The following is a 57671-nucleotide window of genomic DNA, read 5'->3' on the forward strand; positions in this document are numbered from 1 at the left end:
CCCCCCCCCCCCCGGGGGGGGCCCCCCCCCCCCCCCCCCCCCCCCCCCCCCCCCCAGACAGTGAAGCGGAACCGGATCACTGATCCGGATCAGCGTTCACAACGCTTGTGACCCTTGTTCACCACTTGGTGCGATCGAAGCGGGGGAAGGCTTCTGCGCCGGCGTAGGCCGCCGCGTCGTCCAGATCCTGCTCGATGCGCAGCAGCTGGTTGTACTTGGCGATGCGCTCGCCACGGGCCGGAGCACCGGACTTGATCTGGCCGCAGGACAGCGCCACGGCGAGATCGGCGATGGTGGTGTCCTCAGTCTCACCGGAACGGTGGCTCATCATGGTGTGGAAGCCATTTCGGTGAGCCAGATTGACGGCGTCGATGGTCTCGGTGAGGGAACCGATCTGGTTCACCTTGACCAGCAGCGCATTGGCGGCGGGGGTGTCGATGCCCTTCTGGAGGCGCTTGACATTGGTGACGAACAGGTCGTCGCCGACCAGCTGCACCTTGTCGCCGATCTCCTTGGTCAGGGTGGCCCAGCCGTCCCAGTCCTCCTCGTCGAGGGGATCCTCGACGGAGACGAGCGGGTAGTCGTTGACGAGTTTCTCGAAGTACTCGATCATCTCGGCGGAGGTCTTCTCGGAGCCCTCGAAGGTGTACTTGCCCTCGTTGTAGAACTCGCTGGCAGCGACGTCGAGAGCCAGGGCCACATCCTTGCCGGGCACGTAGCCGGCCTTCTTGATGGCCTCCTCGATCAGGTCGAGGGCCTCACGGTTGGAGTCGAGGCTGGGAGCGAAACCGCCCTCGTCGCCAAGACCGGTGTTCAGGCCCTTGGCCTTGAGCACGCTCTTGAGGGAGTGGTACACGTCGGCGCCGATGCGGAAGGCCTCTGCGAAGCTCTCTGCACCGATCGGGGCGATCATGAACTCCTGGATGTCGACATTGGAGTCGGCGTGGGCGCCACCGTTGAGGATGTTCATCATCGGCACGGGGAGCAGGTAGGCAGTCGGACCACCGATGTACTTGTACAGCGGCAGGCCGGCGAACTCGGCCGAAGCCTTGGCCACGGCGAGGGAAACGCCGAGGATGGCATTGGCGCCCAGCTTGGCCTTGTTGTCGGTGCCGTCGAGAGCGATCATCGCGTCGTCGATTGCACGCTGGTCGCTGACGTCCAGGCCCAGAACCTCTTCCTGGATGGCGTCCTCGACATTGGATACAGCCTTCAGGACGCCCTTGCCGCCGAAGCGGTCCTTGTCGCCGTCACGCAGCTCGACGGCCTCGAAGGCGCCGGTGGAGGCACCGGACGGAACGGCTGCACGGGCCGACACGCCAGGCTCGTCCAGGTAGACCTCAACCTCAACGGTGGGATTTCCGCGCGAATCGAGGATCTCGCGAGCCTCGATGTGTTCGATAGCTGCCACGGGTTATGACCTTTCATAGTCTCGGAGAGCTGAACGCTCCTCGGGCTCAGCCTATCCGGTCGACTCCTGGGGGCTGCGTCCATCCCCTATCACAGTGTCGGCGGCCTTCTCATCCGGCCATTTGCAGACTCAGACGGAGCGCTGATCCCTCTCCAGACGGTGAATCCGCCGCTCCCAGGAACGCACCGCATCGCGGGTGGCCTGGTCGACGTCCACGCCACTGGCCTCGGCGCGCCGCACGATCGCAAGGATCTGCTCACCGGCCTGCTCGGCGGTGATCGGCTCGGCATCGGCCGAGCCCTCATCGGGACCGCCATTGTGCTCGCGCTGCGCCACCTTTGCGGCCTTGGCAAGGGCGGGGAGTGAGCCGGCGATGCCGTCCAGACAGGAATTGCGGTGCTTGGCGGCGCGCTTGCGCAACTCCCAGCTGGCGTCCAGATCGCTGGGCAGCTCGGCGCCCTTGTACACATACGGGTGGCGTGCGATGAGCTTCGCGGACGCAGAGTCGGCAACATCGTCGATGCCGAAGAGGCCGTCTTCACGGGCCAGCAGGGAGTGGAAGACCACCTGCATGAGCACATCGCCGAGTTCTTCCCGGAGATCTTCGGGGCTGCCCACCTCGATTGCGTCCACCGTTTCCGCACACTCCTCGACGAGATGCTTCACCAAGGAGCGATGGGTCTGGCGAGCATCCCAGGGGCACTCGCGGCGCAGCCTGGTCATCACCTCGACCAGCCGGGTCAGTTGGTGACCGGGCGCGGCCTCCCCCTCACGGGCTTCGCTCATGAGCCACTGGGCAGCGACATCGAACCCGTGCCGTTGACCAGCTGCTGGCTGCCATTCCAGCTGCCGTAGCGGGGATTCACCACGATGTCTTCGGCTGCTGCATCGTGAGCCACCTTGTCAGCACCCTCTTCCTGGGCCAGTGCGAGTAGTTTGAGCCTGCCGTCCAGGGCTTCACCGCAGGTCTCGTTCTTCGCGAACTGGGGGCCGTTCTGCAGGCTGGCCAGGGCCACTCGCTTGTCCGAGTCCTTGATGCTGACGCCGTACTGGGAGGCCAATTCGTCGGCGATCAGGCCCGAGGCCTGCCAGGACACGACATTGCGCCGCACGTCACCGTCGGTGAACTGGCTGGACAGACCCATCTCGTCCAGCACCTGGGAGCATCCCTTCGCGGAGTTCGTGATGGCGACTTCACTCACCGTCCTGTCGCCCATCTGCACAGCCGTATTGGGATTGGGCGAGCAACCTGCGAACAGGGCCAGCGTCACCACGGGCAGGGCCAGCGGGATGAGTCGTGAGCGTTTCGTCATCGGGACACTCCTTGGGTGGCACGGCTGTGGGCGCCTCGTCGCACATCTTCGTCCGAGACTAGTCCAGGCTTGCCTTTCCCGGCGTTGCCGTCGGGGCTGCGCTTCGCGGGTGCCAGGATGTCGCGCACGAATCCGGCCACCCACTCGAGGAGTGCATCATCGGTGATCGGCCGGCCTGCCACCTTCGCGGTGCGCGGAGCGGGCACCAGCAGCATGTTCGCGGCATTCTTGACCACTGTGCCCGGGTAGAGCCTTTCCAGGCGCAGCCGGCGGCTGTCGGGGATGGTGAGCTCGGTGCCGTCGGGGCCGTGCCTGCCCACCACCGGCGAGAAGCGGATGTTGTTGCCCTGTGCCATCACCTCGGTGACTCCGACCTCGCGGCACTGCCTGCGGAAGTCGGCAAGTTCCAGAAGGGAGTTCGCCTGGGCAGGCAGCGGACCGTAGCGGTCGATGAGTTCCTGGCGAAGCTCTTCGATCTGCTCCGTGCACCGGACCTCTGCGATGCGCTTGTACATCTCCAGCCGCAGCCGTTCTGATTCGACATAGTCGACGGGCAGATGCGCGTCGATGGGCAATTCGATGCGGATGGTGGGCTGCTCCTCGGCGGCAGAATCGCCCTTGTACTCGGCGACCGCCTCACCGACCAGGCGGAGGTACAGGTCGAAGCCGACATCGGCGATGTGGCCGGATTGCTCGTCACCGAGCAGATTTCCTGCACCGCGGATCTCCAGATCCTTCATGGCGATGGCCATGCCGGCGCCGAGGTCGTTGTTCGCGGCAAGAGCCGACAGCCTGTCGTGCGCGGTGGTGGTGAGCGGCCTGTCCGGCGGGTACAGGAAATAGGCGTAGCCACGTTCGCGGCCACGCCCCACCCGGCCCCGCAACTGGTGCAGCTGAGACAGGCCCATGTGGTCGGCGCGCTCGACGATGAGGGTGTTGGCGGTGGAGATGTCCAGGCCGGCCTCGACGATTGTCGAGCAGACGAGCACATCGGCACGGCGCTCCCAGAAGTCGAGCATCACCTTCTCCAGGGCCTTCTCGTTCATCTGCCCGTGTGCGACGGCGATCCGCGCCTCGGGCACCAGATCGCGGAGGCGAGCTGCGGTGCGGTCGATGGACTGCACGCGGTTGTGCACGAAGAAGGTCTGGCCCTCGCGTGCCAGCTCGCGGCGGATCGCAGCGACCACCTGGCCTTCGTCATAGGGGCCGGCGAAGGTGAGCACCGGATGGCGTTCCTCGGGTGGGGTGGCGATGGTGCTCATCTCGCGGATTCCGGTGACCGCCATTTCGAGGGTGCGCGGGATGGGCGTGGCGCTCATCGAGAGGACGTCGACGTTGACCCGCAGTTTCTTGAGGGCTTCCTTGTGCTCGACGCCGAAGCGTTGCTCCTCGTCGACGATCACCAGACCGAGATCCTTGAATTTGACTTTGTCGGAGAGCAGACGGTGAGTGCCGATCACGACATCGACCCTGCCCTCAGCAAGGCCCTGCATGGTACGACGGGTGTCTGCGGCGGTGGAGAACCGGCTGAGCTGCTCGACAACCACCGGGAACCCGGCATAGCGCTCCAGGAAGGTCTGGGCGTGCTGCTGGACCAGCAGCGTGGTGGGCACAAGCACGGCCACCTGCTTGCCGTCCTGGACGGCCTTGAAGGCGGCGCGCACCGCGATCTCGGTCTTGCCGTAGCCGACGTCGCCGCAGATCAGGCGATCCATCGGGATGATCTGCTCCATGTCCTGCTTGACGTCGACGATGCAGGACAGCTGGTCGGGCGTCTCGGTGAAGTAGAAGGCGTCCTCCATCTCCCGTTGCCAGGGCGTGTCCGGGCCGAAGGCGTGACCCCTGGTGGCCTGGCGGGCGGCATAGAGCTTGATGAGCCCTGCGGCGATCTGGTGAACGGCCTTCTTCGCCCTGGACTTTCGCTGCTTCCAGTCGGTGCCGCCCATCTTGTCCAGCGCCGGCGTTTCGCCGCCCACGTAGCGGGTCACCTGGTCGAGCTGGTCCATCGGCAGATAGAGCCGGTCGCCGGGCTGGCCGCGCCTCGAGGGGGCGTACTCGATGACCATGTACTCCCGCGTCGCACCGGCGACCGTGCGCTGCACCATCTCGACGAATCGGCCCACACCGTGCTGCTCGTGCACCAGCGGATCACCCGGGCGAAGCTGCAGGGGAACCACCTGATTGCGCCGTTTGGCCGGCATCTTGCGGGAGGAACGCGTCTCGGCGGGCTGGTGGGACAGGTCACCCGAGGCGACCAGGGCCAATTCGATCTCGGGGGCGCGGAAGCCGTGCGTCAGGGTGGAGACGACGACATTGACCACCTGGGCTTCGGGCCCCTGGTGATCCAGGTCGGTAACCTTCGCGGGAATGTCCCTCTCGGAGAGCAGCTCGGCCATCCGGCTTGCCAGGCCCTGCCCAGTCACGGAGAGGACCACGCGCCAGCCACGGTGCAGATCGGCCTTCATGGCTTCGGCCGCCGCCTCGGCGTCGCCCCGCCAACTCGGCATCGCCTCGATGCCGAGGCCGAGCGTGGCGACTCCCCCGCCGGCAGCGATCTCGGTGCCGTCAGGTCCAGGAACCGGGGCCGGGGCATCGGGGGCCGAGGTGAATGGCGACAGCGACCACCAGGCCTGGCCTCGGGACAGCGCCTGGGCGCGCACCTCGGACAGCTCGCGATAGGCCGAGGATGCCAGGTCGATGGGAGCTTTCCCGCCGGATGCTGCGGCGGCCCAGGACGCATGCAGGAATTCCTGGGAGGTGCGCACCAGATCGGCGGCCCGGGAGCGCACCAGCTCCGGGTCGGCCACCAGTACAAGCGTGTTCCCGGGCATCACGTCGACGAGCAGTTCCAACTCATCGACCAGAGCCGGGATGAGAGCCTCCATGCCCTCGCAGGCCTGGCCCTGGGAGATCTTCTCCAGCATCTCGGACAGTTCCGGGTGAGCGTCGATCAGCTGAGCGGCACGCTCCTGCACCTGCTCGCTGAGCAGGAGTTCACGGCAGGGCACGGCAGTGAATTCGTCGAGGCTCTCGTCGGTTGAGCGCTGGTCAGCGACGGTGAAGGTGTGCATCTCATCGACCGCGTCGCCGAAGAAGTCGATGCGCACCGGGTGATCGTCGGTGGGCCCGAAGACATCGACGATGCCGCCTCGCACGGCGAATTCGCCGCGACGCTCCACCAGGTCCACACGGGAGTAGGCCGCTGCCACCAGGTCGGCTTCGAGAAGCTCCAGTTCATAGTCCTCACCCACCCGGATGCGCACCGGTGTGAGCTGGGCCAGGCCCTTGACCTGGGGTTGCAGGACCGAACGGACCGGAGCGACAACCACTTTCGGCGCGGGTGCCTCGTCTCGTCCCGCGATCCTGCGCAACACGGTGAGCCTGCGTCCAACTGTGTCGGAGCGCGGGCTGAGACGCTCGTGAGGCAGCGTTTCCCAGGCCGGGTAATAGCACACGGCCTCCTCGCCGAGGATGCCGGAGAGTTCGTCGGCGAACGCCTCGGCTTCACGGAAGGTGGAGGTGACCACCAGCAGCGGGCGATGCGTGGATTCGATGAGGGCGGACGCCAGCAGAGTGCGGACCGATGCTGGGCCGGTGATGTCGAGTGCATCGACCCCGGCAGCTGCCTGCTCGATCGTGCTGGCTATTCCGGGATCCCGGCCGAAGGTGTCGATGAGGCCGTGCAGATTCACTCTGGTGAGACTACCTGTGCCCGTCAACCGCGCCGAGCATGAGGTTGCGGCGCGCCGGAGATCATCGCCGTGGCATCTGTCTTCCGCGCTGAGGCGTGACTCCGCTCGGCAGCTGCCTTCGCTCTTTACGCTGATTCCGCGTTCCCTCACACCCCCGCCACCTGTGCACCTGGTGCGCTCTTCACGAGGCGTGGTCAACGCGAGTGGGGACCAGGTTTCCCCGGCGCTGGTGGACCGCGCGATGTCGGTGCTCACCGTTAGCCTTGGTGGGTATGACCCCCAGCGGCAAACCCCGGTGGCTCGGAACCCGGGTCAGCTCCGAGCTGCGTCCGGTGCTCGGGGCGCGACTGAGGGCACAGCACCTGATCGGCCCACCTGCACCCGGCGTTGCCGATGCCGTCCATGACGCCTTGGCGATGCAGTCGCAGGACCCTCCGCTGGCACGGTTCTCGATTGCGCTGCGCACAGGACTCAGCCACGATGACGAGGTCGTGCAACAGCTCGGCTCGGGCGAGGTGCTGCGCACCCACGTCCTGCGTCCCACCTGGCATTACGTGCACCGCGATGACGTGCGCTGGCTGCTTCGCCTGACCGGCCCGAAGATCATCTCCGGAACGGCCTCGCGGCACCGCCAGCTCGGCATCGATGACCAGGTCCGCGACGAGGCCTTTTCCTGCATCCAGCGGGCGCTGTCAGACGGGCAGACCCTGACGCGCAAGCAGCTGCACCCGTTGTTGCCCGTCACCGGATTCGCCCGGCAGGGCCAGGTGGTGGGTCACCTGCTGTTTCTCGCTGAGATGGACGCGCTGATCGCATCGGGCCCGTCACGAGAGGGCGAGCAGACCTACCGGCTCATGGACGAGATCGTTCCCGAGGACACTCCGCTGCCCAGCGACGAGGCAGCCGTGCATCTGGTGCAACGGTTCGTGGCCGGGCGCGGCCCCAGCTCGGTGCACGACATCCAACGCTGGTGCGTGCTGGCCAAGGGCCAGATCACCACGGCACTACGCGATTCGGACCTGGCCCACGGCCACGTCGAGGGCGTCGAGCTGTGGTGGCCGGCCGATGCTCCCCCCCGGGGTGATTGTCGGGGCACCTGGTTGCTGCCGATGTACGACGAGGCATACGGCTGCCACGATGAGACACGGTTCCCGCGTCCGGCCGGCCACAGGATGGGTCACACACACGTGGAAGGAGCCGGTGCAGGCCACGGCGTCATCATCGTGGACGGCCGCGACATCGGCCGCTTCGTGCTCACCGGCTCTGCCAGGGCCAAGAAGCTGGACCTGGAACTGGCACCGAGGATTTCGACGACGACGCGCGCCAAGACGGTGGCACCGGCCCGGCGCCTGGCAGCGTTCACCGGGGCACAGAAGGTGACCACATCGGTGACAGGCGTCCCCGCGGGTGCTGAAACGGCCTGAATCCCAGCTCAACCAGCTGATGGGCTGCGACCTTGGGACGTGCACCGGTGAAAAGTGAAGTTCATCACACTGTCTCGCTGCAATCAGGTGGGCAGCCGCCTGGGCTGCCGGAAATCAGGAGTTGAACTGGTTCTGCGCTGCAGGCAGGCCCTGGGTCAGCAGCGTCAGCACTGCGTCGGCGGCACGATCGACGTCGAGCGCGGTCTGGTCCCGGTCGGCCTTGGCGATGCGGCCCAGCACGTAGTCAGCGCCGGCTCCGTGGCCGGGAGGACGCCCGATGCCGATCCTCACCCGGTAGAAGTCCCCGCTCCCGAGGTGCGCACGGATCGACCGCAGGCCATTGTGACCATTGTCACCGCCGCCTCGTTTGAGCCGTAGCTGACCGGGATCCAGATCAAGTTCGTCATGCACCACGACGAGCCGATCTGCATCGAGGTGATGGAAGTCCATGAGGGCACGGACCGCCTGCCCGGACTCGTTCATGAAGGTGAGCGGCCTTGCGATCACCACTGCCTCACCACCGGGCAGGCCCAGACCGGACTCACCGACGCGGGTGCTCACGACCTGCGCGTGCATGCCGCGAGCGGTCTTCCAGCGCTCACCCGCCTGCCGGACCAGTTCGTCGGCCGCAAGGTAGCCCACGTTGTGCCGTGTGCTGCTGTATTGACGGCCCGGATTTCCCAGACCCACAACCAGCCAGGTCATGACCTCTCCTCAGTCCAGGAACGCCGAGGGGCGGGCCCAGCACAGGCACGCCCCTCGACTCGTTCTTGTCCTGCGGTCGCCAGGATCACTCCTTGGCGTCGCCCTCGGCGTCACCCTCACCCTCGCCTTCGGCGTCACCCTCACCCTCATCCTCGGCGACTTCTGCCTCAGGCTGGTTCTCAGCGAGCTCAGCCTCCAGGGCTTCCTCGCTGATCGGTGCGGAAGCGGACAGGATGAGCTGCTCGGGATCGGTATCGAGCTCGGAGCCCTCGGGCAGAACGACCTGGCTGGCCAGGATCTGGTCGCCGACGACGAGACCCTCGACGGAAACCTCGATCCTGTTCGGGATGTTGGTGGCCTCGGCGCGGATCGACAGGTGCGTGCGCTCCTCGTTGAGGATCGTCTCGGGCGCAGGGGTGCCCAGGAACTCCAGGGGAACCTCGACGACGACCTTCTCGCCCTTGACCACGAGGATCAGGTCGACGTGCTCGATGAAATTGGTGATGGGATCGCGCTGGACCTGCTTCGGGAGTGCCAGGTGCTCGTCGCCTCCGGCCAGCGCCAGGTGCAGCAGCGCATTCTCCTGGCGCAGTGCCAGCAGCGTCTCGTGGCCCGGCAGTGTCAGGTGCACGGGATCTGTTCCGTGCCCGTAGAGCACTGCGGGGATCTTGTCCGCACGGCGGATGCGGCGGGCCGCACCCTTGCCGAACTCTGTCCTGGACTCGGCGGTGAGTTGAATCTCAGCCATCGGTTCTCCTTCACGAGATCTGCTTCACGGTGATGCGCCGACGGTGGCCGGCACGTGTGCGGGGAACCCGCACGAGGGGGCACTCATGCCAGGCGGGGAACGAGAAGCGGAACCGGAGAATCGGACGCGACATGCGCCCCGGCGGGAAGAAACCCGCAGTGCGCCAGTCGATCACGGATCAGCACAGTCTGAGCCCTCGCCAAGCAACCTGCACAGCATAGCGGATCAGCTGCGCACCTGCGAACGCCGCGGTGAGCGCGGCCGAGCACTCGCCTGTCCAGCGCTAATGGACCTGCGCCCCGTTGGTGAACAGGCTGGTCACCGAACCGTCCTCGAAGACCTCGCGGATGGCCCGGGCCAGCAGCGGGGCGATGGACAGCACCGTCATCTTCGGAATGTCGATGCCAGGGGGAACCGGCAGGGTGTTCGTGACGATGATCTCCTCGAAAGGCGTTGCGTTGAGCCTCTCCTCGGCCGGCCCGGAAAGCACCGCGTGGGTTGCAGCGGCGATCACCTTGGCGGCACCGTGCTCCAGCAGCGCGTTGGCGGCCTGGCAGATGGTGCCGGCAGTGTCGATCATGTCGTCGACGAGCATGCAGGTGCGTCCCTCGACATCACCGACCACTTCGTGCACCTTCACCAGATTCGCCTTTGTCGGATCGTGGCGCTTGTGGATGATGGCCAGCGGCATCTTCAGCCGGTCGCTCCACATGTCGGCCAGCCGCACACGGCCGGCGTCGGGACTGACCACGACCATCTGGTCGTGGGAATATTTCTTCTCGACATAGTCGGCGAGCACCGGAAGCCCGGAGAGGTGGTCCAAAGGACCGTTGAAGAAGCCCTGGATCTGGGCGGCGTGCAGGTCGACGGACATGATCCTGTCGGCGCCTGCGGTGGTCATCAGATCGGAGACCAGGCGCGCCGAGATGGGCTCGCGCCCCAGATGCTTCTTGTCCTGGCGGGCGTAGGGGAAGCACGGCGCGACCACCGTGATCCGCTTGGCCGAGGCCCGTTTGAGGGCATCCACCATGATGAGCTGCTCCATCAACCACTCATTGACCGGCGCCGGATGGCTCTGGATCACGAAGGCGTCGCAGCCGCGCACCGACTCCTCGAATCGGACGTAGATCTCGGAGTTGGCGTAGGTGATCAGCCGGCTCGGGACCAGCTCCACGTCCATCAGGTCGGCGACGCGCTGCGCCAACTCCGGGTAGGCCCGTCCTGAGAACAGCATGAGATGCTGCTCGCCCTTGCGCTTGACGCCGCTCATTCGCGCTTGTCCCCTTGGTGTTGACGATCAGTGTGTGGTCGGTAGCCGAAAATCAGTGTGTGGTCGGTGTCGTCTTGGCTGCGTCGGCCGCCAACATCTCCCGGCTGGCGAGCACAGCAGGGTGCACGTCACTGGTGTCGTGCCGGGCAGACTGATCGGCCCTGGAGCCCGGACGGCGCCTCGCCACCCAGCCCTGCGACAGGTGGAGCCGCCCGCGGGCCACTGCCAGGGCACCCGCCGGGACATCCTCGGCGATCGTCGAACCGGCCGCCACGAAGGCACCGGAGCCCACATCGACCGGCGCCACCAGCACGGAATTCGATCCGATGAAGACGTCGTCCCCGACATGCGTCGTGGACTTGTGCTTGCCGTCGTAGTTGGCGAAAATCGTGCCGGCCCCGACATTGATGCCGGTGTCCAATATCGCGTCACCGCAGTAGGTCAGGTGCGGCACCTTGGAACCGGCACCGATCTTGGCGTTCTTGGTCTCGACGAAGGTGCCGATCTTGCCGTGCTCGGACAGCTCGGTGCCCGGCCGCAGCCGCGCCCACGGGCCGACATCGGTGTGCGGCCCGATCACCGAAAGCTCACCGTGGGTACGCACGACGTGCGCCCCCACGCCCACCTCGACATCCTTCAGCGTCGTGTCCGGGCCGATCACCGCGCCGGCCGAGACGCTGGTGGCGCCCAGCAGCTGGGTGCACGGCAGGATCGTGACATCGGCTTCGAGGGTGACATCGTCCTCGATCCAGGTCGTCTTCGGGTCGGCGATGGTCACGCCCTCGATCATCCAGTGCTCGCAGATTCGGCGGTTGACTTCGGCGTTCATCTGAGACAGCTGCAAGCGATCGTTGACGCCCTTGGTCTGCCAGGTGTCCTCGGTCTGGTAGGTGCCCACCTGGTGCCCGAGCTGGTTGGCGAACTCCACCACATCGGTGAGGTACAGCTCATGCTGGGCGTTGGCCCCGGACAGCCGCTTCAATCCCGCCCGCAGAACCTGTGCGTTGAAGACATAGATACCGGAGTTGACTTCGGTGATGAACAGCTCGTCGGCGTCCGCGTCCTTCTGCTCGACGATGCGCAGCACACGCCGGCCATCGCGCACGACACGGCCGTACCCGGTGGGGTCATCGAGCTGGGCGGTGAGCACCGTGACGGCATTGGAGTGCTCCTCGTGCGCACCGAGCAGGGAGTCGAGGGTGTCCCCGGTGAGCATCGGCACATCGGCATAGGTGATCACCACATTGCCGCGCAGGTCCGCCGGCACTGCGGACATGCCGCAGCGCACCGCGTGGCCGGTACCCAGCTGCTGGTCCTGGACGACGACCGTCACATCAGGAGCGATGTCTGCGAGATGGGCCTCCACCTGCTCACGCTCAAAGCCGACCACCACGACGAGATGCTCGGGGTGCAGGCTCTCGGCGGCGCGGACCGCGTAGCTGAGCATGGACTTTCCCGCGACCTTGTGGAGCAGCTTCGAGGTACTCGACTTCATCCGGGTGCCGTGCCCCGCGGCGAGCACGATGACCGCGCTGACCTTCGTGTCCGGCGCGGACTCCTGCGCAGAATTCTCCGCAGCCGAGCCGGATTCGGTTTGCTGACCGGCGCTCATGATTCCCCCTGTTCGGATGGACACCCCCCTGAGCAGCTCCCTGGGCAGGAGTCGAACCTGCGGCGCTAGTCCTGATTCAAAGTCAGGCGGGCCCTACCGGCAGACCAACCAGGGAATGATCACCCGAGGCGACCTGGCAATTCTAGGGCCCATGCGCCGCGCGATGACAAACCCTCCATCGTGACCGGGCCATGATTCGGCCGTGCACCGGGCGTCCTCTAGGCTGCCCCCGTGAGTAAGGACGGCGTGCAAACCCAGTCAGAACTTCCCGTTTTCGGTACCGGACAGCACTTGCTGAGCGTGATGCAACTCGATCGCGACGTCCTGACAAGGCTTTTCGCCACTGCTGAGGCGCTACGGCCGGTGGGCCAGGGCACGCAGGTGTGCCGTATCCTCGAAGGAGCTGTGCTCGGCTCGTTGTTCTTCGAGCCCAGCACCCGCACCCGGTTGAGTTTCGAGTCGGCCTTCCACCGGCTCGGCGGATCGGTGGTCTCGACCACCGGCTTCACCTTCAGCTCGATGGCCAAGGGCGAATCCATCCATGACACCGCCCGTGTGGTCTCCGGCTATTCCGATGCGCTGGTGGTGCGCCATCCGGACACCGGTTCGGTCGCCCAGTTCGCCGACGCCTCGGTTGTTCCGGTGATCAATGCGGGCGACGGTTCCGGCGAGCATCCGAGCCAATCGCTGCTCGACCTGTTCACGATGCGCAAGGAGCTGACCGCTCGCGGCAAGAGCATCGACGGCGCCACGATCGCAGTGCTCGGCGACCTGCGCTACGGCCGCACCGTGCATTCCCTGCTGCAAGTGCTCGGTCTGTACGACAAGGTCAGTTTCCGGGTCTTCGGCCCGCCCGCGCTGGCGCTGCCGGCGGAGTTCTTCGAGCGCGTCGCGGCCAGCGGCAACCACATCGTCGAATGCGGATCGGTGGCCGAAGCCATCGCCCCGGCAGACGTCATCTACTGCACACGGGTGCAGAAGGAACGGCTCAGCGAGGAGGACGAGCAGGCCGTGCACCTCGAGGGGGATCTGATCAACCGGGAGATCCTGGACAGGAGCGGACGTCCCGACGCGATCATCATGCACCCGCTGCCCCGCGACTCCCGCCACAACTCCTTCGACCTGTCCCCCGATGTGGACGACTTCCCCGGCCTGGCGATCTTCCGGCAGACCGACAACGGCCTGCTGGTGCGGATGGCGATCTTCTCCCATGCCCTCGGTGTTGCCGACGAGGTCACCAAGAATCTCCGCCCGGCAAGCTGGTACCGGCGCTGAGCACGGCGTACAACCCGGGATCACCGAGCCTGCGAAGATCCCGAAATCCTCGAGCCTCGCGAAGACCCCTGAATCCCTGCGCACAGCGGGGCCCCGGAATCAGCTGTGCAACACTGAGCCCATGAGTCAGGGCCCCGCAACCCAGGAATCTGGGGAGCGGCCACGCCACGGCCGGACGAGGATGAGCTCCGGTGAACGCCGTGAGCAACTCATCAATGTGGCCCGGACGCTGTTCGCCGAACGAGGTTTCGACGGCACCTCCGTCGAAGAGGTCGCCGCGCACGCACACGTCAGCAAACCCGTGGTGTACGGCCACTTCGGCGGCAAGGAAGGCCTCTACGCGGTCGTCGTCGACCGCGAGGTGACCACCTTGGACGATGCCATCATGACCGCCATCTCCCGGCGTTCGGCGAGCTACCGCGAGGTGATCGAGCGCGGCACACTGGCCCTGCTCAACTACATCGATGACCGTCCGGACGGCTTCCGGATCCTCTCCCGGGACTCGCCGGTGGGCAACCCGGCAGGATCCTTCGCGTCCATCATCAATGACATCGCGACCCGGGTGGAAGACCTGCTGAAACCGCCTCTGGTGAGCCGTGGATACGATCCGGCGATCGCCGGCATCTACTCCCAGGCGCTGGTGGGGCTGGTGAGTTCGGCGGGCCTGGCATGGGTGGACACCAGGAAACCCGACAAGGCGACAGTGGCTGCCGAGTTGGTCAATCTCACCTGGAACGGCCTGGCATCCCTGGAACACCGGCCGCGGCTGCTGACCACGCATGCCGATGCCGGGGCATCACCCGCCGAGGGATGAGTCGATCCTTCAGGACACCAGCTGGGCGCCGGGAACCGGGCCGCTGGCACGGCGCACCTCGTGCACCTGCGGAAGGATTTTCAGCACAGCCTCGACATTGCGGGCATCGGTCTGGGAGGCGCACAGGAAGGCGCAGGTCGGCCCGGAGCCCGAGATGATTCCGACCAGGGCGCCGGCTCTCTTGCCGACCTCCAGGGTCTTGCGCAGTTCGGGACAGATCTGACACGCCGCCTCTTGCAGGTCGTTGTGCATGTGTTCCGCGACGCCTTCGGCATCACCGCCGGCAAGCGCATTGAGTAATTCCCGAGGTGGCTCGGTCCCGCTCTGAGGCATCGGCTCCACCTCGCCGCGGGCGATCTGCTCGTCGAATTGGCGGAAAACCTGCGGGGTGGACAGTCCCCTGGGAGCAAGGGCGAGCACCCACTGGTAGCTGCCCCTGGTGAGCACCGGGACGAGCTGCTCGCCGCGTCCGTGGCCGATGGCCGTGCCACCCAGCAGCGCGAAGGGAACATCGGAACCGATCTTGGCGGCGAGATCGTGCAGGTCGTCCGGGGTGGTGTCCAGATCCCCCAGCACCGAGCAGGCGAGCAGGGCTGCCGCAGCATCGGCCGAACCGCCCGCCATGCCGCCGGCGACGGGGATGGTCTTGGTGATGTCCAGGTGCACTCCCTGGTCGGCCTGCCCGTGCTCGGCACGCAGCAGGACGGCGGCGCGCACCGCGAGATTCGTCGCATCGTCCCTGACCCTGTCGGACTGGCCGCCGTGGGTGTGCACGTCGATGACATCGTCCGCGCGGCGTTCGGCGACGACCTCGTCGAACAGCGACACCGCATGGAAGACGGTGCTCAGCTCGTGGTAGCCGTCGTCACCGCGAGTGGCCAGCCGCAGGTACAGATTGACCTTGGCGGCCACCCTCACCTTGACGCGGGTGTCCACGGGGCCCAGGCTGTTGGCCGAGTCGCCGTCCCGCGTGCTGTCGGAGTCACTCACGGGCCCAAAGTAGCGCGCGACGCAGCCCTACGTCCGCTCCGGGCCATCACGAATGTCGTTGTTGCGCTGCGGTGTGCCTAGTTCACCGCAGCGAGCCGTTCAGCGATCGCCGCGAAGCCTGCGATGTCGACGGTCTCGCCACGCGCGGTGGGCTCCAATCCGGCCTCGGCGATGGCCTTCGATGCGGCCGCGGAGCCTCCGGCGATCCCGGCCAGGGCCGAGCGCAACATCTTGCGGCGCTGGCCGAAGGCGGCGTCGATCACCCTGAAAACCTCTTCGCGGGACGCGCTGGTCGACGGCGGCTGATGCCTGGTGAGGCGCACCAGGCCGGATGCCACCTTGGGCACCGGCCAGAAGACGCTTGCCGGCACCGTGGAGATCCGCTCGGCATCGGCGTACCAGGCGAGTTTGGCGCTGGGTACGCCGTAGACCTTGGAGCCGGGGGGTGCCACCAACCGGTCGGCCACCTCCAACTGCACCATGACCAGCCCTGCCTGCCAGCTCGGGAAGCGGGCCAGCATGTGCAGCAGCACCGGTACCGACACGTTGTAGGGCAGGTTGGCCACCAGCCGCGTGGGGGCCGGAGCAGGCAGCTCTCCGATGGCCATGGCGTCGGCGCTGAGCACCCGGAGCATCGCTTCGCGCCCGGGCTGGTGGGTGGCGACGGTGCCGGGCAGGATGTCGGCGAGCCTCCTGTCGATCTCGATGGCCGTCACCGATGCTCCGGTCTCCAGCAGACCCAGGGTCAGCGAGCCGAGCCCCGGTCCGATCTCCAGGACGACATCCTCAGGGCCGACCTCGGCCAGCGAGACGATCCGGCGCACCGTATTGGCGTCCACCACGAAGTTCTGGCCCAGGGTCTTGGTGGGACGCAGACCGAGCTGCTGGGCGTAGTGGCGAAGGGTTGTAGGGTCGAGCAGCTCAGCCATCAGCCGACCTGGCTCCAGGGGCCGCCGTAGGCCTCATCGGTGTTGAGATTGATCTCGTGGCACCAGGTCTCGAGGTCCGGTGGTTCGCCGGGAGTGTGTATGGAACGGTTGAGGGCCCGGTTCTCCACCAGGAAGCGCAGGGTGTGCGGGGCGAGATAGGGGGCATTCGGCCGGCCGCGCAAGGGGGCGGGCGTGAGATAGGGAGCGTCTGTCTCCAGCAGGACCCGCTCCGGCGGGGTGACCGCAAGGGCCTTGCGCAGCGAGACATTGGCCTTGAATGTGAGCGAGCCCCCGAAGCTCAGCCAGACCTCGTGCTTGAGACAGACCAGCGCGAAATCGGCGTCCCCGCTGAAGCAGTGGAAGACGGTGCGCTCCGGCCATCCCACCTTGTCGAGCACGGACAGCACATCGGCATGGGCATCGCGATCGTGGATGACAAGGGTCTTGCCGGTGGCCTTGGCAATCTCGATGTGCGCGGCGAAGGCGCGCCGCTGCAGTTCGCGGTTCTCGTCGGCGTGGGTGCGGAAGTAATCCAGGCCTGTCTCACCCACGGCTCGCACCTGGGAGCGCATCGCCAACTTCTGGATCTGGGCCATTGCCTCGTCAAGAGCCGCGGGGGCCTCGCGGGAGACCAGCTTCACCGCATCGTTGGGGTGCACGGCGACAGCGGCCACCACCTGCTCGTGCTGCGCGGCGAAGTCTGCGGCCCAATAGCTGCTCACCACATCGCATCCCACCTGGACCGTCCGGGTCACTCCCACGGATTCAGCCGCAGAAAGATTCGCCTCGGGCGACAGGCCTGACATTTCATGGGTGGAATCCAGATGGGTGTGGTTGTCCACAACATCGGCGGGCAGGGCTTCTGGCAGCGGTGGCAGACCGAGCCGGACCAACTCGTCTGGGATCGAAACGGAAGTCACGCGCCCCATTCTTGTCCCTGTCGCGCCCAGGCAGATGCCGTACCAGGACTGATGGCCGCCGACATCGGCATGGTCAAGGCTGCAACAGCGGAAAACCGGTCCCTCAGGAGGACGCGCCGTCACGGCGGGCGATGGCCGCGCGGTACAGATCCTTGCGGCGCACCCCGGTCAGCGAGGCCACCTCCGAGACGCTGGAGCTGAGCGGCTCACCGGACTGGATCTTCTCGCTCACCATGTCGAGCGCGTCGGCCATGCCCTCACCTTCGCGCACCGTGTGCCCGGCGATGACCAGGGTGGTCTCGCCGCGGGCGTTTTCGCGCGCCCACTGGGTCAGCTGATCCAGGTTGCCGCGGATGATGTCCTCCCAGGGCTTGGTCAGCTCCCTGCACAGCACGCCGGCCCGGTCATGGCCAAAGGCCTTGGCGGCATCGGAGAGGAAGTCGGCCAGCCGGTGGGGCGCCTCGAAGAAGACCAGGGTGCGCGGCTCGGCCGCCAAGTCGGCGAGCCGCCGCCTGCGAGCGCCCCCGCTGCGAGGCAGGAAGCCCTCGAAGCAGAACCGGTCGCAGGGCAGCCCCGAGACCGCCAGTGCGGTGGTGACGGCGCTCGGCCCGGGCACCGAACTGACGGGCACAGCTGCCTCGACCGCGGCGTTCACCAGCCTGAATCCCGGATCGCTCACCGAGGGCATACCGGCATCGGTGGCCACCACCACGGTCTGGCCATTGAGCAACTCTGCGAGCAGTCCCGGGGTGCGTTCAGCTTCGTTGCCTTCGAAGTAGCTGACGATCCGGGCCCGGGTCTCGGTGCCGGTGCGGGCCAAGAGGGTCCGCAGCAGCCGGGTGTCCTCGGCGGCGATGACATCGGCCGTACGCAGCGCCTCGCACAGATCCGGCGAGGCCTGGGATGCGGCACCGATGGGGGTGCCGGCGAGCACGAGCCGGCCGATGGCGTCCCCAGGGGAGCTCGCGCCGAAGTCGCCTGCCTCACTGGTGGTGTCCACGCAGCGACGATAGCCGCCCGGCCAGCCTCCGGATGCTCCAGACCCAGGCCCCGACATTCGGGATCATGTGCCCAAAGGGTGCTCATGGCTGGGCCCCCTAGGATGGCGCCGTGAGTTTGCAGCCCATCGCCACCGGCGTGTCGTCATCCCGACAGTTCCGCGATGTGCTGCCCTCCACCGTCGACAAGCTGGACGACGGCGCCGTGCTGCGCCACGACGAACTGCGCAGCTGGATCATCACAGCCGCGCTGGTGGTGATCGGATTCCTCATCCGGCTGGTCAACCTCGGCAGGCCCAACCGGCTCGAATTCGACGAGACCTACTACGCGAAGGACGCCTGGTCGATCCTGCATTTCGGCTATGAACGCAGCTGGCCGTCCAATGCCGATCCGCAGATCGCCTCCGGAGTGACCGACATCTGGGAGCAGTCGGCGGAGTTCATCGTGCACCCCCAGCTGGGCAAGTGGCTCATCGCGCTGGGCGAGCATGCCTTCGGGATGAACTCCTTCGGCTGGCGTTTCGCCTCGTTGATCGCGGGTTCGCTGCTCATCGGAGCCGTCGTGCGGATGGCGCGCCGGCTGTCGCGTTCCACGCTCATCGGCGCCCTCGCCGGGCTGTTCATCGTGGTCGACGGGTTGAGCTTCGTGATGAGCCGGATTGCGCTGCTCGACATCTTCGAGGCCTTCTTCACAGTGGCTGCGGTGGGCACATGGCTGGCCGACCGGGACTGGTTCAGGCGCCACCTGGCCGATCATCTTCGCAGCAATGGTGCGCTGAATCTCGGTGGCTCCTACGGCCCGCTGCTGCTCTGGCGGCCATGGCGACTGGTGTCGGCACTGCTGTTCGGGTTGGCCTGCGGCTCGAAGTGGAATGCCATGTATGTGCTGGCCTGCTTCGCGGTGATGAGCATCGTGTTCGACTACCGGGCGAGGCTGACTGCCGGCGCCCGGCGCAAGGCCTGGTATTCGCTGTGGCGCGAGGGCGTGCCCGACGCGATCGTGATGGTTCTGCTGGCCGCTGGGGTCTACCTGGCCACATGGACGAGTTGGCTGCTCACCCAGGGCGGCTACGACCGGCAGTGGGGGGCTCAGCATCCCGATGATCCGCTGGTCAAGCTCATCGGTGCTCCGTTGGCCAGCCTGTGGCAGTACCACAAGGAGATTTACGGCTTCCACACCGGCACCTGGATCGCCCACCAGACCCACACCTATCAGGCCTATCCACTCGGCTGGCCCTTCGTGGGCCGAGTTATCGGCATCGACGCCGTCAACGACATCCAGCCCGGAGTGGATGGTTGCAAGGCTGTCGGAGACACCTGCCTGAGGGTCATCTCCGGGGTGGGAACGCCATTCCTGTGGTGGTTCGCCGCCATTGCAGTGATCGCCGGGCTGTTCTTCTGGATCGGCGGACGCGACTGGCGCTTCGGGGTGCCGCTCGTCGCGGCGGCGGCCACCTGGCTGGGCTGGTTCCCCAATGCCGACAGGCCCACCTTCTTCTTCTACGCGATCATGATCATCCCATTCACCGCAACGGTGCTCGCCATGGTGCTCGGCAAGGTGCTCGGGCCCTCGAACGCACCACCCGAGCGACGAAGAATCGGGGCCATCATCGTCACGGTGGTGGTGGTCATCGTCATTGCGAATTTCATGTTCATCTACCCGATCCTCACCGATCAACTGATGACCCGTCAGGGCTGGTTGCTGCGCATGTGGTTCCGCTCCTGGATCTGAGCTGGGCTGGTGCCCGCGCACCCTCCCACCGTCGACGGGCCGCTTGGATCCGCCGGCGGTACACCGCGTCAGATGACCACGGATGACCACGAGGTGGCCCGAGCCGCCTTTCTGGCAGCGAGTCAGGAGCGCCCGTGCCCGATTCGGCGGGCCGCGACGATGGAGTCGAGGGTGAACAGCGCGATGGCCGCCCAGATGAGCACGAAACCGATCCAGCGCTCCGTGGTCATGTGCTCTCCGAAGACCAGCCAGCCGATCAGGAACTGGATGGCCGGGCAGATGTATTGCAGGATTCCGATCATGGTGAGTGAGACACGCGCTGCGGAAGCCGCGAAGAGCAGCAGCGGTATCGCGGTGAGCGGACCGGCGAGGACCAATACCCAGCCATAGCCGGTGTGGAGGTTGGTCGTGAGTTCTCCCATTCCTGCCAGCACCACCAGCGAGATGATCGCGAAGGGAAGCACCGCGGCGGTCTCGAAGACCAGCCCGGTCAGAGGATCGGCAACCTGTCCGACCCTGTTCTTCACGAGGCCGTAGAACGCGAAGCTGATCGAGACGCCGAGCGCCACCCAGGGCACCTTGCCATAGCCCATCACCAGCACGAGAACCGCCAGCACACCGATTCCGTAAGCAACCAGCTGGCCGCGCCGCAACCGCTCCCCCAGCACGAAAACCCCCAGCAGGGTCGATATCAGCGGATTGATGAAATAGCCGAGCGCCGCATCGATGGTGCGCCCGCTGTTGACGCCCCACACATAGATCGTCCAATTGGTCGTCACCAGGGCTCCGCCAAGGGCTATGCCCCCGAGCAGACGCGGTCGGCGAATGACATCGCGCAGCCGGCCCCAGCGTCTCAGGAAGGCCACCAGGATGAGGCAGAAGACCAGCGAGAAGATGATCCGGTCGGCGATGATCTCAAAAGAATTGCTGCGCTGCAGGAACCGGAAGTACAGCGGGAAGCCGCCCCAGACGAGATAGGCGACCAGTCCGTAAATGACTCCCTTGCGTTCCTCAGCCTCAGACACCCCCAGATTGTGTCACTCGGGGAGGAGCTGCCGATCGCGGCAATGACTGTGGTGAGGCATCCGCGAACACCCGGTCGGGCTGGTTGTGCCGTTGGTCTGGGGAACACTCTGCGGCTGAGCTGTCCTTCACGCCGCTGCCACGTTCCCACAAACCGACACCGGTGCCGCCCGGTCGTGGATCAACAGCCTGGACACCCCCTACCGCCCCACTGCCGGAACCACGTCTCAGACAGGGGTTGCTCGAGATTCCTCAATCGGTAGATTCATCTCGAGGGACATGAAGGGCGCACCAGGGTGAGGCACCTCGTCCTCGGGGCCGTTGGACATGAGACATATTGCGGCGATGCCGCCGCACCGGGAGCAAGCATGGGAAACCTGGCTGAACAGGCGAAGCGTCGATTCGTGGAGATCTTCGGCCGTGAGCCCGCAGGTGTCTGGGCAGCCCCAGGCAGGGTCAATCTCATCGGTGAGCACACCGACTACAACGGCGGCCTGTGCCTGCCGATCGCCCTGCCGCAGCGCACCCACACTGCAGCCGCACCGCGCGAGGACGACATCGTGCGGGTGGCGTCCCTCGATTTCGAGGTGACCGAGCAGATCGATCTGGGCGAGGTGAGTCCCGGTGTTCCCGAGGGCTGGTTGGGCTATGTCGCCGGCACCGTGTGGGCGCTGCGCGAATTCGGGTTCGTGGTGCACGGCCTCGACATGGCGATCGCCTCGGACGTGCCCATCGGTGCGGGACTGTCCAGCTCGGCTGCTCTGGAGGCATCGGTGGGAGCCGCTGCCTCGGGTGTATTCGGGCTTGGGCTTCTCGACGACGACACACGGCGTCGCACCCTGGTAGATGCCTGCCGCCGGGCGGAGAACTACATCGTCGGAGTGCCGAGCGGTGGCCTGGACCAGACGGCCTCGATACTGTGCCATGCCGGAGATGCGCTGTGCATTGATTTCGGGCACGCTGCCCAGACCCAGCAGGTCCCGTTCCACCTGGCCTCGCACGGACTGTCGCTGCTCGTCATCGACACCCGAGCCGAACACGAGCTCATCGACGGGCAATACGCCGAACGGCGAGCCAGCTGCGAGCAGGCCGCAGCCGAACTCGACGTCGACCTGCTCGGCCAGATCGGCATCGACCAGCTCGATGCTGCCCTGAGCCGCCTGGACGATCCGGACATGGGACGGCGCGTGCGCCACGTCGCCACCGAGATCGATCGCGTCAAGCAGTGCTGTGCAGCCCTGCAGGCGAGCGACTTCGCGACGGTCGGTGCGCTGTTCAGCGCCTCGCACGCCTCGCTTCGCGACGACTACCAGGTGAGCTGCCCCGAGCTGGACACAGCGGTGGACACCGCCCTCAGCACCGGCGCGCTGGGCGCGCGCATGACCGGTGGAGGCTTCGGCGGCTCGGCCATCGCCCTAGCGCCGGCGGACCGTGCCGGTACGATCACCCGGGCTGTCAGGAAAGCATTCGTCGCCCGCCACTGGAGAACCCCGCATGTGTTCAGGGCCGAGGCCGCAGCGCCAGCACATCAGGTTGATCCGGCCGAGTTCCTGTAGGACAACGAATCCTTCGAGAAGTAATTCCCAAAGACGCCCGTGGCTGAGACCTCAGACCCGGTAGCTCCCTAACCTGGGTTCCATGAGCACGGCTCTGGAGACCACCGACCTGGTGAAGACTTTCGGCCATGTACGAGCCCTCGACGGCCTGAATCTCCACCTTGAGAAGGGCGAGATACACGGCTTCCTGGGCCCGAATGGGGCAGGCAAGTCCACTGCGATCCGCATTCTACTAGGGCTGATGCGCTCCGATTCGGGATCGGTCAGGGTGCTGGGCGCCGATCCTTGGCGCGACACCGGCATCCTCCGCCGAAAGCTCGGCTATGTGCCTGGCGAAGTCAGCCTGTGGCCCAATCTCACCGGCGGCGAGGTGATCGACCTGCTCGTGCGTCTGCAGGGCTCCCCAGACGCGAAGCGTCGAACCGAGCTGCTGGAACTGTTCGAACTCGATCCTTCGAAGAAATGCCGCAGCTACTCCAAGGGCAATCGTCAGAAAGTGGCACTGGTCGCAACGCTGGCCTGCCCAGCCGAGCTGTACGTCTTCGACGAGCCGACGTCCGGCCTCGATCCGCTCATGGAGGCCGCCTTCCAGCGCTGCGTCCGCGAGCTGCGCTCTGATGGCGCGACGGTGCTCCTCAGCTCCCACATCCTCAGTGAGGTCGAGGAACTGAGCGACAAGATCTCCATCATCAGGGCGGGACGAATCATCCGTTCGGCCACCTTGGACGAGATGCGATCCCTGCACACGACCCGCATCACCGCGACCCTGCGCGCACCCACCACACTGGATGGCCTCACCGGAATCAGTCAGCTGCACCAGGACGGCAACAGACTCACCTTCTCGGTCGATTCCGCCCAGCTGGATGCGGCCGTCGCAGTGCTGTCGCGTACCGGAGTGGTGTCGCTGGTCTGCGAACCTCCCAGCCTGGAGGAACTGTTCCTCAGCAGCTACGACGAGTCCGGCACCGGTGGTCCCCGATGAATCTCGGCGTACCCGTTCATCGGGTCCTGCTGCGACTGGCCTTGCGCCGCGATGCATTGATGATCGGCATCGTCACGGTGCTGATCTGGCTGATGAGCTACTACTCGGCCCGCACCACCCGCGACCTCTATCCCGATCAGAACGCCTTGGTGGCGGTCAATGCAGCAAGCAATGCCTCCGTCGGGGTGGTGGCGATGTACGGCCGCGTCCATGACCTCTCCTCCGCGGGCGGCATCGGTGCCAACAAGCTCGCGATGATCGACATGATCGCGCTGTCCTTCCTGGTCATCGCCGTGCTGCGTCGCCACACCCGCAGCGATGAGGAGACCGGACGCACCGAACTGCTCGGCGCGACCTCGGGAGTTCGGACGTGCGCGCTGCGCGTCTCGACAGCTCTCGCGGCCATCGTTTCGCTGGTCTGCGGGATCGGCACCGGTCTGTGCCTGTGGGCGGGCGGCTGGCAGGTCACAGGTTCGATGCTGCTGGGCCTGGCCCAGGCCGGAGTGGGGCTGAGCTCCACCGGTCTGGCTGCCGTCGCCATGCAGTTCTCCTCCAGCACGAGGACTTGCAGCATGTGGGCCTACGCGTGCCTGGCGCTGGCCTTCGTGCTGCGGATGATCGGCGATGTGGCGGCGAACCGCGGACTCAGCTGGTTGTCCTGGCTGTCACCCATCGGGTGGGCCCAGCAGGTGCGTCCCTATGACGGGGACCGCAGCTGGGTGCTCATGCTCCCCCTGGTCCTCTGCATTGCCCTGGTGATGCTGTCCCATGTGCTCAGCGGTCACCGCGACCTCGGGGCAGGGTTGGTTCCAGGGATCACAGGTACCCCCGATGGACGGATCGGCTCAGTCTTCGGCCTCGCGTGGAAGCTGCAGCAGGGAACCTTCCTGGGGTGGTTGCTGGCGTATCTGGGCTTCGGGGTGCTGGTGGGCGCGATCATGGGATCTCTGACCGGCCTGTTGGATGAGGGCAGCGAGCAACTCTTCCAGGCGCTGGGCGGTGCCGGCCATATGGGCGACCTCTACATCAGCCTGGTCACCTCTTTCGCCACCTTCGGAGCAGCCGCCTTCGGGGTGAGCAGCGTTCTGCAGCTGCGCGCAGAAGAAACGCGAGGACACCTGGAGGCGGTGCTCGCCCGACCGGTGACAAGGGTGCGTTTCGCCTGGTCGCATTTGTGGCTTGCCTTGGCCGGGCCGGTGCTGCTGCTTGCTGGACTTGGAGCGGCGCTCGCCACGGTGCACACTCTCGTGGGCGGCTCGACAGGCTGGTGGCGCGAGTTCTCACCCGGCCTGGTGATGCTGCCGGGTGTGTGGCTGCTGACCGCGCTGACACTGGCTGGCATCGCCTGGGTGCCCAGGGCCGAGTGGCTGGGCTGGGCGCTGCTCGGCTGGATGGTCGTCGTCCAGGAACTCGGCAGGCTGATGAAGTTCCCGCACTGGCTCATGCAGACCTCGCCCCTCGCGCTGCTGCCGAAGCTTCCGGTGGACGCGATGAATTGGGTGCCTGTTGTCTGGCTCTGCATCGCGTCAGCGGCAATGGTCGCGGTGGGTCTGGCGGGCTACCGGCGTCGCGACATTCCAGTTGGCTGACCAGTCCCCTGGCAGACAAGATCGCGAGGATCCATCTCGACCCGCCGCGGAATCAGGCTCACCGTGCACCTGGCCCACACATGGGACCACTGCCGGCACGCCCCGGCCGGGATGTGCCGGACGTGGCGGACGAACAACTACTCGATCCGCCCGCCACGGGCTCGCAGTCACCGGGATGCTGGTTGCACCACGGCGCCGCACCCGGCAGCAGATATCGATGGTTGGCGACCCACTGGTAGACCTTCTCCTGCACCTGGTGGACGCCGGGCAACCGGTGCACCGCGCTGCAGACACGCACTCCGAGCGCGGCATCGAGCACGAGGCTGATGGCGGCTGCTCCCGATGACCGCCGGCCGGATCTGAACGCCCACACCGTGCTCCGGATATCGGCCTCGGTCAAGCCAAAACGATCCTGGACTCCTGCTCTCTGCGCCGGGTGAAGCCGGACCCGCGAATGCCTGTCACGTCGCGCGATCCACATCACACAGCGTGTGCAAAAGCCGCACTGACCGTCGAAGACCAGATCGACGGCGGAAGAGTTCACGATTGCGGCGCGGTCTGAGCAGCGCCGTCGGCCACCGTGGTGTCCTGGAATCGGTAGCCGTCTTCCAGCAGCTTGACCGGCACGGCGTACTGGTCGGCGAGCAGCAAATCCCGGGCCGCGTCACCGAGAACCGCGGTGAGCACGGGCCGCGGGACAGGTAGCAGATAGGGACGATGCATCTGCTCGGCCAGCTCCCGGCCAAGATCCGCCGCTGTGGTGCGCGCCGGCGCTGCCAGATTCACCGGTCCCTCCACCTGGGAGCCGAGCACATGCGCGATGGCGCCCACCTCATCGCGCAGCGTGATCCATGGCCAGACCTGACGTCCGGTACCCAAGGGCCCGGAGACACCGAGCCAGGTCAGCAGACGCAGGATGCCGGCAACCCCCAGGCTGCTGAGCACGCTCCTGGGCTTCGTGAAATCGGGCGTACCGCTGGGCGCCAGCACAATCCCGGTACGCACCCGCACCACGCGCACCTGCGGCGGGGCCGTCACGGCGATGCCCTCCCAGCGCTGCGCGACATCGGCGAGGAAACCCGCCCCCGGAGCCGCGGACTCGTCGAGAGTCTCACCGGGGCGATCGCCGTAGTAGCCAACCGCCGACGCGTTGACAAGGGTTTTCGGGCCCTCACCGGTGCCGTCGAGCTGGCGCAGTGCCGCGACGAGTGTTCCCGTGGTCTCGATGCGGGAGTCGAGGATCTCCCGGCGCGTCGAGGATGTCCACGGCAGATTCGCGATGGGCGCCCCTGACAGATTCACCAGCGCGTCCACATCGGCGAGGGTCTGCGGATCGAGCGGCTCGCTGCCAGGCGACCACTGCCGCTCGTCCTCGCCGTTCGGCGGGTGCCTCACCAGACGCACCACCTCATGCCCGTCGGCCTTGAGCCGCTCGGTCAGTGCCCGGCCCACCAGGCCGCTTGCCCCACTGATGATGACACGCATCGGCTTCTCCCCACGATCGTCGGTTCTCCCCGGTCAGGCCCACCTCACGATGGTGTGACGCGGGCCTGAACCATGGCCCCTGCTGACGCGGATGCCCAGCACCCACTGTGCTCAGGACTGAGTGCTCAGCGATGGCCGCGGTCGAAACGGCGTAGGTCAAGGGTAGTCGGGAACTCCCGCCGCTCCGGGCCGAGCAATGCATCAGCTGACGGCCAGCTCGACATGTCGACCGGATCGGCGGAATGCCCGATCACTTCGAAGCGGCTCGCCCTGCGCGCCTCGGCGGACTGGGCGTTCACCGGGTAGCTGTCGTAGTTGCGCCCGCCCTGGTGGACAACGTGATAGCTGAATCGTCCGATGGCGAGACCGTTCCAGCGGTCGACGAGTTCGAAGGTGAGTGGCGAGTGAATTCCGATCGTGGGGTGAAGCGCCGAGGGCGGCGCCCAGGCGCGATAGCGGATGCCGGCGACCTTGGCGCCCACCTCTTCGGCGGCGGGCTTGCCGATCCCCCAGCCAACGCCGGGAGCGGTGGTCATCGGCAGCGGAACGCCGTTGCAGGTGACGACATGACGCCCCTCGATGAGCCCGGTCGCTGCCACCTGCACGCGCTCGACCGAGGAATCCACGTACCGCGAAGTACCTGACAGCGAGATCTCCTCGCCGAGCACCTGCCATGGTTCGACCGCCGTGCGCAGCTCCAGGTGAACGCCGTCGAAGTCGGCCTCGCCGAGTCGCGGGAAGCGGAACTCCAGGAAGGGTTCGAACCAGCGCTCCTCGAAGCGAGGGGCATCGGGTGTGCTGCGGGCCAGGAAGCGGTTGAGGTCGGCCACCACATCGCGCAGGTCCGCCGCAGCGAAACTCGGCAGCAGGAAGCGGTCGTGCAGTGCCGTGCCCCAGCGCACCAGCGGCAGGGTGCACGGCTCCTCCCAGAACCAGGCGAGCAGGGTGCGCACCAGCAGCGCCTGCACCAGCGACATCTGGGGATGTGGTGGCATCTCGAAGCCGCGCATCTCGAGCAGCCCGAGGCGTCCGCGGTCACCGGCCGGGCTGTAGAGCTTGTCGATGCAGAATTCTGCGCGGTGGGTGTTGCCGGTGAGATCGGTGAGCAGGTGACGGAAGATCCGGTCGGTCAGCCAGGGCCGGGAGACCTCCCTCGGCTCATCGTCGTCGTCCGCCCGGAGCGCCTCCACCTCAGCCAGCACGGCCGACTCATCGGCCAGCAGCCGATCGAGTTCGTGGAAGGCGATCTCGAGCTCGTAGAGGGTTTCAGCGCGCCCCTCGTCCACGCGTGGAGCCTGGCTGGTGGGGCCGATGAAGCGCCCGGAAAACACATATGACAAGGAAGGATGCAGTTGCCAATAGGTGACCAGCGAGCGCAGCAGGTCTGGCCGGCGCAGTACCGGGGAGTCCCTCGGGGTGGGTCCGCCCAGCGTGATGTGGTTGCCGCCGCCGGTGCCCGTGTGAGTGCCGTCCAGGTCGAACTTCTCGGTGGTCAGCCCCGCCGTGTGAGCGTCCTCGAAGAGGGTACGGGTCAGTTCGGACAGTTCATCCCAGGTGTGCGTGGGGTGCACGTTCACCTCGATGACGCCAGGATCAGGGGTGACGGTGATGGTGCGGGTGCGAGGGTCCCCGGGCAATGGATAGCCCTCCAGGACGATGGGCAGTCCGAGTTCGGTGACCGCACCCTCCACTGCACCCAGCAGTTCCAGGGCATCCTCAAGACGCTCGACCGGGGGCAGGAAGCAGAACAAGTGCCCGCCGCGTTCCTCGACGACCAGAGCGGTGCGGGGTGCATCCTCGATCGGGACGACCTTTGCCGGCGCAACAGCCGCGCCATCACCCAGCACTCGCTGCAGCGCCTCGCGCTCCTCGAAGGCGCTGCGCTCAGGTTCGACGGGCGGATCTCCCCAGGCAAGCGAGCCCAGTGGCAACCGGAGGCCAACCGGGGAAGTGCCAGGGGTGCAGATCAGCTGGCGCCGCCGGGTGCGCCAGGTGGTGGTGGCGAAGCCTCCGTCGTCGGGATCGATGAAGACAGGCACCACATAGGCCTGGGGATTGCCGATGTACTCATGGTCGAGCTGATCCAGGAGGCCAGCGCGCTCCTCATCGGAGTCCAGGGGCTCCTCGTCGGGATCGGGGTCGATGCTCGGGGGCTCCCCGGTAGGCTTCTGGGCCTCATCCAGGGCTCGGCTCACCGCGTCGTTGTATGCGGGCAGGATGTGGCTGGGACCGATACCCAGCCGGGCCGCCACGTGCTCGGCGAAGCTGCTCATCGCCTTCTGGCGATCGGCGGAGATCACCTCGTGCGGTGCGCTCCAGGGGCGGTCGAGCAGATCCTGGTGACGCCAGATGGGGTTGCCGTCAAGGCGCCAGGTGAGGCCCAGCTGCCATCGCGGCAGGGGCTCACCCGGGTACCACTTGCCCTCGCCGAACTGGACCAGTCCGTTCGGAGCCCAGCGGTCCTGCAGCAATTCGGACAGTTTGTGCGCCAGCTTGCGTTTCTCCGGGCCGTCTGCGGCGCCCTCCCACTGCGGGGAGTCGGTGCCCGCGGCGGATACGAAGGTCGGCTCGCCACCCATGGTGAGCCTCACGTCGCCGTTGTCCAGCAGCGTGTCGACATGATGACCGAGCGCATCGACCCGAGCCCACTCCTCAGGGCTGTAGGGCAGGGTGACGCGGGCGTCCTCGTGCACGCGGCGGACAGAATTGGAGAAGGTGAACTCGACACCGACCGGGTCCGTGGAACCGGTGATGGGTGCAGAGGATTCCGGGGTGGGCGTCGCCGACAGGGGGATGTGCCCCTCCCCTGCGAACAGCCCCGAGGTGGCGTCCAGGCCCACCCATCCCGCGCCGGGGACGTAGACCTCGGCCCAGGCATGCAGATCGGTGAAGTCCTGCTTGGGTCCGTCGAGCTTGTCATCGCTGGTCAGCTGGACGAGATAGCCGGACACGAAGCGTGCTGCCAGGCCGAGTTGGCGAAGCACCGAGACGAGCAGCCAGGCCGAGTCACGGCAGGAGCCGATGGCCTTGCCCAAGGTCGTATCGGGTGTCTGGACACCCGGCTCCATACGGACGTCATAGTTCACCGCCCTGTACACGGCCCGATTCACCTCGACGAGGAAGTCGACAATGCCCATCTGGTCTAGTTCGCCGCGAGGAACCGAAATATTGTCGGCCAGCCACTGAGTCACTTTCGGCCCGGGGCCACTGCCCGGGCCGCTCTCATCAACGGGAGCAAGATAGGGCGCCAATTCGGCGCGCAATCGCGGCGGATAGCTGAAGGGGAAGTGCTCGGCGTAGGACTCGACAAAGAAGTCGAAGGGGTTGATCACTGTCATGTCGGCGATCAACGAGACGTGGACGGACAGCTCGCTGACGGGCTCGGGGAAGACCAAACGCGCCAGATAGTTGCCGAACGGATCCTGTTGCCAATTGAGGAATCGGTTCTCCGGCTTCACATCGAGGGAGTAGGAGAGGATCGGTGTCCGGCAGTGCGGCGCCGGGCGGAGTCTCAATACATGCGGGTGCACCTTGACCGGATGATCGAACGAGTAGGTGCTCAGGTGATCGATGGCAACGCGGATGCTCACCCGCCCAAATCTAGAGCGAATCACGCAGCATCCGTGTCACTGCCCGAAGCCAAAGACGGCGAATTTTACCTCAAGACCGTCGTGACGGCGCTGACCAGAGGGCCAGCCCTCGGCCAACTCCACGTTGCCCACCTGATCCGAGCGAAGAGCACAGCTGGTGCACGGCACATCGGTGTTCGCCCGCTCTGTGCGGCGCCCTCCGTACCGGCGGGCCAGCACGTCCTCCCGCGCCCTCACCGGTACGGCGTGCCGCACCGAATGGATCAACCATTCTGGTCAGCGCTGAACCGCCAGCCTGGCGACGACATTCCCGAGGGCATCGAGTTCTTCGCAGGTGTTGTAGAAGGCCAGCGAGGGCCGCACCGTGGCCTCGAGGCCATAGTGACGCAGCACGGGCTGCGCGCAGTGGTGCCCGGCACGCACGGCGATCCCCTCATGACTCAGGGCCTGGCCGACCTCTTCCACTGGATGTCCGTCCAGCACGAAACTGAGAATGGAGGCCTTCTGGGTTGCAGTCCCGACCAAGTGAACACCTGGGATGGACGAGAGCACCTGGGTGCCGTAGCTGAGCAGGAAGTGCTCATATGCAGCGATGTTCTCGATGCCGATGCTGCTCACATAGTCCAGTGCGGCGCCCAAGCCAACTGCGTCCGCGATTGTCCCAGTCCCGGCCTCGAACTTGGCCGGCGCCTTCTGGTAGATGGTCTTCTCGAAGGTGACGTCGGCGATCATGTTGCCGCCACCTTGATAGGGCTCGGCGGCGTCGAGCAGTTCCCTCTTGCCGTAAACCCCACCGACCCCAGTTGGTCCGAAGATCTTGTGGCCGGAGAAGACCACGAAATCAGCATCCAGGGCAATGACATTCAGCGGGATGTGAGGGATCGACTGAGCCGCATCCAGCAGGGTCGGTACGCCATGGGCATGCGCTGTGGCGATGAGCTCCGCCGCCGGGGTGATCGTACCGAGGGCGTTCGAGACATGTGCGAACGCAGCAAAACGAGTCCGCGGAGTGAACAGTTTCGCGTACTCGTCAAGCAGGATCTGCCCGGAATCGTCCAGCGGGGCCACCTTGATGACAGCACCAGTCTCTGCCGCGATGATCTGCCAGGGCACGATGTTCGCGTGGTGTTCGAGCAAGGTGAGGATGATCTCGTCACCTGGGGCGAGCCTCGGCTTGACGAAGGACCGCGCAATGAGGTTGATACCTTCGGTGGCCCCTCTGACGAAGACAATGTTGTCCGAGGACCCGGCGCCAATGAAATCGGCGACGGCCTGTCGGGCACCTTCATATGCGTCGGTGGACCGGGCAGCCAGCTCGTGAGCGGCTCGATGGACGTTCGAATTCTCGTGCTCGTAGTAGTGCACGAGCCGGGCGATGACCGCGCGCGGGTGCTGAGTTGTGGCCGCATTGTCCAGCCACACCAGCGGCTTGCCGCTCACCTGCTCGGACAGGATGGGGAAATCAGCGCGGATCGAATCGATGCTGCGGGTACCGATGTATCCAGGATGACGTGCCGGGACGGATGTTCCTGGCTGCCCCTGGTTCCCTCCTGCTGACTGGCGATCGGATTGCCCGACCTGGATGAGCCGCGGGGTGTATCCGGCATCGGGCTGCGTGGCCTTGCTGGACACCGGGACGGAACCATCACCCTCGCCGTATCCGATGAGGCTGCCCGACTCGGGCCAGCCCGGCACTGAAGACGCTCCTGCCAGCGGAAGCGAGGATTCCTGGCCTGCCGCTGGCTGGGCATGACCATCGGACCAGCCGGGCGCAGAAAGATTCTCCGCAGCGGGTCGATAGGCCTCGACCGGGGTTGTCACCGCACCAACGGGCGCCCCTCCGCCGGTAGCTGTCTGTGCATAGGAGTTGGCGACGCCCGGAGTACCGGTGCGCGTCGCAGGGGGATTGACATCCCCCGCCTCTACGGGAGCCGATGCTGCACCTGTCGGAAGCTGACCACCGGACTGACCCACCGGAATCCTGGTACCGCCCTTGAGCAGGGCAGGATCACTGAATTCGGGGAAGAGACTCCCCGCCAGCAGACCGATCTGGGTGGCGAGCGGAGTGTCGGACCACTCACTCGTAGTCATAGTAGTCACCGACCTCGACGTCCTCGAGGACCGCGAGGGCGTCATCGGCCAGGATGGCCGCAGAGCAGTACAGCGACAGCAGGTAGCTGGACAGGCCGTCGTCGTTCACACCGCGGAGCCGGACCGACAGGCCACGGGACTGCTCCCTCACCAGACCGGTCTGGTAGAGCCCGACCACGCCGCGCTTGGCCTCACCGGTGCGCACCAGAAGAATATTCGTCTTGCCAGACTTCGATGTGGGGTTCTTGAGTCCGTCCACGAAGAGCTTGTCGGTGGAGATGATGGGCACACCGCGCCAGGTGAGGAAGGTACCGCCGAGCAGGTTGACCGTCACCGGAGGAACACCACGCTTGGTTGCTTCGCGTCCGAAAGCGGCGATGGCGCGCGGGTGGGCCAGGAAAAAACTCGGCTCCTTCCACACCTTGGTCAGCAATTCGTCCAGGTCATCGGGAGTCGGGGCACCGTAGCGCGGCTCGACGCGCTGGGAATCGGCCACGTTCTTCAGCAGGCCGTAGTCGTCGTTGTTGATGAGCTGCGACTCCTGGCGCTCCTTGAGTGATTCGATGGCGAGGCTGATCTGGGTGGCGGTCTGATCGAAAGGAGAACTGAAGATATCGGTAACTGCGGTGTCCACATTAATGATGGTGGCGATCGAATTCAGCTCATATTCACGGGGTTCAGTGACATAGTCAACAAATCCCTGAGGAATATCCCGCTGGTCAGGATCCCGGCTGCACAGCACATCGAGCGGAGTATCGCCTTCCACCACCTTGTTCACCCGATACAGACCTGTTTCCAGGCCCTTGAATTCGAGAAAATGGGTGAGCCAGCGTGGCGTGAGCGCGCCGAACTGCGGCGGCGTCTTGGTTACATTGGCAAGGTTATACGCCGCTGAACGAGACAGCGCGACAGGAGTGGTGGAATCGGATTCAGACATCTTGGGACCTTTCGCAGAGAACTCTCCCGAACTCATCCGGTCGGAATCATCGGGTGGACCATGGTTATGCCACGCGCGAATGTGACCGAGCACTTTCTTCCGCTGAGAAATTATCTCGCCACGCAGACACACCGCCAATCAAATTGAACATTTTCCCCGTGTACCCCGCACGGTTGAGCGCCCTGATCGCAAAAACCGAGCGCTGCCCAATGCTGCACAAGAACACCAGATCGACACTGGTATCGAACTCCTTGCGCCGGCGCACGAGCTGTCCGTAGGGGATGGCCTTTGCGCCAGGGAATGGAGCGAAACTGCGCTCGTGGGGTTCGCGGATGTCAATCAGCTGAAGTTTCTCCCCGGCATCGAGGCGGGACTTCAGCTCGCTGACCTCAAGCCCCTCGACGGCAGTCGTCTCCTCGTGCCTGCCGAGCCCGCAGAACTGCTTGTAATCGATGAGTTCGGTGACGCTGGGGTGCGCGCCGCAGACCGGGCAAGCAGGGTTCTTGGCGATCTGGACTTCGCGGAAATGAGTGCCCCAGGCCTCGACGAGTAGCAGCCGCCCGATCAGTGGCTCTGCACCGCCGATGAGCAGCTTCAGCACTTCTGTCGCCTGAAGCACTCCTACCAGTCCTGGAAGCACACCCAGGACACCACCCTCCGAGCAGGAAGGAGTGAGTTCCGGTGGCGGGGGCGTCGGGTAGAGGCAGCGATAGCAGGGGCCGTGCCTGGAATCGAAGACCGTCACGTGGCCATCGAACTGGTACACCGAGCCATACACGACCGGCTTGCCCAGGAAGACCGCAGCATCGTTGACCAGGTAACGGGTCGGGTAGTTGTCTGTCCCGTCCGCGATGATGTCGTAGTCCCCGATGATGGAGAGCGCGTTCTCGCTGGTCAGGGCCACCTGATGGGTGATCACCTTGACCTTGGGATTGATGGCCCGGATGCTGTCCCTCGCGGATGCGGTCTTCGGCCTGCCGATGTCGCGAGTGGAATGGATGATCTGGCGCTGCAGATTCGAGGCCTCGACATTGTCGAAGTCGACCAGGCCGATGGTACCGACGCCAGCGGCCGCAAGATAGAGTGCCAAAGGTGCTCCCAGTCCGCCGGTCCCGACGATGAGCACGCGTGCGGCCTGCAGTCTCTGCTGGCCCTCTGAGCCGACCTCTGGCAGCAGGATGTGGCGGCTGTAGCGTTCGTTGTCGTCCTGGCTGAGCGTTTCGCGGCGTTCGTCGGGAATGATGGAATCGACTGTCATGGCAGTTACCTCACGGCCCGGAAGTTGATGGTGTCCGGCGCGCCGCCGGCGATGGCAGGAACCAGCACGATGGTGCTGCCCGGGAACACCGGCGTGTCGGTACCCTGGAGCGAACGGATGTCGGTGTCGCCGACAAATACATTGACGAAGCTGCGCAGATCGCCGTTCTCGTCCAAAATGTGTGGCGCCAGGTCTGGGTAGGCAGCCGATAGACTCGCCACCACTTCCCCGACACTCGAGCCCTCCAGACTCAGCTCAGACTTGCGGTCCGTGAAGGGCCGCAGGACTGACGGGATGGTTACGGTTGCCATTGAATTACTCCTCGTTCGCTGAACTGTGTGCTGCTGTGTTGGCGGAGCCTTGTGTTGTCTCACCGAGATCGGCCTCGAGGTGGAATGCCGATCGATCCAGGGCGAGTGTCCAGCTCTGTGTTCTGACGGCCCTCGGTGAGGCCCAGATCTTGCCCTCGACGGCCGTGATGATGTAGCTGAGGCCGGGAAATGCGTGGTCGCGGTCGTAGTCGGAAGGCACCGAGGGGTGGTCGGGGTGGGAGTGGTAGAAACCGACGATGTCGAGCCCCAGCTCGCCCGCGCGCCGCTCTGCGTCCAGATAGTCCCGGGGTGTGATGACAAACCGGTGGTACTGCTCCCCTGATTCTCGTGAATTGCCCAAGGGCAATTCACGAGTGACAACCCGGGGCTGCGTGCTGGATACCGGGAGCGCGCCGAGAAGCACCCCGCAAGCCTCATTCGGATAATCGCGGACACCGTGCGCATGGATCCGCGCAAGAATTGCGCCGTCGATGGAGATCAATGGGAATCCTCCGTTTCATCCCAGAATCTGTCGCCGAGGTATCGCGTGCCGGAGTCGGGCAGCACCGTCACGACAGTCGATCCGGGCGGCAGATTCTGGGCAAGATCGAGACTGGCTGCCACATTCGCCCCGGAACTGACACCGCAGAACAGGCCTTCCCGGCGCGCAAGCTGCCGCGTCATCGCGTAGGACGCCTCAGTGGAGATGGGCTTCACCTCATCGATGAGGGATTCGTCGAGAATGGACGGCCGGATGGTCGATGCCATGTGCTTGGTGCCCTCGATGCCGTGCAAGGGTGAGTCCGGCTGGACTGCGATGGTACGAATCCGCGGATTCTCATGTTTGAGTCGCCGTGCGGAGCCGGTGAATGTACCAGAGGTACCCATCGCAGCCACGAAGTGCGTCACCTCACCGTGCGTCTGGTCCCATATCTCGGCACCGGTGCCAAGCTCGTGGGCCCTGGGATTGGCCGGGTTGTTGTACTGGTCGGGGTAGAAGTACCGCGCGGGGTGTTTAGCGACGATCTCGCGGACCGCGAGGAAGGCGCCGTCTGAACCCTCAGCCGCACTCACATCGTCGATCACCGTGGCATCGCAATCCCGCATGATCGCCTTGCGCTCCGGGCTTGTGTTCTCCGGCATCACCAGCGACACCGGCACTCCGATGGCGGCACCGATCATCGCCAGCGCGATCCCGGTGTTCCCGCTCGTGGCATCGATAATTGTGGGAATCCCAGTGGAAGTCGTGGAGCCGAGCGCCGAGGAGACCGGTAAATGCCCGCTCTGCATGCCGTCAAGGATCATGCCGGCCGCGGCCCGGTCCTTGACAGAACCGCCAGGATTCATGAACTCCGCTTTAGCGTAAACCCGCACACCCTCCGGGAGGGTACCGAGACGGGTCAGCTGGAGCAGGGGAGTGCGCCCGACCAGAGAGAATATGGGTGGAAGAACCACGATGACAGGATGTCCTCACGTGTGAATGGGGTGACGTACCTTCAGAAAACCGCAAAAGGCGGGTGAAGGGTCACCGACAACACACGGTCACAGCGCAGCGCACCGCAGGTGCGGCCTCAAGCTGTGACTGGGACATGGCGGCAGTGCATCACAGTAATTCCGGCAATGTCAAACCGGGCTGTCCCGTGTGCACTCGCGAGCCGCAGTTCGGGAATCATCTCCGGTCGCGGCCACCATCCCATTCTGCGGGTGCATTCAGCTCGTCACGAATGGCGCATCCACCCGCGAGACCAGCACGACGTGGTGGACGAAGGCGAGTTTCTCCGCCACCGGCTCGGGAATGCTGAAGGGATACAGATCGGACTTGCCCATCGCATGATTCGCGCGGTTGAGAAGGTGAGCAACCCACTTCCAGTCCCGGAGAACGTCCTCGAACGAACAATCCAGATAATCGTGCCGGGGCGACACTTCACCGTCGAGAAAGCCGAGTTCCTCGTCGGGAATGATGTGCATTCCCCCATTCGAGACCGTGGTGAGAGTGTCCAGAATGTGCTGGTAGTGGGCAAAGGACTCAGCGAAGTCCTCCCACGGGTGCATCGTGGCGTACTCGGAGATGTAGGAATCCCGCCAGCCCTTGGGCGGCCCCTCACGGTAGTGACGCTCGATGGCCTCGGAGTAGGACGCCCTTTCGTCGCCGAACAATTCCCGGCATCGATCCAGCAACGGACCGCCCACCGATTCCACCAGCTGCCACTCGTAGTAGTGACCAATCTCGTGGCGGAAGTGCCCCAGCATGGTGCGGTAGGCCTCGCCGAGGCTCAGCCGCTGCGCCTCGCGGTAGTCGTCAAGGGACTCCGCCAGATCCATCGTGATGACGCCGTTGGCGTGCCCGATCATCACCTTGCCCACGCCCTCGGACTGCGAGGAGAGCAGATCGAAGGCAAGGCCGCCCTCACGCACCCAGTAGGGCACCACCGGGATATGAGCACTTGCCAACCCGTAGAGCAACCGACGGATGGATTGGCTCGTCACCGCAAGTTTGCGCATGGCGGGTGCGTCATCCGGGTCGGGACTCCTGCGGGTCAGCCGGCAGGCAAAGCACAGCTGCCCCACATTGTCGGCTTTGTCGGCCGGCGCCGCCCAGTTGCACCCATTGGCACGATTGGCGCAGGAAACCAGAGACCGCCCCTCGGTGTCGGTGCCACCATCGAACGGGACCATCTGCAGGCTCATCGGGTCGAGCAGCACATCCAGGCCGCAGGTCTGGCACGCCAGGTCCTCCAGCCACACGGGATACCCACACTGCGGGCACTTCATGACACGCATGGGCTCAACGTACTGCCCGCGTTGTCCCATCCCAGCACCCGGATCGGCAACGGCCCAGCCGAGAAGCATTCTCTGCACGACGGCATAGGGTTCGGCCCATGGCCCGCGAACTCGTGCTCATCGGAATCGGCGCCGGCGACCCGGACTGGATCACCCTGGAAGCAGTGCACGCGATCCAGGCCATCGATGTTCTCTTCGTCGTGCTGAAGCAGAACGAGCTCGATGATCTCGTCGAGGCCCGCCGCGAGGTGATGTCGAGACATCGCAGCACACCGGTCCGCATCGTCGAGCTGCACGACCCGCTCAGGCCTTGGCGCACTGCGCCCGACTATGACGCCGCCGTCGCGCTGTGGCGGGCGCAGCGTCTCGACCAGTGGAGCAGGGCAGTCGCCGCCAATCTGGGCGAGAACCAGACCGGCGGATTCCTGGTCTGGGGAGACCCGAGTCTGTATGAGAGCACGCTGGCGATCGCCCAGCAGCTCGTCGCGGCGGCCTCGCAGGATTCCCCCATCGGGCTACGGGTGATTCCTGGTATCAGCAGCGTCCTCGCGCTGGCAGCGCACCACAAGATCCCGCTCAACCGGCAGGGCCGAGCCGTGCAGATCAGTCCGGCACGGCTGCTGCGCGAAGGCATGCCACCCGAGGTGGACGATGTCGTCGTCATGCTGGACGGCCGCCAGGTCTTCGCCACCATCGACCCCGAGGGCCTGGACATCTACTGGGGCGCCTACCTCGGCACCCCCGACGAAATCCTCATAACAGGCGATCTGGCGACGGTGCGTCAGCAGATCCTCGACACCCGCGCCGATGCGCTGGCGCGCAAGGGCTGGGTCTTCGACAACTACCTGCTGCGGCGCCGCTGACCCGGCGTCTAGACGCTACCTGACGATGAGCACATCGCAGGGGGCATTGCGCAGCACATAGCTGCTTCGCGAACCAAGCAGCAGGCGTTCCACAGCGCTCAGCCCGGTGCTGCCGAGCACGATCAGGTCGATCGAATGCTCCTTCGGCAACTCCCTGCCGAGCAGCAGACTGGCACTGCCCGAAATGGTTTCGCCCTGAATGTCGACTCCCAGCTCCTGGCCTTCCTTGAGGAAGGAGTCGATATTTCTCTTCGCCCTCTCGATCTGGTGCTCGTAGAATTCCTCACCCCCGCCGTAGGGCGAGCGGACGAGCCTGTCACGATCGATGATCTGGACGACGCGGACTGAGGCCGACAGCACCTTCGCCATGTCGCACGCCACATGAAATGCGCGCTCTGCCTGTTCCGAACCGTCAACACCTACGAGTATCCGCTGGTACATGTCGCCGCTTCCCTCCCACACTTGAACAGCACCGTTCGAAGCCTGGAACCCACCACCGAGCAGTTTCCCCGGCGCATCGTCGCGGGTGGCTCCCCATGTCTCCCAAGTTTATAGCCGATGGCTCGCCTGCCGGCGAAGATAATTCTGCACCCGCCCGCCAGGTGTCAGTACTGCACCCTGATTCAAGATGCGACTCACCCGGCAACGCACTGTCGCTCTCCCGACCACGACTTCCACGACTGCCGTCCATACTCCAGGTCACCGGGTACTCCGCGCTGACGGCAGGCTGGGCGGAATCTGGACGGCCATGGCACCGAGCAGAAGTCTAGGATGCCCGCGTGGCTTTTCCACTGTTGTTGATAATCGTCGTTGCGTGCCTGTGCATATATTCCATCGCCCAGCGCATGGGGCTGCAGCCCGCCATTCTCATCCTCGTGATCGCCTGCGGGGTGTCCTTCATCCCCGGGATTCCATCCTTCGAGTTGAGCCCTGAGGCCATTCTCGGGATCGTCACTCCACCGTTGCTCTATTCCGCGGCGTTGCATTTCTCGCCCTTCGGTTTCGTGCGCAATCTGCGACCGATTCTTGGTCTGGGTTTCGGCCTGGTCGCCGCGACGACAGTGGTTGCCGGCGTGGTCGCCCATTTGATGCTTCCCGCCCTCGGCATGGCCGCGGCGATGACGCTGGGAGCGATCCTCTCGCCGCCCGACACCGCTGGCACCGTGAGCCACGGCGCCGAGGTGGGCCTGCCACGGCGGGTCATGGACATCCTCGTGGGCGAAAGTCTCATCAATGATGCCGCCGCACTGACCTTCTTCGGCTTGGCCGTCACCGCTGTTGTGGGTCACGAGGTACCGATCGAGAATCCTGTCCTGGCATTCCTGTTCAGCGCCGTTGTCGGCACTCTGGTCGGAGTCGTCGTCGGTCTCAGCGCGGCATGGGCGCGCCACCGGCTCACCGATCCGACCATCGCAAGTGCGCTGAACCTTATCGTCCCCTTTCTGGCCTATTTGATCGCCGAGCATCTGGAATCCTCCGATGTTTTCGCCGTTGTCGCCGCCGGTTTCGTGGTGAGCACCTCGACCTGGTTTGCCGACCGGAAGGGCAGTGACAACGAGCTCTACGCCGTGCGTCTGCAGGAGAAGCAGATTTGGCCGGTCATCGACATGCTGCTGGAATCCTTCGTCTTCGCCTACATCGGCCTGCAGTGCAAGACCTTCCTGCTGGACGGCCCGACCACCGAACACTCGCGCGGCCTCATCATCGGCATCGGCCTGGTGCTGCTCGTCGTGGTCATCCTCGTGCGTTTCGGGTGGATCTTTCTGCTCTACGCGCGTGCTGTCCGGCATGGGCATGCCACATATTCCAGTGCGCCGGTCACTGACGCAGCCGCTTCGGAGCCCCGGCGAGGCAGCGTTGCACAAACCTCCACCACCACCGATGAGAGCAGCGCTCACCGGGCCAAGGACGAAAACGCTGGCGTCCAGAGGATCAGCTGGAAGAGCGCCTTCGTCGGCTCCTGGGCAGGCATGCGCGGTATTCTCACCATGACCGCTGCGGCCAGCATCCCTTTGGTGACAACGACCGGTGCGGCGTTCCCCGAGCGGGATGCGATCCAGCGAATCGCCTTCATCGTGACAGTGGGCACCATCCTGATCCAGGGTGTGACACTGCCCTGGATCGCCGAGGCCCTTCACATGGACAACTCGGCTGAGATGGCCGAGGCGGCCGCCATGAGGGAGCGCGTCGCTGAGGTGTGCAAGGCCGCTGCCGAGGAACAGCAGGCGCTCGAAGCAGAAGGGCAGAGCACCGTATTCGCGGCCCAGCGGCGCGCCGTCACCGACGAGCTGCACGAGAAGACCATCTCCGACATGGTGGCCAGCGAGGCCATCCACCAGATCGACCTGGAAGAGGCCGCCGCAGTGGGCGCTTGAACCCGCAGACGCCACCAGCATCGCGCACTGCGGCCGTGCTGAAAGGCCTCACCCGATCGGGTGTCGTCGGCCGTGGCACACACCGTTCAATTCGACGCGAGCCACGGCCGACGATGCGTCACTTCACGATGAGCACGTCACATGGGGCATTACGCAGCACATAGGTGCTGCGTGAACCCAGCAGCAGCCGTTCGATGGTACTGAGACCGGTGCTGCCCATCACGATGAGATCAGCCGCATACTTGTCCGGCAGATGGCGGGCGAGCATGTAGTTGGCACTGCCCGTGAATACCCTGCCGTCGATGTCGGCGCCGCGCTCCTTGCCCTTCGCGACATATGTTTCGATGACCTTCTTGGCTCTGTCGGTCTCCTCTTCGAAGAAGTGCACGTCGCCGCCGTAGAGCGAGGGCACGAGACGGTCGCGGTCGAAGATCTGCACCACATGGACCTTCGCCGACATCGTCTTCGCCAGGTCGCATGCCTTGTCGAAGGCACGATCGGCCTGTTCGGATCCGTCGATTCCCACCAAGATCTGCTGATAGCTCACGTCTACACCCTTTCCTCAGGCAAACACTGCCGGCGGGGCCGCGCCCCTGCAGCACAAGACACATCATGCGCCACGTCGCGCACGAGCATGCCTTCGCCCCCCAGGCTAATGGAAATCCATCATTGTGGCGCTGGCAAGTAGAAACGGATCCACGCTGATCCAGGATGGTGCCCGCAAATGTCGATGGGACGGTCGCCTGATCGGCAACGAGGGGCCGGGCGTCCCCGGATACCGGATACCCGGCCCCTCACTGCCGAATGTGTGGTTCTCACGACGAACGAGAAAAGGGGCGACCCCTACTTGCAGGAGCCGTTGCAGTTGCCCTCGCAGGAGTCGCAGGAGTTCCCGCCGGTCTCGCAGCGCGAGTCGCAGACGACCAGCGACTCCGGGTCGATATTGGAGTTGACGGTGAACGAGCACTTCGGCACCGAGAATGTGTGGTTCTGCGCACCATTGCCGAGGCTCACCTGGTCCTCATCGAAGCTGACATCGATGGACAGATTGACCGGGACATCCTCCATGAGGGCGAAGCGCGTGCGCGAATGGACGCTCATCATGCCCTGGTCGGGATCCTCCACGGTGATTTCACCGGCGGTCGTCAGGTGCGTGAGATTGCCGTCCCCGTCGAAGCGCACGGAGTTCTGGTCGCCGTCCACCGTGAACGCGTCGACATCGTAGGCGGGCACCTTGCCTATGGGCGTGTCCAGGACGATGGGCTGGGCCGGTTCGAAGGATTCCAGTGCACCGTTGGGATGCAGTCGGATACCGGTGCGGGCCGGGAACTCACCCAGTGGGGTCGTGATCGTCACGACTTCACCCGGCCACAGGGTCACGCTGCGCAGCTGGCCATCGTCACGGAAACGCAGTGCGATGAACTTCGCCGTGACCTGCCCGAAGGTGAACTTCAAGGTCATGGGCACCGCGAGGCCCTTCTCCTCCTCTTCGCTCCAGGCATAACTGATCTGGCCGTTGAGGGGGAAGACACTGTTCAGTGTGCCGTTCTCGTAGAAGGTGACGAGTTCCGCCGGAATGGGCCCGAGCGGCGTGGTGACATAGGCCTGCTCCTCCAGCGCAACGGAGCGAATCGCACCGGACTTGAAGAAGGTCATCGACTTCCCAGGCTTGGTGCGCACCTCGAGGGCATCGTAGTGAGGCACCAGATCCCCGCATGAGGTGTGGATGACATTGGGCTCCGCCAGTACGCAATCCCGCATGGTGCCGTCGCGGTACTCCGTGTGGCTGGTGACACCCTGCAGATCAAGCATCGTCGTGGGCATGTGTTCCCTCATTTCCTGTGTCATTGGCGCTCAGTGAAGCACGACGGCGAATGGGCCGGCCTGCTCCACCACAATGCGGCCAGATCAGCTGAGCGCCGCAATCCGCTGATCCTGACGTCCTCGCCGGTTCGTCCGGCATGTGCTCAGGCCTTGCGCATGTATGCCCTCACCGTGATGGGAGCGAACATCGCGACGATCACCGCGGCGCCCGCCAGGGACCACACCACATCGGTTCCGATGATGGAATGATTCACCAGCTCTCGCACCGCGCTGACCAGGTGCGAGATCGGATTCACGGTGGCGAACCAGCGCAAGCCTGAGGGCAGGGTTTCCAGCGGCACATAGGCATTGGACAAGAAGGTGAGCGGGAACAGCACGACCATGGCAATGCCCTGGACGCTCGACGCAGTGCGGGCGATGACCCCGAAGAAGGCGAAGATCCAGCTGATCGCCCACGAACAGATCACCACGAGAAGCCCTGCCAGCACGACACTTCCGAGACCGCCTGCCGGGTGAAAGCCGATGATCCATCCCACGACGAAGGTCAGCGCCGTCGCGATGCCGTAGCGCAAGGTGTCCGCCAGCAGCGCACCGGCGAGCGGGGAGATCCTCGCGATGGGCAGCGATCGGAAGCGTGCAAAGACGCCCTTGTCCATGTCCTCACGCAGCTGGGTGCCGGTGACCACCGATGTCGTGATCACCGTCTGCACGAGAATTCCTGGAATGAGGGTGGGCAGGTAGGCAGACACATTCCCCGCGATTGCCCCGCCGAACAGATAGGCGAACATCACCGTGAACAGGATCGGCTGCGCAACCACGTCGAAGAGTTGTTCCGGGGTGCGCCGGATCTTCAGCAGTCCGCGCCAGGCCATCACCAGTGAATTGTTGACTGTCCGGCGAAGACCGAGGCGATTGGTCAATTGCCTGTCGCCAGGGAGGACAGTGATTGTGCTCATGCCGCGAACTCCTTGTCAGCATCATCCGAGGGGCCGGTGTCGTGACCGGTGAGGGCGAGGAAGACCTCGTCGAGGGTGGGTTTCTGGACGCTGAACTCCGAGATCGCCAGATGCGCCTCACGCATCGCGATGAGCAGGTCGGCGACCAGATCGGCGTCGGTCATCGGGACGATGATCCGGGCGGCCTCGGGACTGGCCACACCGTTGACGCGCAGCACGCGGCCGATGGTCTCCAGCGTGGCCCAGGTATCTGCAGGGTCGGCCAGCCGCAGAATCAGCGAGGAGGATCCAACCGATTCCTTGAGCTGGTCAGGGGTGCCTTCGGCCACCACTCGCCCCTCATCGATCACGGCGATCCTGTCGGCGAGCTGGTCGGCCTCGTCCAGATATTGCGTGGTGAGCAGCACGGTGGAACCTGTTGCCACGAGTTCTCGGATGGTGTCCCACATCTGCCCACGAGTTCGCGGGTCGAGGCCCGTGGTGGGTTCGTCGAGGAAGATCAGCGGGGGTTGAGCGATGAGAGAGGCCGCCAGGTCCAAGCGACGCCGCATTCCGCCGGAGAACTTCTTCAGCGGACGCCTGGCTGCCGCGGTGAGCCCGAATCGCTCGAGCAGCTCTGTCGCCTTGGACTTGGCATCTCGGCGGCTGAAACCCAGCAGCCGGGCGAAGAGCACCAGATTCTCGGTGGCGGACAGGGTCTCGTCCACCGAGGCGTACTGGCCGGTCACACCGATCAGCTGCCGAACGATACCGGCATCGCGGACCACGTCATGCCCGAACACCTGAGCACGACCGCCGTCCGGCTTGAGCAACGTGGCAAGCATCGAGATCGTTGTCGTCTTGCCCGCGCCATTGGGGCCGAGCACTCCGTACACGGAGCCCGCTCGCACTTCGAGATCCACCCCGTCGACTGCTCTCATGGAACCGAACACCTTGACAAGCCCCTCGGCCTGCACTGCCAGAGAATGATTCATCGCATACCTCTTGCGCGGTGCCCGTCATGACCGTGATGACCCTCTGGGCCATGCTCGCCGCGATGACCGTGATGGTTCTCCGGGTCGCGCCCGCTCTCCGGGCGACGATGGCCCTGTGGGCCACCGAACCATTCGGCTCCGCCACGATGTCGTGGACCGCGTCCCCACGGACCCCAGCCGAGGCCGTCCTCTGGGTCCTCATCGCCGGACCACATCCGGCGCATCGCCTGCAGGCGCCTGTCAACGCCACCTGGCAGATTCTTCTCCACCTCGTCGATCACGCGGTCGAGCAGTTCGGCCAGCTGGCGGCGTTCTGACTCCTCCAATGCGGAGAAGGGTCCCTCCTCAATGCTTGGCTGGGATTCCGCCTGCTGGCGGCCTTCCTCGGTGATCTCCACGAGCCAGCTGCGCCTGTCGTCGGGGTTCTGGCTGCGGCTCACCAGCCCGGACGCCTCGAGCTTGCCGAGCAGTTCGGCCAGCGACTGGGAGCGGATGCCGAGCAGGTAGGCGAGGTCCTTCTGCGCCACCGGTGAATGCAGCGCCAGCAGGCGGAGTACACGCCCCTGGCCCTGGAGCACCCCGGGAGCTGAACGCGATCCTTGACGCAGCCAGGCATCGCCTCGCTTGAGAAGGATGAACAGATAGGTGAGGCGTGCGGTGAGTTGCTGCGTGGTCGGCGGCGAGCCCTGCTCGTCGCCGATTGTCTGGTCACTGTCGTCGATGTTCCGATTGTTTGTGTTCTGGTTGTCATTCATGTCTTTTCCTTTGATGAAGTGATGTCCGGGCCGGCTTGTCCGTGCCAGGCCTGGAACTATGTTGGTTTGTGACCTGCCTGCCGGATGGCCGAAGCCGACCGGCTCCGCGATCGCCCCGCTTGTCCGTCCTCGGCTCCTGCATCTCTGTCCGATCGGCAGGTCCCTACGTACTATAGGTAGGTTCCTGCATAAGTTCAACAGGGCCCTTCGCTTTTATGAGATTTTTGCCGCCCTCCGCGTGGCCAGCCCGCTCATCGGTAGCCCGACCAGTGCTGAACACGCAGTCAGATGCACAGGGAGGGCACACCGAGTGGCCACGCGCAGGTTGTTCACCCTGATCCGCATCTCAGGTCGGCTGTCTTCATGACGCTGACGAGGGAAAGTGCTCCGGAATGATGAGGCTCGGGGATGTCAGGGGCACCGTGTAGCGTGGATGGCACGACGAGGCCGGCGCCGGGGTTTTCGTCGAAGCAGCGCGATGCAGCACTGCGCACGATGCTTCTCGATGGCGTAACCCGCGAGCACAGCGCACACCAGGACCACTCGACAACCAATCGACAACAGGACACCCGACGAGGACGACATGAATGACTGGCTGAGGGACTATGGCTGGGCGGCATGGATGGCCGCCGGCGCGGTTCTCGGCGTGTGCGAGTTCCTCACCACTGAGATGACGCTGCTCATGCTCGCCAGCGGAGCCATTGCCGGCGGACTCGTGGCGCTGGCTTTCCCCCATCTGTTCTGGTTGCAGATCATCATCGCCATCCTGGTGGCCTGGGTGATGCTCGCCTTCTTGCGCCCCACCTTGCTGCGCAAGGTCCGGAATTCGGCCGGTTATCGCTCCAGCCTGGACAAGATTGTCGGCGCCCCCGGGGTTGCCCTCTCCCAGATCACGCCCACCGGCGGCGAGGCCAAAATCTCCGGTGACACCTGGACTGCCCGCAGCATCGGTGGAGTCATCGAATCCGGAACCGACATCGAAGTATTCGAGATCGACGGCGCCATCGCTGTCGTCTATCCCCGGAATGGACCCCTGACATGGGGTGAAACCCAATGACCCGAGACCGGTGCCATGAATCATGGGGACGATGCCGGCACGGACGCCGCACCCACGGAAGCCCGGGCCGGATTACAACGACGTCAGCCCCGAGGCACAACACCAACCAGAACAGACCTGAGGCGTGAGCCTCACCGACAGCTTCAGGAGGTTGCCATGACATTCGTAACAATCATCTCGATCATCATCGCCATCGTGTTCGTGACACTGCTCGTGAAGTCCGTACGAGTCATCCGCCAGCAACAGGTCGGGGTGGTGGAACGACTCGGAAAGTTCAATCGCTCACTGTCGCCCGGGCCGCACCTCCTCGTGCCGATCATCGACTCGGTGCGCTACAAGATGGACATGCGGGAAGCCGTGGTGCCCTTTCCCCCGCAGGGTGTCATCACCGAGGACAACCTCATGGTGAGCATCGATTCCGTCATCTACTACCAGGTGATCGACCCGGTGCGCGCGGCCTATGAGGCGCAGAACTACATCCAGGCCATCGAGCAGCTCACCATGACCACGCTGCGCAACATCATCGGCGGGCTCGATCTCGAACAGACCCTCACCAGCCGGGAAGAGATCAACCAGAAGTTGCGCGCGGTGCTCGACGAGGCCACCGGCAAGTGGGGCATCAAGGTCAATCGTGTGGAGCTGCGCTCCATCGAACCGCCGGCCACCATCCGCGACGCCATGGAGAAGGGTGCACGGGCCGAGCGCGACAAGCGGGCAGCCATTCTGTTGGCCGAGGGCCAGCGCCAGTCTCAGATTCTGTCGGCCTCCGGCGACCGAGAGGCGTCCATCCTGAGGGCTCAGGGCGACCGCGAATCTGCGGTGCTGAGGGCACAGGCTGATCGGCAGGCCTCGATGCTGCGGGCAGAGGGCGAAGCACAGGCCATCTCCACCACATTCAGCGCCATTCATGCCAGCAAGCCCACGCCCTCGCTGTTGTCCTACCAGTACCTTCGGATGCTGCCGAACCTGGCCCGCGGTGAGGCAAACAAGATGTGGATCGTGCCCAGCGAGCTGAACGAGGCGCTCAAGGGGCTGGGCAGCCTGGTGGGAAATCGGTCCGGCCCCGGTGCGAATGAAGAAGCGGAGACTGATGCAGAGGGGTTCGATCCGCCGACACCGGTCGACGTCTTCGCTGAGATCGAGAAGCAGAAGAAGGCCGATGAGCAGAAGTCGCAGGAATCTGTTGAACAGGCTATTGCCGAGGCGAAAGCTCTTGAAGGGCGGCTGACGGACCGACTGTCCGTGAATAAGAACCGGGGACTCGCGCCCAGCAACACGCCGGAGCAGAAGGCAAGTCCTGCGATTCCAGGGTCGACGATGCCCACCGAGATCCCTGCTGCAGCCACAGCCGATCAGCAGGCCGATCCCCCGGCAGACCAACCGGAGGGCCCCGATGCGGAGTCGGATCCAGAACTGGGGCCGCAGCGCTCCAGCGAGTAATTCTGTGACACCACGGTCTTGATGGGCTTCATCCTCGTTGCCCAGTGGGTACAAGAGTGAAGCCCATCAAGCCATTCACCATCACACCGTTCACACGCGACGAACCGGCCGCATCCACCTCAGTAGGTGGGTGCAGCCGGTTCATCTGTCCGATCAGTTGATCAGTGGTTCAGTGGCGACGCCCTGAGCCACCCCGGTTGCCCTGGCTGGAGAAGGCTGCGGCACCGCCGTTGTTGCCAGAACGTGAACCACCGGAGCGGGAACCACCGTTGCGCTGCTCGGCGGAGCCGGAGCCACCACGTCTGTTCGACCTGCCGTGGCCACGCCCACCGGAGGCATTCGGGCCACCATTGCGGCCACGAGAACGCTGCGGACCACCAGATCGACCCTGCTGAACAGGCGCGACGATGACCGGGGCGACGCGCGGTGCACGCTCCCCCACCAGTTCCTCGACCTCGGGAGAATCCGCGGTGACCTGAATGGGCTGGGTGCGAATCTTGGCCCTGCGCAGCACGCTGGCGAGATCACGGCGCTCCTGCGGCAAACACAGTGTCACGACGTCCCCGCTGTGACCGGCGCGGGCGGTACGGCCCGAACGGTGCAAGTATTCCTTGTGCTCGGTCGGTGGATCGACGTGGATGACCAGTTCGACATTGGCGACATCGACGCCACGAGCCGCCACATCGGTGGCCGCCAGCACGTGCACCTTGCCGGATTCGAATGCAGCGAGGTTGCGCTCCCGGGCGTTCTGGGAGAGATTGCCCTGCAGGTCGACCGCTGGAATGCCGGCAGCTGTGAGCTGCTTGGCTGCACGCTTGGCGTGGTGCTTGGTGCGGAAGAACAGAATGCGCCGGCCAGTGCCGGAGGCCAGGGTCTGCACGATCTGGCTCTTCTGCGCAGGGTTGGAGACCTCGAAGACGTGGTGGGTCATCGTGTCCACGTGGGATTCCGCCGAATCCACCGAGTGCACCTTCGGGTCGTGCAGGAACTGGTGCACCAGCCGGTCCACACCGTTGTCGAGCGTGGCCGAGAACAGCATGTGCTGGCCCTTGGCCTGAGTGGCCTTGAGAATGCGAGTGACACCGGGCAGGAAGCCCATGTCAGCCATCAGATCGGCCTCGTCGATGACAGTGATCTGCACGCTGGACAGCGAGATGATGCCCTGCCGCATGAGGTCCTCAAGACGCCCAGGACAAGCGACGACGATTGCCGCGCCACGATCCAGGGCATTCTGCTGGCGGGACTGCTTGACCCCGCCGAAGACGGTGGTGACGCGAAGCCCGAGGGCATGCGCCAGCGGTGTGGCAACCTCTGCGATCTGGGTGGCCAGTTCACGGGTGGGAGCCAGGACCAGGCCGCGAGGACGATGGGGCTCGTTGCGCCCCTGACCATTGCCGGCGCCGAGCCGGGCAACCATGGGAATGGTGAAGGCGAGGGTCTTGCCGGAACCGGTCTTGCCACGCCCGAGCACATCGCGCCCGGCGAGAGTGTCAGGGAGCGTGTCGGCCTGGATCGGGAAGGCGCTGGCCTTGCCCTGCTGCTCGAGCACGGCGACCAGTGCCTGGGGCACGCCCAAGGAAGCGAAAGTGGGTGAAGCGAGGGCGGGTGATGCCGTGGCGGCGCCGACGGCAGGCGCCACGGACGTGGCGACAGTTGAAGTCATGAGTTTCTTCCCCGGGATAGCGAGCCCGGTGCATTGAAAATGGGCGAAGGCGCCGGATTTGACGCGTCCGTTCGCCGTACGAAAGCAATCATGCATCCGGTGTCCGGATGAGATGTGGGCCTGCGCTGTGCGCGGGCAGCCACGAAGCGTTCAACGACGCGGGTGGTTTGCAAGCACCACCGCTGGAGATGGTAGCACGGGGCCACCGGTCGATGGATTCATCTGATTTCGGGCGAAACAGTGCCATCATCAAAGCAGTGCCATCATCAAACATGCGGCGCCCTGAGAAATTCACGGCCGTAATGGGTGCGGGGCCCGCAACTCCGGATGCCGCCAGGTACCCCGAGTGGACATCTGCGGAATTCGCTGCCAGGAAGACGACGGAGAATCTGAAACCTGCCGGTCAGTACGACGCTCTCGCCTGCACCAGTACCGAGAGGGCCCGCCTGCTGTGATCGAGTTGCGTAGAGCACCCCGCCAGGTCATGTTCGGCGATCATTCGCTCGAATGTCTGGAATTCCTCGAACATTCTGTGTGGATGAACTGTCCGATCGATGTGACGCGGTTCGCAACCGCGGATGTCGACGGTGAAGGGACCGCATTCGTTGGGTGCGGCGTCCATGATGATCGAGCCCTTCACGCCCTGGATGACCTGTCTGTTGGGCGCGCCCGAATCCTTCGCACAGACGCATACGACCTTGTGATCGCCATAGTCCAGGACCGCGACGCCGGAGGTATCGACGCCCTTGTCCATGTTCGGGGAATAGCTCACCGAGACCGGTTCGCCGAGTAGCCCCACAGCGAAATGAATGGGATAGATGCCGAGATCCATCAGGGCGCCACCGCCCATGGCAGGGTCGAAGGCCGGGGCTATTTCGCCACGTTCGAAGGCGTCATAGCGCGAGGAGTACTGCGAATAGCCGCACTGGATCATCTTCAGCACGCCGATCTCGGGCAGGCACTCCTTGACCGCCAAATAGTTGGATTGATAGGCGGTGGTGATGGCCTCCACCAGAATCAACTGCTTGTCCTCAGCGATTTGTTGCAACTCGTCGAACTGCGCCAGGTTCATTGTGAAGGGCTTCTCGCAGATGAGATTCTTTCCCGCCAGAAGTGCCGCCTTGGCGTACTCGTAGTGCAGGGTATTGGGAAGCGCGATGTAGGCGGTGTCGAGATTCGGATCAGCCAGACATTCGGCGAAATCGGTGTACACACGCCCGATGCCGAATTTCGCAGCCAGGCCATTGAGCTTGTCTGTGCTCTGTGCCCGCCCACAGATCGCCCTCAGCTCGATGGCCGGCAGATCGCCGAGCACCGGCAACACTTCTTGCACGATCTTGCCCGAACCGATGATCGCAAGTCTCATGTGTTCACTCCCCGCTGACGACGGCAGGATCGCACCTCTGTGCACCCGCGACGATGAAACCTCAGCACGCCGATCCACGCCGCGAGTCACGTTACCGGCTCACTGCACCGTTCAGCATCACTGTCAGCCTGAAAGCGATGAGCGACTCGCTCACTTGACCCCGGAGTTCATGAAGGAGCTGACGAATTGGCGTTGGAAGATGACGAACACAATCAGCACAGGGGCAATGACCAGCAGCGTGGCTGCAGAGAGCGTTCCCCACTGGGCACTGCTCTCCGTGGTCTTGGCGAACATGGACATGCCCAAGGACAATGGCCTGTTGTCGTCTGAATTCGTGACGACCAGCGGCCACAGAAAATTCGACCACTGACGGGTCACCGACACCAGCCCGAACGCCACAAAAGTTGGGATCGCAAGAGGCACGTCAATATGCCAAATGACCTGAAGCGTGTTGCACCCGGAGATCCTGGCGGCTTCTTCCAATTCAATGGGAATGCCCTTGAAAGCTTGACGAAGGAGGAAGACCCCGAAGGCCGAGAAGAAATAGGGAAGCATGATCGCGAGCTTGGTGTCGACGAGCCCAAGATCTCCGATTGTTGAAAAGTTGGGAAAGATCAGTACTTCTGGGGGCACCATGATCTGCACCAGATAGACCATGAACAATGCATTCCGGAATGGAAACTCAAACCGCGCGAACGCATACGCAGCGAACGTGCTCGTGATGAGCTGAACCGCAAGCACACACACCGCAATCTCAATGGTGTTCATGTAGTAGATCGGGAAAGGGGCAGCATCCCATGCTGATGCAAAATTCGCCAAGGAGTAACCTCCACCACCATCAGGCTCAAATGACCGCACCACCACCCAGACCAGCGGCACAATCCACACCAGCGAGAAGAGAAGAGTCCACACTGTCTTCAGAGAACGAGTGCCAGATTTCTCATGCATAGGTGATTTTCCTGTCCAGGCCCAAGAACTGCACACCGAAGATGATCAGAAGAATGACAAGCAGAACCGCGGTCAGTGCGGATGCTTTACCAGGATCCAGGAATTGGAATGAATTCTGGTAGGTGTAGTAGAGCAGCGTATTGCTCGCATTGTTCGGGCCACCCTGGGTCATGATGATGAGATGGTCGATCAGATGGAAGGAATCTGCCGTGGCCATGACCACGCAAAATACTGTTGTTGGCATGAGCAGAGGAAAAGTGATCCTCCAGAACAGGCGCCAGCCATGCGCACCGTCCAGGGCCGCCGCCTCGTACACATCCTCCGGAAGATTTTTGAAGGCAGCCAAATAGAAAATCATGTAGAAGCTGGCGTCTTTCCAGATCAACATGACAATCAAGGCCGGTATCACGGTGCTGGTGTCCGCCAACGGATTGACATTGAATATTCTGAAAAATGCCAACACGGCCGAGAACAAGCCATTCGGGGAATACAAGTAGAGCCAGATATTGGCCACAGCGACCAATGGCAGCACCACCGGGTAGAAGAAGACTGCCTGAACTGCACGGTTCCCTCGGAAGACGCGATTGGCCATCATCGCCATGATGATCGCCAGGGCCAAGCTGATCGGCACGATCCCCATGACGAAGTAGAAGGTATTGACGACAACCTTCCAGAACAGAGCGTCATGCCACAGGCCCAAGAAATTCCCGAGTCCCACGAACTCTGAGATGGACGAGGCCATGTCCTGTTGGAAGAAACTGAGGCCGATCGTTCTGAGAATCGGGTACACGGTGAAGATGGCCAGAAACACGAACGAGGGCAGCAGGAGCAGCGCCACGGTGATGCTGCTCCTGCCCCGGCGACGGCGAACACGCACGAGTGTGTCTTCTCTTCCTTCTGGTGGTCAGCTACTTGTTGAACGGCATCAGATAGGAATCGGCCTGGCTTTGGGCGTCATTCAGCGCTTGAGCCGGGGTCTTGCTGCCCGTGACCGCCGCCTGCATGGCATCGCTCAATGTCTGCTGGACCTGACCATTGTTATGGGTTGAGAGCTCAGCAGATGCGTACTGGAGCTGGTCGCGAGCCACCGCAGCTTGAGGAAAACCACTGACGTAGTCCTTCATGACGGATGTGTCGTAAGCTGTCCTGGATGGCGCCACATAGCCCGTCTCGATGCTCCACTGCGCTGCGCGTTCCGGTGCCGTCACCCATCGGATGAACTTCCATGACTGCTCCTTGTGATCCTGCGGGCTGTTCTTGAAAATGTAGAAGTTCCCGCCACCGGTCGGCGTGCCATAGTGCTTGTTCTTCGGAAGGAATGCCACTCCGAAGTCAAACTTCGCATTCTGCTTGATGCTCGTCAAATTCCCCGTGGTGTGATAGAGCATCGCCGTCTTCTGGTTGATGAAATCAGTGGGCGAAGTCTTCCAATCAATGGTTCCGGTGGGCATGACCTTATCAACACGGCTCAAGTCAGTGACGAATTGCAGGGCCTCGACATTGTCAGGACGATCAAAATAGACCTTTGTGCCATCGCTGTTCATGATGTTGTCGCCGTTTTCCAGGTCGAAAGCCTGCAAGAGCCAGTAGCAGCCTATTGTGGACGGCACCTCTACGCCCCACTGCTGGTTTGCCACAGTCAGTTGCTTGGCATCCTGCCGCAATTCCTCCCAGGTCTGCGGGGGTTTTTCCGGATCAAGACCGGCCTTCTTGAACAGATCCTTGTTGTAGTACATCACCACAGTGGAACGCTGGAAGGGAATGGACCAGGTCTTTCCTCCAGTCTGCGAGTTCGCAAGGAATGGGGCATAGAAGTTGTCAATATAGGCTTTACCGTCGGAATCCGCATTGATGTACGAATCGAGCGGATCAATGGCTCCGAGGTCATTCAGCAGGAAAAGTTCCGCGGAGAGTGCAATGGCAAGATCCGGTACCTTCTTGGCTTTCACGGCGGCTTGAATCTTGGTGCGTGTCTCGTCATAGTCGCCTGTGTACACCGGGGTCACAGTGACATTGGGATTTTCCTTCTTGTACTGGTCCGCCAAACTCTGGATCGTCTTGGTGATGGCGCCACCGACATTGACCGGGTAGTACCAGGTGAGTTCCACAGGTCCAGTGGAGCCAGATCCGGACGAGGCTTTCGCGGAAGAACAGCCCGCCAAGGGGGCCGCGACTGCAGCTGCAAGTGCGCCCCGGAGAAATGTCGCCCGAGTGATCTTCGAAGACTGGCCATGGCTCTGCAAGACTGCTCAACCTCTTCTGCCGCCAAATGCGACGTATTCTGTTCGGGAACCGCACCGTTGGCGCCGGCATCGGCACATTGGGCAGCCCGTCGTGAGGCCGGTGATAGACCCACAACATGTGCAATCACACAAGAATCAGATGAACACTCATTCACCGGTCCGTGACGGAAGGGTGAACTCCACACGATACTTTCCTGGCCTCTGCCGGCGACGCCAGCAGGTCAATTCAATGCCGGTGGACCAGAAAGATATGGCGACACAATGCAGGAAAGATGTGCAGAGAGTTCTACGCACGCCCCGGGCAACATCTGGGGTCAGGGAGTCCAGCTGGGAATGCCCTTCGCCGGCCAGTGGCCTCGTGAGCTGATTTCAGCCTGGCGGGATGCGATCACAAGGCGCATCGGCTCATACCGGATGACATGACCACTCCGCGGTCCTTCGTCCACGTCGTGGTGCAACTCGAGATCAACTAGTCGGTGGCGTGAGGCAGCCATACCCCGGACCAGCCGATGAATGGCTCGTGCCAGCTATTCACCGGGGTGTCGATGGAAATCAGACCGACCTGGCTGCCAGGGCCTGCGCCATTGCTGTAGACCATGCCGTTGCCTGCGTACATGGCAACGTGTCCGTAGGGATTTCCAACCGAGTCGCCGCTGTACCAGATGAGTGCGCCCAGCGGAATGTTGGACATGTCGGTGTGAAGCTGGCCCGCACTGGCGGCCTGTTCAGCGGCCTGCTGGGCACCGACCTCACCGGAAGTGGAGTATCCGTAGAAGGACGCCACCAGGGCAAGGCACATGTCGGCATAATCCATGTTGCCCGTCATCGACTTTGCCCTGGCAAGCGCATCCGTGACCGACGATGCAGCCTTCTGACCAGGTGCCGTGGTGCCGTCGACGGTTGCAGGCGGGGCCGGCGTCGTGGGAGAGGCAGGAGAAGACGCGGTCGCGCTGGCCGTTTCCGAAGAACTGGTGGAACTCGCCGCAGAACCGGAGGCCGAGCCCACGGGTCCCGCGCTGGCAGATCCGGCAGCCTGTACGGGGGACGTGGTCGTGCTGGTGGGCTTGACGGTCGAGGATTCCGGGCGGGAAAGCTCGCGACTCGTCGGGCTGGGCTGGAAAATGCTCTGAATTGCGCTGGCGGGAATCACCTGGCCACCGGGTGCAGCCGCACCGGCCGAGACACCGAAGTAGGCAACCGACCCAGCGACGGCCACAGCAGCGAGGGTGCTGAGGAATGTCTTCGGGGCGAAGCGGAAGCGGCGTCGGGCCCTAGGAGATCTCAGTGAGCCGGCGGACGCAGGCGTTGTCACGGGAACGAGAGCACGCGCCGGCGTCCATGAAGAGCCAGTCATTTCACGCTGCGCGGCCGAGGCCTGCAGCGCACGAGCGGGACCGGCAATGCGAGTCACCACGCCGGTGCCTGTGTCAGAAACCGGCGTGTCGGCCAGCAGCACGCGAGCCGGCCCCCCGGTCTGCAGCGAGGCCATGGCACGAGCGGGCCGGGCTAGCTGGGTCACCTCTGCACGGGCCGGCAGCTCGGAGACTGCGGTTGTTCCGGAGACTGCGTCCTCGGCGGGGATGCGAGCTCCCTGATCGAATGAGTCAAGAAAGCGTGTGCCCTGCACCGAGAACTCAGCGCGTGTGGCGGCGGCGTTTTCTGCACGCCTGGGAAGATCAGTATCGGGGACGAATCGGCAACCCTGGGAGTAACGGGGTGCGTATGACGGTTCGCTGGGGAGACCAGATTGGGTCTGGGCTCTGCGTGGGCTCATTCGTGTCCTCATCCCGGGGCGAAATCGCATCTGTGAGTCCCTCACCCGATGATCTCTACCTGAGAGGAATACTCAAATCTTCTCAGCTCATCTTAAGCCTACGGGGGAATAAGCCTCAACCCGGGTGCATCGTCACAAGCGCTCTCTCACGAGAGCGGTTTGGGGACAATCGGCGTCCCGCTGGGCCCAACAGCTGTGCGATCCGTGGGCAATCGATCCGCACGGCTGGACGAGGCGAGCCACCCAGAACAACCCGTGGCGAAGGTCTCGCTGACTCAGCGGAACACGTGCGGACGTCATCGGAGGAAATCACCACCCATCAGGCAGCTACGCCCCGAAAAGCGTGAATCATTCACCGCATCAGTACGCGCCTCGGGCGGACAAAAGCCCGAAAACGACCCGGGAAATCTGCTTCCCGGTGGCCGATCCTGTGCCCCAAGACCAGATAATTGACCTTGTCAAACCGGAAATGAAGTGCTGGTGGAGCTAGGGGGATTCGAACCCCCGGCCTTCTCATTGCGAACGAGACGCGCTACCAACTGCGCCATAGCCCCATGTACGTCAAAGCACGGAAGACACTACCACCCGCGCCCTGCACGTCCCAAAGGCGAGCTATTCGCCCACTGCCCGAGGCAGATCAACGCTGTCGATGTCTTCCTTGACCAGCCGGATGACACCGGCCGATCCTGCGCCATCCTGCGTTTCGGGACGCTCAGCCAGCACGGGCATGCCGGGTTGGGCGACGAGCGGAACCGGGTGGGTGAGATCGATCGTCCTGACCGAGCGTGGCAGCAGCGGCTTGGAGACATAGGTTGGTGGAGTCACGGCAAGGGGCTCCAGCAGCGAGGCCATCGAGGAATTCATCGGCTCGTCCAGTTCCACACTGATCTCTGCGGATTCCTGGCCAGTGTTGCCGAGGTCATCGGCGACGACGCACACCGTGTCCTCGTTCCATTCCTCATAGACCGAGGCGAGTCGATCATCGATCATGGCATCGACAGTGTGGACGCTGATCCGGCTGAGCACGACGAAACCCACGAGCAGCACGAAACCGACCACGGCCAGCCACCACGGAGCCGGGGTGAGCACCGCGACGAGGACACCGGCCAGAGCCAGAGCGAAACTTCCCACCAGCCCGAGGCGACGCCTGCGTGCCGCAATCTGCGAGGCCCGCCGCACCTGGAAGAAGACGGCCTCCCGCTGCAGCGGAGTGGAAACATGGAGTTCAGGATCGACGTCGCGGGAGAAACTGGCCTTGCACGGCCTGATCACGCGCATCGAGTCCGCGAGGAAGTCGGGTCTGGCTGCCGGGCCTGCCGCACCAGCGCCCTTGTGCCAGGCGAACCGGGGAACAAGATACGCCAGCCATCCAGCAACGATCGCCAGCCATATCAGTCCCGTCAATCCCATGGCCCACACGCTATGCGGCCATGCCATGAAGTCCGTAGCTCACACGCCGAGTCATCAGCATTGGCAGGGATTTCGTTTCGCCGTCGACACACAACTCGTCAGCACAACTGGACGCATCGCTGCTTCGCGCGGTCGCTCCGGGCGTGGGCCACGGTACCCGTGCGGCGTTCACCAACTGGCCCGAAAGGCTGGAACCGGCGCCGGGTCCAGGGACTCAGCGTTGATGCGGTGCCACTCCCCCGGTCAGCTCTTGCACGAGTCCCCCCGGCGCCCACTCCTCCTCGGTCATGACGTAGACCTCGTGGTCCCGCCAATCGCCGGCGATGTGCAGATACCGCTTACGCGTGCCTTCGAAACGGAATCCCAGTTTCTCGACGACTCGTCTGCTCGGCCCATTCTCGGGGCGCAGGCAGATCTCCAGGCGGTGCAGTCGCAGCACTTGGAAGCAGTAGTCGCTCGCCATGGCGACCGCGGTCGGCATCAGGCCCAGCCCCGCATGGTCCCTGTCGATCCAGTAGCCGATGCTGGCATTGCGCGCGCATCCGTAGGTGATGTTGGTCACCGTCAGCTGGCCGATCGGTGGACAG

At 64.4% G+C, this 57671-nt stretch carries 50 protein-coding genes and 2 tRNA genes (1 of these 52 running past the window's edge); 12 read left to right on the plus strand and 40 right to left on the minus strand.

Going from position 1 to position 57671, the window contains the following annotated elements:
- Positions 1-118: 118 nt before the first annotated feature.
- From eno to mfd, 4 genes are all read right to left on the minus strand, one after another.
- On the minus strand, positions 119-1411 hold the full coding sequence (gene eno, locus ABF648_RS02540) for a phosphopyruvate hydratase (RefSeq protein WP_415630725.1): 1293 nt from the start codon (positions 1409-1411) through the stop codon (positions 119-121).
- A gap of 129 nt (positions 1412-1540) precedes the next feature.
- On the minus strand, positions 1541-2197 hold the full coding sequence (locus ABF648_RS02545) for a MazG family protein (RefSeq protein WP_415630726.1): 657 nt from the start codon (positions 2195-2197) through the stop codon (positions 1541-1543).
- Positions 2194-2724 (minus strand): hypothetical protein, encoded by a 531-nt coding sequence (locus ABF648_RS02550; protein WP_415630727.1) that lies wholly within the window; start codon positions 2722-2724, stop codon positions 2194-2196. The genes ABF648_RS02545 and ABF648_RS02550 overlap by 4 nt, the downstream gene beginning before the upstream one ends.
- A complete protein-coding gene (gene mfd, locus ABF648_RS02555; RefSeq protein ID WP_415630728.1) occupies positions 2721-6443 on the minus strand; it encodes a transcription-repair coupling factor in 3723 nt (1240 codons plus the stop codon). Before mfd ends, ABF648_RS02550 begins: the two co-directional genes overlap by 4 nt.
- A 245-nt stretch (positions 6444-6688) precedes the next feature.
- Between mfd and ABF648_RS02560 the strand changes: the two genes are divergently transcribed.
- The gene (locus tag ABF648_RS02560) at positions 6689-7840 is read left to right on the plus strand and encodes a winged helix DNA-binding domain-containing protein (protein WP_415630729.1); all 1152 of its coding nucleotides are present in this window, start codon (positions 6689-6691) and stop codon (positions 7838-7840) included.
- A 114-nt stretch (positions 7841-7954) separates the two neighbouring features.
- On the opposite strand, the gene pth is transcribed toward ABF648_RS02560, so the two are convergent.
- The 5 genes from pth to ABF648_RS02585 all read right to left on the minus strand — a co-directional run bounded on the left by pth (position 7955) and on the right by ABF648_RS02585 (position 12290).
- Positions 7955-8545 carry an aminoacyl-tRNA hydrolase gene (gene pth, locus ABF648_RS02565; RefSeq protein WP_415630730.1) on the minus strand — a complete coding sequence of 197 codons (591 nt, stop codon included), beginning with the start codon at positions 8543-8545 and terminating at the stop codon, positions 7955-7957.
- 85 nt (positions 8546-8630) lie between these two features.
- Positions 8631-9293 (minus strand): 50S ribosomal protein L25/general stress protein Ctc, encoded by a 663-nt coding sequence (locus ABF648_RS02570; protein WP_415630731.1) that lies wholly within the window; start codon positions 9291-9293, stop codon positions 8631-8633.
- Between the two features lie 283 nt (positions 9294-9576).
- Positions 9577-10563 carry a ribose-phosphate diphosphokinase gene (locus tag ABF648_RS02575; RefSeq protein WP_415630732.1) on the minus strand — a complete coding sequence of 329 codons (987 nt, stop codon included), beginning with the start codon at positions 10561-10563 and terminating at the stop codon, positions 9577-9579.
- A 52-nt stretch (positions 10564-10615) separates the two neighbouring features.
- On the minus strand, positions 10616-12175 hold the full coding sequence (gene glmU / locus ABF648_RS02580; RefSeq protein ID WP_415630733.1) for a bifunctional UDP-N-acetylglucosamine diphosphorylase/glucosamine-1-phosphate N-acetyltransferase GlmU: 1560 nt from the start codon (positions 12173-12175) through the stop codon (positions 10616-10618).
- Positions 12176-12211: 36 nt separating this feature from the next.
- A tRNA-Gln gene (locus tag ABF648_RS02585) sits at positions 12212-12290 on the minus strand.
- A gap of 116 nt (positions 12291-12406) precedes the next feature.
- Between ABF648_RS02585 and pyrB the strand changes: the two genes are divergently transcribed.
- Together pyrB and ABF648_RS02595 are read left to right on the plus strand one after the other, a co-directional pair.
- Positions 12407-13450 (plus strand): aspartate carbamoyltransferase, encoded by a 1044-nt coding sequence (gene pyrB / locus ABF648_RS02590; protein ID WP_415630734.1) that lies wholly within the window; start codon positions 12407-12409, stop codon positions 13448-13450.
- Between the two features lie 121 nt (positions 13451-13571).
- The gene (locus ABF648_RS02595) at positions 13572-14264 is read left to right on the plus strand and encodes a TetR/AcrR family transcriptional regulator (RefSeq protein ID WP_415630735.1); all 693 of its coding nucleotides are present in this window, start codon (positions 13572-13574) and stop codon (positions 14262-14264) included.
- A gap of 9 nt (positions 14265-14273) precedes the next feature.
- Here ABF648_RS02595 and ABF648_RS02600 read toward each other — a convergent pair whose 3' ends face one another.
- The 4 genes from ABF648_RS02600 to rsmI all read right to left on the minus strand — a co-directional run bounded on the left by ABF648_RS02600 (position 14274) and on the right by rsmI (position 18049).
- Complete coding sequence (locus ABF648_RS02600; protein ID WP_415630777.1) at positions 14274-15209, minus strand: 4-(cytidine 5'-diphospho)-2-C-methyl-D-erythritol kinase; 936 nt, start codon at positions 15207-15209, stop codon at positions 14274-14276.
- 122 nt (positions 15210-15331) lie between these two features.
- Positions 15332-16183 (minus strand): 16S rRNA (adenine(1518)-N(6)/adenine(1519)-N(6))-dimethyltransferase RsmA, encoded by an 852-nt coding sequence (gene rsmA / locus ABF648_RS02605; protein WP_415630736.1) that lies wholly within the window; start codon positions 16181-16183, stop codon positions 15332-15334.
- Positions 16183-17103, minus strand: coding sequence for a TatD family hydrolase (locus ABF648_RS02610; protein ID WP_415630737.1), 921 nt, complete (start codon positions 17101-17103; stop codon positions 16183-16185). Before ABF648_RS02610 ends, rsmA begins: the two co-directional genes overlap by 1 nt.
- Positions 17104-17206: 103 nt before the next feature.
- Positions 17207-18049 (minus strand): 16S rRNA (cytidine(1402)-2'-O)-methyltransferase, encoded by an 843-nt coding sequence (rsmI, locus tag ABF648_RS02615; RefSeq protein ID WP_415630778.1) that lies wholly within the window; start codon positions 18047-18049, stop codon positions 17207-17209.
- A 218-nt stretch (positions 18050-18267) separates the two neighbouring features.
- On the opposite strand from rsmI, the gene ABF648_RS02620 reads away from it, so the two are divergent.
- Positions 18268-19833 carry a dolichyl-phosphate-mannose--protein mannosyltransferase gene (locus tag ABF648_RS02620; protein ID WP_415630779.1) on the plus strand — a complete coding sequence of 522 codons (1566 nt, stop codon included), beginning with the start codon at positions 18268-18270 and terminating at the stop codon, positions 19831-19833.
- Positions 19834-19955: 122 nt separating this feature from the next.
- Here ABF648_RS02620 and rarD read toward each other — a convergent pair whose 3' ends face one another.
- A complete protein-coding gene (rarD, locus tag ABF648_RS02625) occupies positions 19956-20858 on the minus strand; it encodes an EamA family transporter RarD (protein ID WP_415630738.1) in 903 nt (300 codons plus the stop codon).
- A 366-nt stretch (positions 20859-21224) separates the two neighbouring features.
- On the opposite strand from rarD, the gene galK reads away from it, so the two are divergent.
- From galK to ABF648_RS02640, 3 genes are all read left to right on the plus strand, one after another.
- Entirely contained in the window at positions 21225-22412 is a 1188-nt protein-coding gene (gene galK / locus ABF648_RS02630) for a galactokinase (RefSeq protein ID WP_415630739.1), read from the plus strand.
- 82 nt (positions 22413-22494) lie between these two features.
- A complete protein-coding gene (locus ABF648_RS02635) occupies positions 22495-23394 on the plus strand; it encodes an ATP-binding cassette domain-containing protein (protein ID WP_415630740.1) in 900 nt (299 codons plus the stop codon).
- Positions 23391-24983 (plus strand): ABC transporter permease, encoded by a 1593-nt coding sequence (locus ABF648_RS02640; protein ID WP_415630741.1) that lies wholly within the window; start codon positions 23391-23393, stop codon positions 24981-24983. The genes ABF648_RS02635 and ABF648_RS02640 overlap by 4 nt, the downstream gene beginning before the upstream one ends.
- A 58-nt stretch (positions 24984-25041) precedes the next feature.
- Here the strand turns inward: ABF648_RS02640 and ABF648_RS02645 are convergent, their stop codons facing one another.
- The 11 genes from ABF648_RS02645 to ABF648_RS02695 form a co-directional block, all read right to left on the minus strand.
- Positions 25042-25527 carry a thiol-disulfide oxidoreductase DCC family protein gene (locus ABF648_RS02645; protein WP_415630742.1) on the minus strand — a complete coding sequence of 162 codons (486 nt, stop codon included), beginning with the start codon at positions 25525-25527 and terminating at the stop codon, positions 25042-25044.
- The gene (locus tag ABF648_RS02650) at positions 25524-26468 is read right to left on the minus strand and encodes a TIGR01777 family oxidoreductase (protein ID WP_415630743.1); all 945 of its coding nucleotides are present in this window, start codon (positions 26466-26468) and stop codon (positions 25524-25526) included. Before ABF648_RS02650 ends, ABF648_RS02645 begins: the two co-directional genes overlap by 4 nt.
- A gap of 125 nt (positions 26469-26593) precedes the next feature.
- Positions 26594-30058 carry a DUF2126 domain-containing protein gene (locus ABF648_RS02655; RefSeq protein WP_415630744.1) on the minus strand — a complete coding sequence of 1155 codons (3465 nt, stop codon included), beginning with the start codon at positions 30056-30058 and terminating at the stop codon, positions 26594-26596.
- A 36-nt stretch (positions 30059-30094) separates the two neighbouring features.
- Positions 30095-30313: a hypothetical protein gene (locus ABF648_RS02660; protein ID WP_415630745.1), complete on the minus strand. Its 219-nt coding sequence runs from the start codon at positions 30311-30313 to the stop codon at positions 30095-30097.
- A gap of 21 nt (positions 30314-30334) precedes the next feature.
- Positions 30335-32149, minus strand: a complete 1815-nt coding sequence (locus tag ABF648_RS02665; RefSeq protein ID WP_415630746.1) for a SufS family cysteine desulfurase — start codon at positions 32147-32149, stop codon at positions 30335-30337.
- Positions 32136-33086 (minus strand): family 2A encapsulin nanocompartment shell protein, encoded by a 951-nt coding sequence (locus ABF648_RS02670; protein ID WP_415630747.1) that lies wholly within the window; start codon positions 33084-33086, stop codon positions 32136-32138. The genes ABF648_RS02665 and ABF648_RS02670 overlap by 14 nt, the downstream gene beginning before the upstream one ends.
- Before the next feature lie 64 nt (positions 33087-33150).
- Positions 33151-34344 (minus strand): molybdopterin-synthase adenylyltransferase MoeB, encoded by a 1194-nt coding sequence (gene moeB, locus ABF648_RS02675; RefSeq protein ID WP_415630748.1) that lies wholly within the window; start codon positions 34342-34344, stop codon positions 33151-33153.
- A 5-nt stretch (positions 34345-34349) separates the two neighbouring features.
- The gene (locus ABF648_RS02680; protein WP_415630749.1) at positions 34350-34655 is read right to left on the minus strand and encodes a MoaD/ThiS family protein; all 306 of its coding nucleotides are present in this window, start codon (positions 34653-34655) and stop codon (positions 34350-34352) included.
- A 4-nt stretch (positions 34656-34659) separates the two neighbouring features.
- Positions 34660-35157, minus strand: a complete 498-nt coding sequence (locus tag ABF648_RS02685) for a Mov34/MPN/PAD-1 family protein (RefSeq protein ID WP_415630750.1) — start codon at positions 35155-35157, stop codon at positions 34660-34662.
- On the minus strand, positions 35154-36110 hold the full coding sequence (locus ABF648_RS02690) for a PLP-dependent cysteine synthase family protein (RefSeq protein ID WP_415630751.1): 957 nt from the start codon (positions 36108-36110) through the stop codon (positions 35154-35156). The genes ABF648_RS02685 and ABF648_RS02690 overlap by 4 nt, the downstream gene beginning before the upstream one ends.
- A gap of 255 nt (positions 36111-36365) precedes the next feature.
- Positions 36366-37436, minus strand: coding sequence for a putative zinc-binding metallopeptidase (locus tag ABF648_RS02695; protein WP_415630752.1), 1071 nt, complete (start codon positions 37434-37436; stop codon positions 36366-36368).
- Positions 37437-37534: 98 nt separating this feature from the next.
- Here ABF648_RS02695 and cobF point away from each other — a divergent pair, with 98 nt between their 5' ends.
- Positions 37535-38299, plus strand: coding sequence for a precorrin-6A synthase (deacetylating) (cobF, locus tag ABF648_RS02700; protein WP_415630753.1), 765 nt, complete (start codon positions 37535-37537; stop codon positions 38297-38299).
- A gap of 15 nt (positions 38300-38314) precedes the next feature.
- Here the strand turns inward: cobF and ABF648_RS02705 are convergent, their stop codons facing one another.
- Entirely contained in the window at positions 38315-38740 is a 426-nt protein-coding gene (locus ABF648_RS02705) for a universal stress protein (RefSeq protein ID WP_415630754.1), read from the minus strand.
- 338 nt (positions 38741-39078) lie between these two features.
- Here ABF648_RS02705 and ABF648_RS02710 point away from each other — a divergent pair, with 338 nt between their 5' ends.
- A complete protein-coding gene (locus tag ABF648_RS02710) occupies positions 39079-40674 on the plus strand; it encodes a cation:proton antiporter (protein ID WP_415630755.1) in 1596 nt (531 codons plus the stop codon).
- Positions 40675-40792: 118 nt separating this feature from the next.
- Here ABF648_RS02710 and ABF648_RS02715 read toward each other — a convergent pair whose 3' ends face one another.
- From ABF648_RS02715 to ABF648_RS02735, 5 genes are all read right to left on the minus strand, one after another.
- Positions 40793-41221, minus strand: a complete 429-nt coding sequence (locus ABF648_RS02715) for a universal stress protein (RefSeq protein WP_415630756.1) — start codon at positions 41219-41221, stop codon at positions 40793-40795.
- 296 nt (positions 41222-41517) lie between these two features.
- Complete coding sequence (locus tag ABF648_RS02720; RefSeq protein WP_415630757.1) at positions 41518-42498, minus strand: hypothetical protein; 981 nt, start codon at positions 42496-42498, stop codon at positions 41518-41520.
- A 143-nt stretch (positions 42499-42641) separates the two neighbouring features.
- Positions 42642-43454: an ABC transporter permease gene (locus ABF648_RS02725; protein ID WP_415630758.1), complete on the minus strand. Its 813-nt coding sequence runs from the start codon at positions 43452-43454 to the stop codon at positions 42642-42644.
- Complete coding sequence (locus ABF648_RS02730; RefSeq protein WP_415630759.1) at positions 43451-44428, minus strand: ATP-binding cassette domain-containing protein; 978 nt, start codon at positions 44426-44428, stop codon at positions 43451-43453. The genes ABF648_RS02725 and ABF648_RS02730 overlap by 4 nt, the downstream gene beginning before the upstream one ends.
- Positions 44425-45183 (minus strand): MarR family winged helix-turn-helix transcriptional regulator, encoded by a 759-nt coding sequence (locus tag ABF648_RS02735; protein ID WP_415630760.1) that lies wholly within the window; start codon positions 45181-45183, stop codon positions 44425-44427. Before ABF648_RS02735 ends, ABF648_RS02730 begins: the two co-directional genes overlap by 4 nt.
- A gap of 583 nt (positions 45184-45766) precedes the next feature.
- Between ABF648_RS02735 and ABF648_RS02740 the strand changes: the two genes are divergently transcribed.
- The gene (locus ABF648_RS02740) at positions 45767-46240 is read left to right on the plus strand and encodes an NfeD family protein (RefSeq protein ID WP_415630761.1); all 474 of its coding nucleotides are present in this window, start codon (positions 45767-45769) and stop codon (positions 46238-46240) included.
- Positions 46241-46396: 156 nt separating this feature from the next.
- Complete coding sequence (locus ABF648_RS02745) at positions 46397-47680, plus strand: SPFH domain-containing protein (RefSeq protein ID WP_415630762.1); 1284 nt, start codon at positions 46397-46399, stop codon at positions 47678-47680.
- A 169-nt stretch (positions 47681-47849) separates the two neighbouring features.
- On the opposite strand, the gene ABF648_RS02750 is transcribed toward ABF648_RS02745, so the two are convergent.
- From ABF648_RS02750 to ABF648_RS02775, 6 genes are all read right to left on the minus strand, one after another.
- On the minus strand, positions 47850-49343 hold the full coding sequence (locus tag ABF648_RS02750) for a DEAD/DEAH box helicase (protein ID WP_415630763.1): 1494 nt from the start codon (positions 49341-49343) through the stop codon (positions 47850-47852).
- A 403-nt stretch (positions 49344-49746) separates the two neighbouring features.
- Complete coding sequence (locus ABF648_RS02755; protein ID WP_415630764.1) at positions 49747-50709, minus strand: Gfo/Idh/MocA family protein; 963 nt, start codon at positions 50707-50709, stop codon at positions 49747-49749.
- A gap of 150 nt (positions 50710-50859) precedes the next feature.
- The gene (locus ABF648_RS02760) at positions 50860-51657 is read right to left on the minus strand and encodes a carbohydrate ABC transporter permease (RefSeq protein WP_415630765.1); all 798 of its coding nucleotides are present in this window, start codon (positions 51655-51657) and stop codon (positions 50860-50862) included.
- The gene (locus tag ABF648_RS02765) at positions 51650-52495 is read right to left on the minus strand and encodes a carbohydrate ABC transporter permease (RefSeq protein WP_415630766.1); all 846 of its coding nucleotides are present in this window, start codon (positions 52493-52495) and stop codon (positions 51650-51652) included. Before ABF648_RS02765 ends, ABF648_RS02760 begins: the two co-directional genes overlap by 8 nt.
- Before the next feature lie 70 nt (positions 52496-52565).
- On the minus strand, positions 52566-53765 hold the full coding sequence (locus ABF648_RS02770) for an ABC transporter substrate-binding protein (protein ID WP_415630767.1): 1200 nt from the start codon (positions 53763-53765) through the stop codon (positions 52566-52568).
- A gap of 604 nt (positions 53766-54369) precedes the next feature.
- Entirely contained in the window at positions 54370-54714 is a 345-nt protein-coding gene (locus ABF648_RS02775; RefSeq protein WP_415630768.1) for a hypothetical protein, read from the minus strand.
- Positions 54715-54787: 73 nt separating this feature from the next.
- Between ABF648_RS02775 and ABF648_RS02780 the strand changes: the two genes are divergently transcribed.
- The gene (locus ABF648_RS02780) at positions 54788-55030 is read left to right on the plus strand and encodes a hypothetical protein (protein ID WP_415630769.1); all 243 of its coding nucleotides are present in this window, start codon (positions 54788-54790) and stop codon (positions 55028-55030) included.
- A 1122-nt stretch (positions 55031-56152) separates the two neighbouring features.
- Here ABF648_RS02780 and ABF648_RS02785 read toward each other — a convergent pair.
- The 3 genes from ABF648_RS02785 to ABF648_RS02795 all read right to left on the minus strand — a co-directional run.
- Positions 56153-56228 (minus strand) — tRNA-Ala (locus ABF648_RS02785).
- A 58-nt stretch (positions 56229-56286) separates the two neighbouring features.
- Complete coding sequence (locus ABF648_RS02790) at positions 56287-57084, minus strand: hypothetical protein (protein WP_415630770.1); 798 nt, start codon at positions 57082-57084, stop codon at positions 56287-56289.
- A 214-nt stretch (positions 57085-57298) separates the two neighbouring features.
- Positions 57299-57671: the 3' portion of a GNAT family N-acetyltransferase gene (locus ABF648_RS02795; RefSeq protein ID WP_415630771.1), read on the minus strand. The gene runs 296 nt beyond the window's last position; 373 of the gene's 669 nt are visible here — the last part of the coding sequence; its start codon lies off the right edge, out of view; the stop codon is at positions 57299-57301.

The sequence above is a fragment of the Propionibacterium sp. genome (genome assembly GCF_047719395.1).
In the GTDB taxonomy this organism is placed as follows: domain Bacteria; phylum Actinomycetota; class Actinomycetes; order Propionibacteriales; family Propionibacteriaceae; genus Propionibacterium.

Excerpts from the sequence above, each read along its gene's own strand:
- ABF648_RS02545 (WP_415630726.1), bottom strand. The coding sequence starts at position 2,197 with ATGAGCGAAGCCCGTGAGGGGGAGGCCGCGCCCGGTCACCAACTGACC.
- ABF648_RS02550 (WP_415630727.1), bottom strand. The coding sequence starts at position 2,724 with ATGACGAAACGCTCACGACTCATCCCGCTGGCCCTGCCCGTGGTGACG.
- ABF648_RS02560 (WP_415630729.1), top strand. The coding sequence starts at position 6,689 with ATGACCCCCAGCGGCAAACCCCGGTGGCTCGGAACCCGGGTCAGCTCC.
- pth (WP_415630730.1), bottom strand. The coding sequence starts at position 8,545 with ATGACCTGGCTGGTTGTGGGTCTGGGAAATCCGGGCCGTCAATACAGC.
- ABF648_RS02570 (WP_415630731.1), bottom strand. The coding sequence starts at position 9,293 with ATGGCTGAGATTCAACTCACCGCCGAGTCCAGGACAGAGTTCGGCAAG.
- ABF648_RS02575 (WP_415630732.1), bottom strand. The coding sequence starts at position 10,563 with ATGAGCGGCGTCAAGCGCAAGGGCGAGCAGCATCTCATGCTGTTCTCA.
- glmU (WP_415630733.1), bottom strand. The coding sequence starts at position 12,175 with ATGAGCGCCGGTCAGCAAACCGAATCCGGCTCGGCTGCGGAGAATTCT.
- ABF648_RS02595 (WP_415630735.1), top strand. The coding sequence starts at position 13,572 with ATGAGTCAGGGCCCCGCAACCCAGGAATCTGGGGAGCGGCCACGCCAC.
- rsmA (WP_415630736.1), bottom strand. The coding sequence starts at position 16,183 with ATGGCTGAGCTGCTCGACCCTACAACCCTTCGCCACTACGCCCAGCAG.
- galK (WP_415630739.1), top strand. The coding sequence starts at position 21,225 with ATGGGAAACCTGGCTGAACAGGCGAAGCGTCGATTCGTGGAGATCTTC.
- ABF648_RS02635 (WP_415630740.1), top strand. The coding sequence starts at position 22,495 with ATGAGCACGGCTCTGGAGACCACCGACCTGGTGAAGACTTTCGGCCAT.
- ABF648_RS02640 (WP_415630741.1), top strand. The coding sequence starts at position 23,391 with ATGAATCTCGGCGTACCCGTTCATCGGGTCCTGCTGCGACTGGCCTTG.
- ABF648_RS02650 (WP_415630743.1), bottom strand. The coding sequence starts at position 26,468 with ATGCGTGTCATCATCAGTGGGGCAAGCGGCCTGGTGGGCCGGGCACTG.
- ABF648_RS02665 (WP_415630746.1), bottom strand. The coding sequence starts at position 32,149 with ATGACTACGAGTGAGTGGTCCGACACTCCGCTCGCCACCCAGATCGGT.
- ABF648_RS02670 (WP_415630747.1), bottom strand. The coding sequence starts at position 33,086 with ATGTCTGAATCCGATTCCACCACTCCTGTCGCGCTGTCTCGTTCAGCG.
- moeB (WP_415630748.1), bottom strand. The coding sequence starts at position 34,344 with ATGACAGTCGATTCCATCATTCCCGACGAACGCCGCGAAACGCTCAGC.
- ABF648_RS02680 (WP_415630749.1), bottom strand. The coding sequence starts at position 34,655 with ATGGCAACCGTAACCATCCCGTCAGTCCTGCGGCCCTTCACGGACCGC.
- ABF648_RS02695 (WP_415630752.1), bottom strand. The coding sequence starts at position 37,436 with ATGCGTGTCATGAAGTGCCCGCAGTGTGGGTATCCCGTGTGGCTGGAG.
- cobF (WP_415630753.1), top strand. The coding sequence starts at position 37,535 with ATGGCCCGCGAACTCGTGCTCATCGGAATCGGCGCCGGCGACCCGGAC.
- ABF648_RS02705 (WP_415630754.1), bottom strand. The coding sequence starts at position 38,740 with ATGTACCAGCGGATACTCGTAGGTGTTGACGGTTCGGAACAGGCAGAG.
- ABF648_RS02720 (WP_415630757.1), bottom strand. The coding sequence starts at position 42,498 with ATGCCCACGACGATGCTTGATCTGCAGGGTGTCACCAGCCACACGGAG.
- ABF648_RS02725 (WP_415630758.1), bottom strand. The coding sequence starts at position 43,454 with ATGAGCACAATCACTGTCCTCCCTGGCGACAGGCAATTGACCAATCGC.
- ABF648_RS02730 (WP_415630759.1), bottom strand. The coding sequence starts at position 44,428 with ATGAATCATTCTCTGGCAGTGCAGGCCGAGGGGCTTGTCAAGGTGTTC.
- ABF648_RS02735 (WP_415630760.1), bottom strand. The coding sequence starts at position 45,183 with ATGAATGACAACCAGAACACAAACAATCGGAACATCGACGACAGTGAC.
- ABF648_RS02740 (WP_415630761.1), top strand. The coding sequence starts at position 45,767 with ATGAATGACTGGCTGAGGGACTATGGCTGGGCGGCATGGATGGCCGCC.
- ABF648_RS02745 (WP_415630762.1), top strand. The coding sequence starts at position 46,397 with ATGACATTCGTAACAATCATCTCGATCATCATCGCCATCGTGTTCGTG.
- ABF648_RS02750 (WP_415630763.1), bottom strand. The coding sequence starts at position 49,343 with ATGACTTCAACTGTCGCCACGTCCGTGGCGCCTGCCGTCGGCGCCGCC.
- ABF648_RS02755 (WP_415630764.1), bottom strand. The coding sequence starts at position 50,709 with ATGAGACTTGCGATCATCGGTTCGGGCAAGATCGTGCAAGAAGTGTTG.
- ABF648_RS02760 (WP_415630765.1), bottom strand. The coding sequence starts at position 51,657 with ATGCATGAGAAATCTGGCACTCGTTCTCTGAAGACAGTGTGGACTCTT.
- ABF648_RS02775 (WP_415630768.1), bottom strand. The coding sequence starts at position 54,714 with ATGGATTATGCCGACATGTGCCTTGCCCTGGTGGCGTCCTTCTACGGA.
- ABF648_RS02790 (WP_415630770.1), bottom strand. The coding sequence starts at position 57,084 with ATGGGATTGACGGGACTGATATGGCTGGCGATCGTTGCTGGATGGCTG.